This window comes from Streptomyces sp. NPDC005761, assembly GCF_040630635.1.
Lineage (GTDB): Bacteria > Actinomycetota > Actinomycetes > Streptomycetales > Streptomycetaceae > Streptomyces.
In genome coordinates this window covers 1-52,975 of the sequence record NZ_JBEXXX010000053.1, presented here as the reverse complement: position 1 = coordinate 52,975, position 52,975 = coordinate 1, and the positions used below count along the sequence as shown (strand labels likewise).

Annotated in this window: 52 protein-coding genes and 3 pseudogenes; 27 read left to right on the top strand and 28 right to left on the bottom strand. The window is 68.8% G+C overall.

The genetic code is table 11. From position 1 onward, the window contains the following. Window positions 1-136: 136 nt before the first annotated feature. The 3 genes and pseudogenes from ABZ434_RS32340 to ABZ434_RS32330 form a co-directional block, all read left to right on the top strand. Window positions 137-676 (top strand): annotated as a pseudogene (locus tag ABZ434_RS32340) (transposase); the annotation flags it as partial. Between the two features lie 682 nt (window positions 677-1,358). Then, the gene (locus ABZ434_RS32335; RefSeq protein WP_359144321.1) at window positions 1,359-2,156 is read left to right on the top strand and encodes an SMI1/KNR4 family protein; all 798 of its coding nucleotides are present in this window, start codon (window positions 1,359-1,361) and stop codon (window positions 2,154-2,156) included. 207 nt (window positions 2,157-2,363) lie between these two features. Then, on the top strand, window positions 2,364-3,131 hold the full coding sequence (locus tag ABZ434_RS32330; RefSeq protein WP_359144318.1) for a hypothetical protein: 768 nt from the start codon (window positions 2,364-2,366) through the stop codon (window positions 3,129-3,131). An 82-nt stretch (window positions 3,132-3,213) separates the two neighbouring features. Here ABZ434_RS32330 and ABZ434_RS32325 read toward each other — a convergent pair whose 3' ends face one another. The 3 genes from ABZ434_RS32325 to ABZ434_RS32315 form a co-directional block, all read right to left on the bottom strand. Next, window positions 3,214-3,777, bottom strand: a complete 564-nt coding sequence (locus ABZ434_RS32325) for a YcxB family protein (RefSeq protein ID WP_359144316.1) — start codon at window positions 3,775-3,777, stop codon at window positions 3,214-3,216. 40 nt (window positions 3,778-3,817) lie between these two features. Next, window positions 3,818-4,222, bottom strand: a complete 405-nt coding sequence (locus tag ABZ434_RS32320; RefSeq protein ID WP_359144313.1) for a YcxB family protein — start codon at window positions 4,220-4,222, stop codon at window positions 3,818-3,820. A gap of 426 nt (window positions 4,223-4,648) precedes the next feature. Then, window positions 4,649-5,482: a hypothetical protein gene (locus ABZ434_RS32315; protein WP_359144310.1), complete on the bottom strand. Its 834-nt coding sequence runs from the start codon at window positions 5,480-5,482 to the stop codon at window positions 4,649-4,651. A gap of 333 nt (window positions 5,483-5,815) precedes the next feature. On the opposite strand from ABZ434_RS32315, the pseudogene ABZ434_RS32310 reads away from it, so the two are divergent. Next, a pseudogene (locus tag ABZ434_RS32310) lies at window positions 5,816-5,917 on the top strand (SDR family NAD(P)-dependent oxidoreductase); the annotation flags it as partial. Window positions 5,918-6,068: 151 nt separating this feature from the next. Here ABZ434_RS32310 and ABZ434_RS32305 read toward each other — a convergent pair. Beyond that, a complete protein-coding gene (locus ABZ434_RS32305; RefSeq protein WP_359144307.1) occupies window positions 6,069-6,440 on the bottom strand; it encodes a helix-turn-helix domain-containing protein in 372 nt (123 codons plus the stop codon). 96 nt (window positions 6,441-6,536) lie between these two features. Here ABZ434_RS32305 and ABZ434_RS32300 point away from each other — a divergent pair, with 96 nt between their 5' ends. After that, the gene (locus ABZ434_RS32300; RefSeq protein WP_359144304.1) at window positions 6,537-7,418 is read left to right on the top strand and encodes an NAD(P)-binding domain-containing protein; all 882 of its coding nucleotides are present in this window, start codon (window positions 6,537-6,539) and stop codon (window positions 7,416-7,418) included. A 51-nt stretch (window positions 7,419-7,469) separates the two neighbouring features. On the opposite strand, the gene ABZ434_RS32295 is transcribed toward ABZ434_RS32300, so the two are convergent. Beyond that, window positions 7,470-7,679, bottom strand: coding sequence for a hypothetical protein (locus tag ABZ434_RS32295; protein WP_359144301.1), 210 nt, complete (start codon window positions 7,677-7,679; stop codon window positions 7,470-7,472). A 324-nt stretch (window positions 7,680-8,003) separates the two neighbouring features. On the opposite strand from ABZ434_RS32295, the gene ABZ434_RS32290 reads away from it, so the two are divergent. Together ABZ434_RS32290 and ABZ434_RS32285 are read left to right on the top strand one after the other, a co-directional pair. Next, window positions 8,004-8,660: a YceI family protein gene (locus ABZ434_RS32290; protein ID WP_359144298.1), complete on the top strand. Its 657-nt coding sequence runs from the start codon at window positions 8,004-8,006 to the stop codon at window positions 8,658-8,660. A gap of 407 nt (window positions 8,661-9,067) precedes the next feature. Next, window positions 9,068-9,976, top strand: coding sequence for an NAD-dependent protein deacetylase (locus tag ABZ434_RS32285; RefSeq protein WP_359144295.1), 909 nt, complete (start codon window positions 9,068-9,070; stop codon window positions 9,974-9,976). Window positions 9,977-10,142: 166 nt separating this feature from the next. On the opposite strand, the gene ABZ434_RS32280 is transcribed toward ABZ434_RS32285, so the two are convergent. The 5 genes from ABZ434_RS32280 to ABZ434_RS32260 all read right to left on the bottom strand — a co-directional run bounded on the left by ABZ434_RS32280 (window position 10,143) and on the right by ABZ434_RS32260 (window position 16,425). Continuing rightward, window positions 10,143-10,727, bottom strand: a complete 585-nt coding sequence (locus ABZ434_RS32280) for a fasciclin domain-containing protein (RefSeq protein WP_359144292.1) — start codon at window positions 10,725-10,727, stop codon at window positions 10,143-10,145. A gap of 435 nt (window positions 10,728-11,162) precedes the next feature. Continuing rightward, complete coding sequence (locus ABZ434_RS32275; protein WP_359144290.1) at window positions 11,163-13,118, bottom strand: glycogen debranching N-terminal domain-containing protein; 1,956 nt, start codon at window positions 13,116-13,118, stop codon at window positions 11,163-11,165. Next, window positions 13,115-14,503 carry a trehalase family glycosidase gene (locus ABZ434_RS32270; protein WP_359144287.1) on the bottom strand — a complete coding sequence of 463 codons (1,389 nt, stop codon included), beginning with the start codon at window positions 14,501-14,503 and terminating at the stop codon, window positions 13,115-13,117. Before ABZ434_RS32270 ends, ABZ434_RS32275 begins: the two co-directional genes overlap by 4 nt. After that, the gene (locus tag ABZ434_RS32265) at window positions 14,500-15,300 is read right to left on the bottom strand and encodes a sugar phosphate isomerase/epimerase family protein (protein ID WP_359144284.1); all 801 of its coding nucleotides are present in this window, start codon (window positions 15,298-15,300) and stop codon (window positions 14,500-14,502) included. The genes ABZ434_RS32270 and ABZ434_RS32265 overlap by 4 nt, the downstream gene beginning before the upstream one ends. A gap of 78 nt (window positions 15,301-15,378) precedes the next feature. Next, window positions 15,379-16,425, bottom strand: coding sequence for a zinc-binding alcohol dehydrogenase (locus ABZ434_RS32260; RefSeq protein ID WP_359144281.1), 1,047 nt, complete (start codon window positions 16,423-16,425; stop codon window positions 15,379-15,381). Window positions 16,426-16,560: 135 nt separating this feature from the next. On the opposite strand from ABZ434_RS32260, the gene ABZ434_RS32255 reads away from it, so the two are divergent. From ABZ434_RS32255 to ABZ434_RS32235, 5 genes are all read left to right on the top strand, one after another. After that, window positions 16,561-17,964 (top strand): extracellular solute-binding protein, encoded by a 1,404-nt coding sequence (locus ABZ434_RS32255; protein WP_359144278.1) that lies wholly within the window; start codon window positions 16,561-16,563, stop codon window positions 17,962-17,964. Window positions 17,965-17,997: 33 nt separating this feature from the next. Beyond that, on the top strand, window positions 17,998-18,978 hold the full coding sequence (locus ABZ434_RS32250; protein WP_359144275.1) for a sugar ABC transporter permease: 981 nt from the start codon (window positions 17,998-18,000) through the stop codon (window positions 18,976-18,978). A gap of 113 nt (window positions 18,979-19,091) precedes the next feature. Then, window positions 19,092-19,919 carry a carbohydrate ABC transporter permease gene (locus ABZ434_RS32245; protein ID WP_359144324.1) on the top strand — a complete coding sequence of 276 codons (828 nt, stop codon included), beginning with the start codon at window positions 19,092-19,094 and terminating at the stop codon, window positions 19,917-19,919. Window positions 19,920-20,004: 85 nt separating this feature from the next. After that, window positions 20,005-21,219: an ROK family transcriptional regulator gene (locus ABZ434_RS32240; protein WP_359144271.1), complete on the top strand. Its 1,215-nt coding sequence runs from the start codon at window positions 20,005-20,007 to the stop codon at window positions 21,217-21,219. Window positions 21,220-21,298: 79 nt separating this feature from the next. Continuing rightward, window positions 21,299-22,207 (top strand): Gfo/Idh/MocA family oxidoreductase, encoded by a 909-nt coding sequence (locus ABZ434_RS32235; protein ID WP_359144267.1) that lies wholly within the window; start codon window positions 21,299-21,301, stop codon window positions 22,205-22,207. 426 nt (window positions 22,208-22,633) lie between these two features. Here ABZ434_RS32235 and ABZ434_RS32230 read toward each other — a convergent pair whose 3' ends face one another. After that, window positions 22,634-22,762 carry a hypothetical protein gene (locus ABZ434_RS32230; protein WP_359144264.1) on the bottom strand — a complete coding sequence of 43 codons (129 nt, stop codon included), beginning with the start codon at window positions 22,760-22,762 and terminating at the stop codon, window positions 22,634-22,636. A 170-nt stretch (window positions 22,763-22,932) separates the two neighbouring features. On the opposite strand from ABZ434_RS32230, the gene ABZ434_RS32225 reads away from it, so the two are divergent. Continuing rightward, window positions 22,933-23,568 (top strand): L,D-transpeptidase family protein, encoded by a 636-nt coding sequence (locus ABZ434_RS32225; RefSeq protein ID WP_359144261.1) that lies wholly within the window; start codon window positions 22,933-22,935, stop codon window positions 23,566-23,568. A 77-nt stretch (window positions 23,569-23,645) separates the two neighbouring features. Here the strand turns inward: ABZ434_RS32225 and ABZ434_RS32220 are convergent. Beyond that, window positions 23,646-24,172: pseudogene (locus ABZ434_RS32220) on the bottom strand (adenosine deaminase); the annotation flags it as partial. 592 nt (window positions 24,173-24,764) lie between these two features. Here ABZ434_RS32220 and ABZ434_RS32215 point away from each other — a divergent pair. Further along, window positions 24,765-25,322: a DinB family protein gene (locus ABZ434_RS32215; protein WP_359144258.1), complete on the top strand. Its 558-nt coding sequence runs from the start codon at window positions 24,765-24,767 to the stop codon at window positions 25,320-25,322. An 18-nt stretch (window positions 25,323-25,340) separates the two neighbouring features. On the opposite strand, the gene ABZ434_RS32210 is transcribed toward ABZ434_RS32215, so the two are convergent. Both ABZ434_RS32210 and ABZ434_RS32205 read right to left on the bottom strand, forming a co-directional pair. Next, window positions 25,341-25,685: an IS630 family transposase gene (locus ABZ434_RS32210; RefSeq protein ID WP_359144255.1), complete on the bottom strand. Its 345-nt coding sequence runs from the start codon at window positions 25,683-25,685 to the stop codon at window positions 25,341-25,343. Between the two features lie 119 nt (window positions 25,686-25,804). Next, window positions 25,805-26,167, bottom strand: a complete 363-nt coding sequence (locus ABZ434_RS32205; protein ID WP_359144252.1) for a hypothetical protein — start codon at window positions 26,165-26,167, stop codon at window positions 25,805-25,807. Between the two features lie 296 nt (window positions 26,168-26,463). Here ABZ434_RS32205 and ABZ434_RS32200 point away from each other — a divergent pair, with 296 nt between their 5' ends. Continuing rightward, window positions 26,464-29,487 carry a BTAD domain-containing putative transcriptional regulator gene (locus tag ABZ434_RS32200; RefSeq protein ID WP_359144249.1) on the top strand — a complete coding sequence of 1,008 codons (3,024 nt, stop codon included), beginning with the start codon at window positions 26,464-26,466 and terminating at the stop codon, window positions 29,485-29,487. Window positions 29,488-29,572: 85 nt separating this feature from the next. Here ABZ434_RS32200 and ABZ434_RS32195 read toward each other — a convergent pair whose 3' ends face one another. Further along, entirely contained in the window at window positions 29,573-29,944 is a 372-nt protein-coding gene (locus ABZ434_RS32195; RefSeq protein ID WP_359144246.1) for a hypothetical protein, read from the bottom strand. Between the two features lie 806 nt (window positions 29,945-30,750). Here ABZ434_RS32195 and ABZ434_RS32190 point away from each other — a divergent pair. From ABZ434_RS32190 to ABZ434_RS32180, 3 genes are all read left to right on the top strand, one after another. Next, window positions 30,751-30,975, top strand: coding sequence for a hypothetical protein (locus tag ABZ434_RS32190; RefSeq protein WP_359144243.1), 225 nt, complete (start codon window positions 30,751-30,753; stop codon window positions 30,973-30,975). Next, window positions 30,969-31,103: a hypothetical protein gene (locus ABZ434_RS32185; protein ID WP_359144240.1), complete on the top strand. Its 135-nt coding sequence runs from the start codon at window positions 30,969-30,971 to the stop codon at window positions 31,101-31,103. The genes ABZ434_RS32190 and ABZ434_RS32185 overlap by 7 nt, the downstream gene beginning before the upstream one ends. 519 nt (window positions 31,104-31,622) lie before the next feature. Then, window positions 31,623-32,132: a hypothetical protein gene (locus ABZ434_RS32180; RefSeq protein ID WP_359144237.1), complete on the top strand. Its 510-nt coding sequence runs from the start codon at window positions 31,623-31,625 to the stop codon at window positions 32,130-32,132. 320 nt (window positions 32,133-32,452) lie between these two features. On the opposite strand, the gene ABZ434_RS32175 is transcribed toward ABZ434_RS32180, so the two are convergent. Then, window positions 32,453-32,620 (bottom strand): hypothetical protein, encoded by a 168-nt coding sequence (locus ABZ434_RS32175; protein WP_359144234.1) that lies wholly within the window; start codon window positions 32,618-32,620, stop codon window positions 32,453-32,455. A gap of 163 nt (window positions 32,621-32,783) precedes the next feature. Here ABZ434_RS32175 and ABZ434_RS32170 point away from each other — a divergent pair, with 163 nt between their 5' ends. Next, window positions 32,784-33,137, top strand: coding sequence for a hypothetical protein (locus ABZ434_RS32170; protein WP_359144231.1), 354 nt, complete (start codon window positions 32,784-32,786; stop codon window positions 33,135-33,137). 616 nt (window positions 33,138-33,753) lie between these two features. Here ABZ434_RS32170 and pepN read toward each other — a convergent pair. Beyond that, the gene (gene pepN / locus ABZ434_RS32165; protein ID WP_359144228.1) at window positions 33,754-36,186 is read right to left on the bottom strand and encodes an aminopeptidase N; all 2,433 of its coding nucleotides are present in this window, start codon (window positions 36,184-36,186) and stop codon (window positions 33,754-33,756) included. A 232-nt stretch (window positions 36,187-36,418) separates the two neighbouring features. On the opposite strand from pepN, the gene ABZ434_RS32160 reads away from it, so the two are divergent. Beyond that, complete coding sequence (locus ABZ434_RS32160; RefSeq protein ID WP_359144224.1) at window positions 36,419-36,556, top strand: zinc-binding dehydrogenase; 138 nt, start codon at window positions 36,419-36,421, stop codon at window positions 36,554-36,556. 641 nt (window positions 36,557-37,197) lie between these two features. On the opposite strand, the gene ABZ434_RS32155 is transcribed toward ABZ434_RS32160, so the two are convergent. Then, window positions 37,198-37,611, bottom strand: a complete 414-nt coding sequence (locus ABZ434_RS32155) for a helix-turn-helix domain-containing protein (RefSeq protein WP_359144221.1) — start codon at window positions 37,609-37,611, stop codon at window positions 37,198-37,200. Window positions 37,612-37,711: 100 nt separating this feature from the next. On the opposite strand from ABZ434_RS32155, the gene ABZ434_RS32150 reads away from it, so the two are divergent. Further along, window positions 37,712-38,563: an alpha/beta hydrolase gene (locus ABZ434_RS32150; RefSeq protein ID WP_359144218.1), complete on the top strand. Its 852-nt coding sequence runs from the start codon at window positions 37,712-37,714 to the stop codon at window positions 38,561-38,563. 428 nt (window positions 38,564-38,991) lie between these two features. Here the strand turns inward: ABZ434_RS32150 and ABZ434_RS32145 are convergent, their stop codons facing one another. The 8 genes from ABZ434_RS32145 to ABZ434_RS32110 all read right to left on the bottom strand — a co-directional run bounded on the left by ABZ434_RS32145 (window position 38,992) and on the right by ABZ434_RS32110 (window position 44,878). Next, window positions 38,992-39,258, bottom strand: a complete 267-nt coding sequence (locus ABZ434_RS32145; protein WP_359144215.1) for a DUF4235 domain-containing protein — start codon at window positions 39,256-39,258, stop codon at window positions 38,992-38,994. Then, entirely contained in the window at window positions 39,255-39,743 is a 489-nt protein-coding gene (locus ABZ434_RS32140) for a DUF3618 domain-containing protein (protein WP_359144213.1), read from the bottom strand. Before ABZ434_RS32140 ends, ABZ434_RS32145 begins: the two co-directional genes overlap by 4 nt. Then, window positions 39,740-40,156 (bottom strand): phage holin family protein, encoded by a 417-nt coding sequence (locus ABZ434_RS32135; RefSeq protein WP_359144210.1) that lies wholly within the window; start codon window positions 40,154-40,156, stop codon window positions 39,740-39,742. Before ABZ434_RS32135 ends, ABZ434_RS32140 begins: the two co-directional genes overlap by 4 nt. A gap of 435 nt (window positions 40,157-40,591) precedes the next feature. After that, on the bottom strand, window positions 40,592-41,311 hold the full coding sequence (locus ABZ434_RS32130) for a GDSL-type esterase/lipase family protein (RefSeq protein ID WP_359144207.1): 720 nt from the start codon (window positions 41,309-41,311) through the stop codon (window positions 40,592-40,594). Further along, a complete protein-coding gene (locus tag ABZ434_RS32125; RefSeq protein WP_359144204.1) occupies window positions 41,308-41,778 on the bottom strand; it encodes a cupin domain-containing protein in 471 nt (156 codons plus the stop codon). Before ABZ434_RS32125 ends, ABZ434_RS32130 begins: the two co-directional genes overlap by 4 nt. 82 nt (window positions 41,779-41,860) lie before the next feature. Next, entirely contained in the window at window positions 41,861-42,697 is an 837-nt protein-coding gene (locus tag ABZ434_RS32120; RefSeq protein WP_359144201.1) for a helix-turn-helix domain-containing protein, read from the bottom strand. 457 nt (window positions 42,698-43,154) lie between these two features. Next, window positions 43,155-43,727, bottom strand: a complete 573-nt coding sequence (locus ABZ434_RS32115) for a GNAT family protein (protein WP_359144198.1) — start codon at window positions 43,725-43,727, stop codon at window positions 43,155-43,157. A gap of 269 nt (window positions 43,728-43,996) precedes the next feature. Beyond that, complete coding sequence (locus ABZ434_RS32110) at window positions 43,997-44,878, bottom strand: LysR family transcriptional regulator (RefSeq protein ID WP_359144195.1); 882 nt, start codon at window positions 44,876-44,878, stop codon at window positions 43,997-43,999. Between the two features lie 60 nt (window positions 44,879-44,938). On the opposite strand from ABZ434_RS32110, the gene ABZ434_RS32105 reads away from it, so the two are divergent. Continuing rightward, complete coding sequence (locus tag ABZ434_RS32105) at window positions 44,939-45,304, top strand: DoxX family protein (RefSeq protein WP_359144192.1); 366 nt, start codon at window positions 44,939-44,941, stop codon at window positions 45,302-45,304. Between the two features lie 463 nt (window positions 45,305-45,767). Continuing rightward, the gene (locus ABZ434_RS32100; protein WP_359144189.1) at window positions 45,768-48,674 is read left to right on the top strand and encodes a BTAD domain-containing putative transcriptional regulator; all 2,907 of its coding nucleotides are present in this window, start codon (window positions 45,768-45,770) and stop codon (window positions 48,672-48,674) included. A 266-nt stretch (window positions 48,675-48,940) separates the two neighbouring features. Here the strand turns inward: ABZ434_RS32100 and ABZ434_RS32095 are convergent, their stop codons facing one another. Together ABZ434_RS32095 and ABZ434_RS32090 are read right to left on the bottom strand one after the other, a co-directional pair. Then, the gene (locus ABZ434_RS32095) at window positions 48,941-49,279 is read right to left on the bottom strand and encodes a thioredoxin family protein (protein WP_359144186.1); all 339 of its coding nucleotides are present in this window, start codon (window positions 49,277-49,279) and stop codon (window positions 48,941-48,943) included. Window positions 49,280-49,600: 321 nt separating this feature from the next. Beyond that, window positions 49,601-50,008, bottom strand: a complete 408-nt coding sequence (locus tag ABZ434_RS32090; protein WP_359144182.1) for a helix-turn-helix domain-containing protein — start codon at window positions 50,006-50,008, stop codon at window positions 49,601-49,603. An 83-nt stretch (window positions 50,009-50,091) separates the two neighbouring features. Between ABZ434_RS32090 and ABZ434_RS32085 the strand changes: the two genes are divergently transcribed. The 4 genes from ABZ434_RS32085 (at window position 50,092) to ABZ434_RS32070 (ending at window position 52,888) form a co-directional block, all read left to right on the top strand. Further along, the gene (locus ABZ434_RS32085) at window positions 50,092-51,000 is read left to right on the top strand and encodes an NAD(P)-binding domain-containing protein (RefSeq protein ID WP_359144179.1); all 909 of its coding nucleotides are present in this window, start codon (window positions 50,092-50,094) and stop codon (window positions 50,998-51,000) included. A 230-nt stretch (window positions 51,001-51,230) separates the two neighbouring features. Beyond that, entirely contained in the window at window positions 51,231-51,665 is a 435-nt protein-coding gene (locus tag ABZ434_RS32080; RefSeq protein WP_359144176.1) for a VOC family protein, read from the top strand. 295 nt (window positions 51,666-51,960) lie between these two features. Next, entirely contained in the window at window positions 51,961-52,479 is a 519-nt protein-coding gene (locus tag ABZ434_RS32075; protein ID WP_359144173.1) for a hypothetical protein, read from the top strand. Between the two features lie 196 nt (window positions 52,480-52,675). Continuing rightward, window positions 52,676-52,888: a hypothetical protein gene (locus tag ABZ434_RS32070; RefSeq protein WP_359144170.1), complete on the top strand. Its 213-nt coding sequence runs from the start codon at window positions 52,676-52,678 to the stop codon at window positions 52,886-52,888. The last annotated feature ends 87 nt before the right edge of the window (window positions 52,889-52,975 follow it).

Genomic DNA, 52,975 nt, shown 5'->3' with positions numbered 1-52,975 from the left:
GTCTGACTGTTTTTGTTTTTTTCTATTTTTTCTTCGATTTTGTCGGTCCCGGGGTTGGGGCGCGGCCCGATGCGAGGGACTTTGTATGTGTCGTAGCACCGACCAAGGTGCACAGCATCAGACGAAGGCCGTGAGGGTGAGTCTGCTGCCTGATGCCGGTCCTGGGGAGGCGTTCGCGCAAGCATCACGCTTTCGGGAGGACCTATTCGACTGCCTGACCGCGCGCGGGGACGAGCTGTTCGAGCTTGTCGATGCGTTGCTGTGTGCGGACGGTCCGGTGACCTCGCCGGTGGACCTGACTTTGGTGGCCGAGCACCGGCGTGGGCACGGCGCGATACACGACGCGCTGAACTGCGGGAACGTGGATGTGCCCCGGCTGCGGCAGGTGCTGGCCGGGTTGCCGGCGCCGCAGGCCGCCGACGGGCGCTTGGTCCTCGCGGTCGACGTCAGCAACTGGCTCCGCCCCGACGCACCGACCAGCGCGGACCGCCTGTTCTGCCACGTCTACGGCCGCAGCGGACGGTCCTCGGACCACTTCATCCCCGGCTGGCCGTACTCCTTCGTCGCCGCCCTCGAATCGGGCCGGACACCCTGGTGCCAGCTGCTGGACGCCGTCCGTCTCGGCCCGAAGGATGACGTCGCCAAGGTCACTGCCGCTCAGCTCCGCCGTGTGGTCCTGACCGCGTCGTTGGTCCACCTGGAGAGGAGCGTCCGTGAAGACACGTCAGAGGGACCGAGGCGCCCCCGAGCCGCAGGCACTGTGGAACGAAGTCAGGCCACGGCTATGGCAGGGCGGGCACTTCTGGGCCCGCCATGACGGCGAGGTGCAGGCCGCTGTTGTCGCCACTGAATTCGACCTGGTCATCAGCTTGTTCACCCGACCAGGTCACGGACCGCACTCCGGAGTAGACCATCTGATCAGTGAGATCCCAGACGGCCCACTCACGGCTGAGCAACTCCACTCGGTCCAACAGCTGGCCGTCACGGCAGCTGAGGCCGTACGGAATGACCGCACCGTTCTCGTGCGCTGCCACTCCGGCTACAACCGCTCCGGCCTCGTCGTCGCACAGACCCTGATCGAGCTGGGCCAGGACCCGGCGACCGCCATCCCGCTCATTCGACAGAGTCGATCTCCTCCTCGCTCACCGCATCCCCCGGAGCACAGTGGCTGACCGGGGCATACTCACACCATCGCCGAACCTGCCGTACCGGTCACCGCGCCGGCGTGCTGTGCTCGCCAAGAACTTATTTGCCGCGGCCATCGCGCTGGAGGATCTCCGGCCCGGCAACCGTCCAATGGCGTCGGAGGATGCGCAAGAGCAAGTCCATTGTCAGTGCCGTGCGCTTCACTGTCCGCCATGAAGCTCACGCAGATAACCGTCAACGATCTGTTGGCTCAGCTCGGCCCGGCGGGCGGCCACCTGTACCTGCCCGGTGACCTGGATCCGCAAGTTCTGACCGACCTGCTCGCCGACAGATACGGGGCCCCACGCACCCTCGTCCTCGACGGCTTCGCCGATCCGACGGTCGACGAGCTCAACGGAGCGGGTCTTCTCGCCCCCTTCGGCAACCGTGCCGTGACGATGCGGAGCTGGGCCTATGGGGATCAGTGGGTCGGCGTGGGCGCGGCGCGAGACGACGAAGACATCGAACGGCCGGTGCTGGTGGTCGCTCACAGGCAGGTCGTGGAACCTTTGGCGGTAGCTCCTGGCGAGAACGCTGACTGGGTGGCGCGACTCATACAGATCACCGGCTGGACACAGCCTGCCCAGCAGCCGGACGCACGTTGGGCGGAGGTGGAGTCGCGCCTGGGCACCACGCTTCCTACCGACTACAAGCGCATGGTAAACACCTTCGGCGAGGGCGCCTTCGACGCATGGCTGAGCCTGAACCAGGAGCCGTGGACGAGTCTCCGAGAGGACGGGCTACTCATCTGGGCGGGCACGGAGCACGAGGAACTGTACTGCTGGCGGGTCAGCGGTGACGACCCTGATCAGTGGCCCGTCATCGTCCGGACCTTCGACGACGGCGACGTCCTCTTCGACTGCCAAGCAGCGCAGTTCGTCTGTCGCATCCTCATCGACCCGCACCACCGGTTCACGATGGCCCGCTATTTCGACACCCACTGGTTCATGAACTACCAGGAGAGCCACTGATCGAACCCGACTGCCAACGGGGCTCGCAGCCACGTCGCCCGTTCAACGTGCTACTACTGGCGCCGGGCAGCTGCGGACCGCGCAGCCCGTCATGCTGCTGGCGCCCGCCTGGCAGCCTGGCCAGCCGCAGGCGCGCAGTACTCGGTAAGGTAGGGATCTTCGGTCGGCGGGAGCCGTACGGAGTCTTCGAAGGCCGGGCACAACATCATGCATCTCGCCGACCACCCCTCACGCCACCGCCTCAACGCCGCCTTGGACGACCTTGCCGTCACCTTCCGCGGCATGACCGCGCATGAGGACGAGAGCAACTGCGAATGCCATTGGGGCAGTGCGCAAGAACTCGCGCTTTTGAAGACTCCGGACGTGGAGCTGGAACCAGACCTCCTGCGCCGGACCTGGACGGCCATCGACTGGACCGATCACGCCGCCGTGCTGAAGCGCGTCCTGCCGCAGTTCGCTCCGGTACTGGTCGCCGGTCGCGCGGATCCCCTGTTCGGACTGGAGGAGGCCGGGCGTTCCTTCGCCCGAGGCCGCTGGCAGCAGTGGCCCGACGATCTCGCCGCTTGCGTACGCGAGTTTCTGCACGCCTGGTGGGAGCACAGCCTCACCGATCCGAATGCGGTCGTCCCGGCGCACCAGGTCTTCGTCCTGTGTGCCGAGGCATCCGGAACGGTCGGCCCCTGGCTTGCCGATTGGGAGAAGCAGACTGGCAACCTCAGCGACCTCCGCCTGGCCGAGGCCGCCGCGAATTGGGAGTACGAACTCCTGGGAGACAGCCTGCCGTGGCACATCGGCTGGTACGAGCACGACGCAGAAGAGATGCGCGCCGAACTGGTCGCCTGGCTCCTCGACCACGCTGCGGTGCGGCTGCACGCGTCGGGCGCCCCGCCAGAGCTCCAGCACCGGATACGACTGCTCGGACTCACCGGCGAGGACCGCTATACGGATCCGCACTGGCCGGGTCACCGCTACTGACGATCACCGGCGGCGCCGTGCAAAGCCTTGCGGCAGCGGACTTGGCCGGCTCGACCGTCGGCGCGGGAGCCCTCCGCGTTCCTCACACGCGCGTGGTGTGCTGGTCCAGGATGGCCCGCAGCCGGTCGAGGCCCTCGGCCTCCTGCACCCCCCGCTTGGGCAGGACACCGAGGTACATGATGTTGGGGTCCCGGCTCAGAAGGACGAAGTGGCCGGCAGTCTCCCGGTAGCCCTGGAAGACAGTCCACTTCAGGACCAGCGTGGAATGGTCGGTCTGGCAGGTGATCCCCGCCGGGGACACGGAGGCGCGGTACTCGCCCTGCCAGCCGACGAGCCTCTGCACACTGGCGGCCTGCAGGCGGGGGTACCCCCACACGATCAGAACGACGAACAAGAACAGAACGGTCGAGACCACGTCGAAACTCCCGTGCCCCACGGTGGAGAGCAACCACTGCCCTACCCACAGAGTGAGAAACACCCCCCGCAGCAGCAACCCGGTCCGCTTGATCCGCGTGCGGACCCGCAGGCCGACCAGTGTGTCGTCCGACCGGGGCCGGTACACCACCTGGACCGCGGTCTGCTCGTCCACGGCATCGTCAGACGATTGCGCGTTGTGCACGCCTTCGGCGCTGCGGCCCTCGGCCATAGTTCCTCCCCCGGTACAAACGCTGCGGAACCTACGAGCGTCAGTGCCGGGGCGGACGGCCGCCGTGGCGGGGTAGGTGGCGGTCGAGTATGCCACGCAGCCGGTTGGTGTCGTCCCTGCCCAATGCTCGCTTGGGCAGATAGTGCGCGACGAGCAGGTAGGGCGCGGGCGTCAGCAGCACGAATCCGCCGGCGGTCTCCACGTATCCGCCAAGGCTCCGCCAGCCCCGGCGCGTCTCCATGTGTGTACCCGTGAAGCACACACCGTCAATTGAGTCGTCGACGTTCACGGTCCAAGGCCCCAGCGGGGCACCCATCTTGGCATGCCGCGCGGTCAGCACGCCTCTCCTGATCACGAAGCCGAACAGACAGCCGAGGAAGGCGCCTCCAGCTGCCAGGGCGCTGTCGGCAATCAACCACACCGCCCCTGCGAAGAGCACCGGCAAGAGCAGACTTTGCAGCCGCCCCCTGAGCCCCCGCACCCGCCCCCGTGCCTGGAACGCGTCGGCCCAATCCGGCCGCCCCAATTCGAATCTCAGCTCGACTACAGCTCCTGCTGCTGAGCTCAGCCCCTCTGCCACGACCGCCCCCTATGCCCCTCAGTGACGAGCCGTGATCCTAGCGGGCAAGCCATAGTCAGCCAAGATCGAGAACCCGCAGAAGCCGTTGTTCAATCGATCTTGAGTGCGGCGTGATCGAAGGTGGCCGTCGGGCCGCGAGGCCATCGCGCCATCCAGCGAAGAGCTGCTCCACGCCGTCGCTGTCGGGCGGGATCTGATGCCGAGCCGCAGGTAGGCACCCTGAGCCTCGCGGCCTCCCGGTGTCACGGCCTGCCCGCACCATGACGCTCGCGGCTGCACACTGCGGACGGGCTACGTCATCAACTCGATGTGCGGATGCTCGGGCTCCGCCGGGCAGACGAACAGGTGCTGCCGGTAGCCGCTGCCTATCTGGACACCGGTCGCGTTGTAGCCACGGTGGCTGGGGTACGGTCCAGCACCTGGGTGGGGGTGCGGAGACCAGCTGTTCCCGGCGTCGTCCCCTTCCTCGAACGTGGCGACGGTCATCAGGACCTCCATGACAGTGCCGCACTCGGAGCAGGGTTGCGAGCTGGGGTCGGTGGAGTTCCAAGCGGGCCAGCCGCCGACCTTCCAGCTGGGTGCGTTGGACAGCACACAGTCGTAGTACGTGTCCGGGTCCATGTCTTCCTCTGCTGCCTGCGGCACACTCCACTGCGCGAGCTGCTCCCGCAGTTCTTCGCTCAGCTCCAGATGGTCGGGGTACTCGGTGATCTGCTCCGGTTCGAGCACGCACGGTTCCGGTAGATAGCCGTCGAACTGCACTGCGGGCGGCTCGGGGGGCGTGTCGAGGATGTCGGTGACGGCCGCTACCGAACGCCAGAAGAGCAGGGTCCTGGGCATAATCGGATGATCGAAGGGGCACCACAGGACCTGCAACAGGTCCTTGCCCTCCGGCGGGCTCAGATCGGGCACATCACGTACGTACAGCTGCGCGACGGGCAGCATCGCTATGGGGCCGTCGTACGACTGGCCCGCCCTCCTCACCGGATACGTCCGAGGGGGGCGGATCCGCTCGAGAGTCTCCCGTTCCTCCGGAGTCAGGTCCCGGCCGTGCGAGGCGGCGAAGATCCGTCGTTCCAGCCGCAGATCCGCCGGGGACTTGGCTGGGTTGATGCCATCCACCACATGCGGTTCCTCGCAGCGCGGCCACGGCTCATCAGCGGGCCACAGCAGCGGCCCCCCGATCGAGCTGTCGTGCCACGTCGGCGCCCCAGGGCGGGGGTGAAGGCGGGTCGCCGTGCGGGCCAGCGGAACCAGTTGGGGAAAGACCGCGGCAACGTCGATCGGCCGTGGCGGAGTGACAGGAGTGACATTCATGGCCGCAATCTTGCCAATCGCCTCTGACAACAGCCCTCATGGCCGCCCCACGAAGAGTTCCGGCACGGGCGCCACTCGGGAAGAACGCACCGCCGGTCCGTTGCCGGCAGATGGCCCGCGAGCAGGTCCACGCGTGAGTTCAAGGACGCCCTCACCCCGCACTCGCTCGTCGAGTGCGTCCTCTTCGCAGTCACCCAGCCCCGCGACTGCTTCATCAGGGCGTTCCACTGCGAACAGGTCTGAGCAATGTCTCCACCCGCACGGCCGCTGCTGCCGCGATAAGAGCCTGGGTGGCCGTCGATATGGACCGGGCGGCAGCTGAACACTCGTCGTCCGCTACGAGGCCACCGTGCTGGTCGCGGCCATCAACGAGTAGCTGTGGCCGGCACGTTCACTACAGGCATCGGCCCGCCTTCTCCTCCAGCCCTCGGCCGGCCGGCCGCTCGCGACCCCAGGCGGCCAGCGGCTGGAGTGCCTCGTTGAGGCGCTTGCCGTCGTCGGTCAGTGAGTACTCGACGCGGGGCGGCACCTCGTCGTAGGAGACACGGTGCACGACACCGTCCGCTTCCATCTCACGCAGGTGAGAGGCCAGCACCTTCTCGGTGATCCCCGGAAGCAGTCGACGCAGCTCGCCGAAGCGACGGCAGGGGTGCTCGTGGAGCGCCCAGAGGATCAGCACCTTCCACTTGCCGCCGATCACCTCCATCGCGGAATCGATCCCGCAGACGTGTCCGTCCGGTGTGCCCGGCCGGTTCAGCGATGTCATGCCCCACCCTTTCGACGTGCTCGCTCACCCCGGGGTAACCACCCACTGTCAAGTGCGTACTTGATCACCCCCGGACTTGTGGCCAGCCTAATCGGCATGACACAGAACACTGTTGAAAAGACTCCTCTCACGCTGCTGGGTCTCGGCGTGATGGGCACCGCGCTGGCTCGTACCTGGCTGGCCGCCGGCCACCCACTGACCGTCTGGAACCGCACCCCGGCCCGCGCCACGGCGCTGGCCGCTGAGGGGGCAAGGGTCGCGGACACCGCCGCAGAGGCGGTCGCAGCGAACACCCTGGTCGTCGTCTGCCTGTTGGACGACACCTCGGTCGACGGAGTGCTGGCCGGCACCGATCTGGCCGACAGGGACCTCGTCAACCTGACCACCAGCACCCCTGCCCAGGCCCGCGCCCGCGCCGAGTGGGCCCGCGAGCGCGGCGCCCGCTACCTGGACGGCGGGATCATGGCCGTCCCTCCGATGATCGGAGTCCCGGAAGCCGGCGGCTACGTCTTCTACAGCGGCTCGCCTGAGCTGTTCGAGCGGCACCAGCAGACCCTGGGCATCCCGGTCGGCACCACCTACGTCGGCGAGAACGCGGGCTTCGCGGCCCTGCACGACGTGGCCCTGCTCAGCGCCATGTACGGGATGTTCGCCGGTTCCGCGCACGCCTTCGCTCTGATCCGCAACGAGGACATCGACCCCGAGGCGCTCGCCCCGTTGCTCGCCGACTGGCTCGTCGCGATGGCCCCGACAGTTCACCAGACGGCCAACCAGCTGCGGAGCGGTGACTACACCAAGGGTGTCGTCTCCAACCTCGCTATGCAGGTGGCCGGCACGCCGACCTTCCTGAGCACCGCCGAGCAGCAGGGGGTGAGCCCGGAACTGCTCAGCCCCTACTTCGAGCTGATGCGCCGCCGCCTGGCCGAGGGCAGCGGCGAGGAGGACCTGACGGGCGTGATCGACCTGCTGGTGCACTGACCGGCCTTTTGCGGCCCGAGGAGCGACCGTGCTGGCCACAGGTCGCAACGGCTAGCTGTGACCAGCACTTTCGCGAGCACGCCCGGTGTCGACGACGGAGATGATGACGCCGTCCTGTGCGGACTGGGTGAAGTCGGCGAGCAGTTCGGAATCGGGGTTGCCACTGAAGACTCGGATGCGCCCCGAGCCGGGGACGCTCGACGCGAGAATGCGAACAACGCCGGCGAACGGCCTACTGATGTCGATGGTGATTGGGACCATGCAATGCACCCGCCGGGTTCCAGCAGGCGGCGGTACTGGTGCTGCCTCGTAACGTACTCCGCCATGCTGCCGGATCTGCGGCCAGCGCACCCCACACGCGCTCCCCCACCCGGATGCCAGTCGCCAGGACCTCATCTCGGCGATCTCCGGCACAACCGCGAGCGCACTCTCGACGCCGCTCGCGAGGCGTTCCCGCACCCCGGCTCGGCGGTTCCACCACCCTCCTCTCCCCCGGTGCGTCACTTTGTGAAAGTTCACTCGGCAATGTTCGGGTCCTGGACCGGTCCCTTGTGGGCGCCTCCTACTTACGAGTAACTAGCAGTCATGAACCTCTTCAGCCGCAGCCCCCTGCTCCGTCGCCCGGAGCCCTCCGTGGAGCAGTCACACGTCGGGTCCGCGGCCGCGGGTGCCGTTGTTCTGCCGGACCCCGCCCTGGCTGCTCTGACCGGAGAGTGGACGATCGACCCCGCCCACAGCAGGATCGGTTTCTCCGTGCGCCACGCGATGGTGACCACGGTCCGCGGCGCCTTCCTGGAGTACGAGAGCCGCCTTCACTTCGACGGTCGCGACCCGGCCCGCTCCCGCGCCGAGATCTCGCTGTCCACGGCGAGTGTCGACACGGGGGTGGAGCAGCGGGATGCACACCTGGTGGGCCGCGACTTCCTGGACGCCCGCACGCACCCGAGGATGACCTTCACGAGCACGGCCGTGCAACTCATCGGCAAGGACGTCTACCGCATGACGGGCGACCTCACGATCAAGGGGAGGACGCGTCCCGTGGTCCTGGACCTCACCTACATCGGCTATGTCATGGACCCGTTCGGCTACGAGCGGGTCGGATTCGACGGGACCACCACCATCAACCGGTCCGACTGGGGTCTGACGTACAACGCCAGGCTGGCCGAGGGCGGCGCCATGGTCAGCGAGCGGCTTCGGCTGCAGTTCGACATCGCCGCCATCCGCACCCCCTCCCCCGCCTGACACGACCGGCAGGATTCTGGCCGCCGGAGGAAGTCGCACGGTCGAGGTTTCGGATGTGCGAAGGGCCCCGCGGAAGGCGCAGCGGACCCACTGGTGCCCGCTGTCGGCTGCGTGCCGGGGAGGCCTGGCCATGTCGATGGTCAGCGGCGGCAGAGGCAGCGGGATGTGTGCCCCGTACGCACGGCCGCGACAGGCACCGGCCGCCGGCTGCCGACCCGGACCTCCGGATTGCATCCCCCGCGGATGCGCGGTCGGCCGACCCCCGTCCCGGGCCCTGGAGAACCGGCGGGCGACAGGGCCCGATGTCGTAGGCGGCGTGCCGGGGGCTCTGCTCGAACGGTGACAGAAGGTGATCGTCAGCGGCGGCGGAAGCAGGTGATGGCAGCCTCTTCCGTACCCTGGAGGGCATGCGTATGCGCCCCACTCTGAGCTGGACACCTACAGAGGACCTGCCATCGGCCACGACGGATCTGAAGCCGGTCTCCGATGCCCTGAGTACGGGCGGCGTGCTGGTGCTCAGCGGTGCGGGCATGTCGACGGAGTCGGGTATCCCCGACTACCGGGGTGAGGGCGGAAGCCTGAGCCGGCACACTCCGATGACGTACCAGGACTTCACCGGCGGTGCCGATGCCCGACGTCGTTACTGGGCACGCAGCCACCTCGGCTGGCGCACCTTCGGGCAGGCCCGCCCGAACGCGGGGCACCGGGCCGTCGCATCGTTCGAGCGGCACGGCCTGCTCTCGGGCATGATCACCCAGAACGTCGACGGCCTGCACCAGGCCGCCGGCAGCCGGGGCGTCGTGGAACTCCACGGAAGCCTGGACCGGCTCGTATGCCTCTCCTGCCGCACCCTCAGCCCACGCCGTGAACTCGCCGCTCGGCTGGAGGAGGCCAATGCCGGCTTCGAGCCGGTGGCCACCGCGCTCAACCCGGACGGCGATGCCGACCTCACGGACGACCAGGTGGGTGACTTCCGAGTGGTGCCCTGCACGGTATGCGGCGGCATCCTCAAACCGGACGTGGTGTTCTTCGGCGAGGCCGTGCCCCCACAGAGGGTCGAGCACTGCCGCAGTCTGGTCCGCGAGGCGGCGTCGCTGCTGGTCCTGGGGTCCTCGCTGACCGTGATGTCCGGACTCCGGTTCGTCCGGCAGGCGGAGAAGGACGGAAAGCCGGTACTGATCGTCAACCGGGACCCGACCCGGGGCGACCGGCACGCCCTCACCCGCATCGCGCTCCCGCTGGGCGCGGCGCTCACCGCCGTAGCGGGCCGTCTGGGCTGCCCCGTCGAGGACGAGGCGGCCGCAAAGCCCGGGTGAGCGGAGCGGGTGTCCGTCACGCGCCCGTCGGGCGGCCGCAGACCGCGGCATCGAACCCGCCGAGGGGGGCCGGTCTGCCACGCGTCGGGGCAGATGGCGTGGAGCCACTGCCGCGACGGCTTCCCGGTCAGCGGTCCACCGCGGGCAGGTGGGACCGGCTGCTCACTCAACTCTTGGGCATGAGCACACTGTCGATGATGTAGACAGTGGCGTTCGCGGTCCTGACGTTGCCGCAGACCACGTTCGCAGTGTCGTTGACCTTGAACTCTTCTCCGGACCCGCTCGTCGTGAGGCGGCTCCCTTCAAGGGTCTTGAAGTCACCCATGGGCAGCTGGTCCGGGGCCACCTTCTGACCGACCACGTGATAGGTCAGGATCTTGGTCAGCTCGGTCTTGTTGGCGAGGACCTTGTCGAGATCGGCCTTCGGGATCTTCTTGAAGGCGTCGTTCGTGGGAGCGAAGACAGTGATGTTCTTCGCGGTGTTCAACGTGTCCACGAGGCCGGCCTTCTTGACGGCTGTGACAAGGGTGGACAGTTCCGGATTGTGCGAGGCCGCGGTGGCGACCGGGTCCTTGGCCATGCCGTCGAACGAGCCGGAGCCGCTCTTGGGGACCGACGAACAGGCGGGGCCGAATGGGCCGCTCGTGCTGTCGGATGCCGTTGCCGTGGCGCCGAACGCGGCGAGCGAGAACGGCAGCGCCAGTGTGGCGGTCCCGATCACCAGCCGGTTACGAATTCGCGATGCGGTCATGATCAACCCTCCTTGAGGCGTGCCCGACTGCTGAACTCCCCAGCGGCCGTGCGGCGGGCCGGGACGCGGATCACCGGAGCAGGTGGTCTCCGTCACGACCTCACATGAGGAATTCGCCTCTGGGGAGCTTTTGGATGCGGCTGTTCCTGAAAGGTTCGTTCTTGGATCGGTGAGCGGCAGGAGGGCGCCGCCGTCATTGAGCCTCTCTTTCGCGGTCCCTGAGATGACTTCGAACCCGACTCGGGCGTGCTACTGCGATGCGGCCGCGGCAGCGACTCCAGGTGCTTGAGCAGGCTCTTGCGGGCACGCATCTTTTCGAAATCCAGGGCAACACCCGAACTCGTAGAGCCCCCGTGCCCCGCTGTCGGGACGAAGCGGCCTCGCCACCTGCGTTCCGGAGCGTCCTGGGTCAGCGAATTTATGGCCTCGTCCGTTTCAGTGCTCCTGCAGTGCCGAGAGCACCGCCAGGGGCGTCGCCGCCGCCCATGCCTGCGGTGAGCAGGAGTGGGGGTACGGCACCGGTCGGGGGTGCTGGGATCGTGCGTAGCCCGCCATGACCTCGGGCAGCCGGTGGCCGTGGTGGGCGGACGCTTCCAGCAGGCCGAGGGCGACCTTTCGCGTCTCCTCCTTCAGCCCGCAGCGGGCCAGGCCGAGCAGGATGACCGCGTTGTCGTGCGGCCAGGAAGTTCCCCGGTGGTACGAGAGCGGGTGGTATGCCGCCTGGCCGGACGCCAGCGTACGGATGGCCCAGCCCGAGAAGAAGTCCGGTTCCAGCAGGCGCCGGCCCACGCGCTGTGCGTGCGCCGTGTCCAGGATGCCGGACCACAGCAGGTGCCCCGCGTCCGAGGCCAACGAGTCGACCTGCTGGCCCCGGCCGTCCAGGGCCAGTGCCGGAAAGTCGGGACCGGACATCCAGAAGTCCCGCAGGAACCTGTCACGCAGACCGGCGGCCGCGCTGTCGAGCCGGTCGGCGTAGGCGTCGTCGTCCCACACCGAGCGGGCCAGCCGCGCGGTGCGCACCAGCGCGTCGTAGGCATACCCCTGAGCCTCCACGACGGCGATCGGGCCCTCGGCCTGGGAACCGTCCAGGAAGCAGATCGCTCCTTCGGAGTCCTTCCAGTTCTGGTTCACCAGGCCCTTCGGGTCGGGCGAGTAGACGAGGTATCCGCTCGCGTCCAGGCCGCCGTCGCGGAACATCCAGGACACGGCAGCCCGCGCGTGCTCTTCAAGGCGGGTCGCGAGGGCGGGGTCGCCGGTGGCCTCCGTATAGCTGTCCAGGAGCACCAGGAAGAGCGGGGTGGCGTCGACCGAGCCGTAGTAGCGGCCGTAGGGGACCTGCCGAAAGTGGGCGAGTTCGCCGTGCCGGATCTCGTGGACGATGCGCCCCGGCTGTTCCCCGCGGTCTGCGTCGTACTCCGTGCCCTGGGTCGCCGCGAGGGCGTGCAGGGTGCCCTCAGCCAGTTCGGGCCGGTAGGGCAGCGCGAAGAGGGAGGTGAAGAGCGAGTCCCGCCCGAAGAGCGTGAGGAACCAGGGGATTCCCGCCGCGGGCACCTGGACGCGCTCGCCGCCCGGGCCGGTGGCGGGGACCCGAAGCGCTGCCAGGTCGCTCAGGCCGCGGGCGCAGGCGTCGGCCAGCCCTTCGGGTGCGCCGGGAGGAATGGGCAACGGGGTGGCGGTGAAGGCCGCCGTGTCCGCCACGTGCTCCGCGACGGCCTCGGCCGGGGAGCTGACGGGGGCCGGATCGGGCGCACCGTGGGCGAACGCCGTTACGGTGAGCATCAATTGGGCCGTTCCGTGGGCGGGCAGGGTCAGGTGCCAGTCCAACTGGTGGGCGGTGTCCGGCGCCCCGACCGGTCGGACCGCGGCCGGGGCCGGAGACGAGCGGACGGCCGTACGCGACAGCCAAGCGCCGCGCGCATAGGTGAAGGTGACCCCCTCCGCCTGAACACTCGCCGTGCGCAGCGCGCCTTCCTTCTCGTACCGGCGTTTGTCGGACCGCAGCTCGAACTGGTCGGCGAAGTCGGCGTCCGTGATGAGGGAGAGGGCCGCGTCGACGGGTACCGGACGGTTGTTGACCAGCCGCAGACACTCCGTCAGCACGCCTGCGGAAACGGCCTGTTCCCGGAATACGGTGTACGCTGCCGGCTCGTCCCGGGTGCCCGGCGGTGTGAGCACGCACAGGGCGGACGCATCGCCGGCCGACGGCACCAGCACCTCCGGCACGGCACCGTCGACGATCAGCGTCCACCGACTCAGATGCCGTGCGTCGCGGTGGAACAGCCCGTCGGGGGAAGTGCCGCGACGGCCGCCCACACCACCGTCGGCCCCGAGGACGGCGAAGGTGCCCGCGCGGACCAGGGTGGTGTCCGCGACGGGATCCACGTCGTTCATGTGCGCACTCCGATCGAGGGGGTGTCCGGGGAGACGGTGTCGTCGGCCGGTCGTTCCGCCAGCAGGTCGAGGGTGAGGGCCGCGGTCCAGCCGAAGGCACGGGTGCCGCGGGCCTCGGCCGTGAACGGGTCCACGTACTCGGCAAAGGAACTGGCGCCCGCCGCTTCGAGCATGGCCGCCCGTAGAGCGGCCGCCGTCCGGTGCTGCCCGTACTGGCGCAGCCCCCGCTCCAGCAGCCAGTTGGTGTTGAACCAGGCGGGACCGCGCCAGTAGCGCGACGGGTCGAAGGCGTGTCCGGTGATGTCGTACGACGGCACCATCGGCGCCTCGCCGAGCAGGAATGCGCTGCCCCGGGCCGTTCGCAGCAGCGCGTCGACCAAGTCCTGAGGGAGGCCGGGCACGATGAGCGGGACGAGCCCGGCGACGCTGCGTTCGGGGATCAACTCGCCCCCGACCAGGTCCCGGGAGAGGAACATGCCGTCGGCGGGCGACCAGAGTCGCTCCACCAGGGCATCGGTCAGACGGGCCGCCCGCGCCGCGTGGGGGGCGGGATCCGCACCGGTCTCGGCGGCGATCCGGGCCAGGGCGTACTCCGAGACGATCAGCAGTGCGTTGACGCACGGGTCCTCGACGGCGAAGGCGTGTGTGCCTCGCGCATCCGAGTAGCCGCTGTCCCGGTAGTCGGCGGCGAGCCGGACGTACCGCCCGTAGTCCAGGTCGGTGGGGCGTTCCGCAGCCTGCCCGTGGTCGAGGTCGGCGCGCCGGTACGAACCGGGCGCGGCCGGCTCGACGCGCTGCAACGGGCCGTCCCAGCAGGGGCTGTTGTCCATGCCGGGCTCCCACGGGTGCACCATGGCAGCGAGTCCGCCGCCACCGAGGTCGCGGCGGCCCGTGAGGTAGTCGTGCCAGGCCACGAGCCGGCCGTACACCCGGGGCAGGAAGCCGCGACTGCGTGAGCTCTCCGGGTCGGCCCGGTGGACGAGCCAGGCGGCGAGAGCGTGTACCGGGGGCTGCACGAGGCCGGACGTCTCGGTGCCTGCCGGCGCTCCGCAGGGGGCACCGGCCGTGGAGGAGCGCCAGAAGTCGGGGCTGGGGAAGTACGCGTCGAGGGGTACCTCGGGGCTGAACACGATGTGGGGGACGCGCCCGTCGGCCCACTGGGCGCCCAGCAGGCTCTCCAGCTCGCGCTGGGCCCGGCGCACCGACAGATGACGCAGGCCGATCGCGATGAAGGCCGAGTCCCAGCTCCACTGGTGCGGATACAGGCCGTGCGAGGGGACGGTGGAGGAGCCCGTCCAGTTGGTGAGGAGTACCCGTGCCGCGCCGCGCCGAAGGGTCAGGTCATCGGCGGCGGCGGGCACGGGGGTCTCGAGAAGCGAGGTCACGCGCCGGACCTCCGGAGGAACGCCGGGATGGCCCGCACGGCCGCCAGGGGGTCGCCGGTCAGCCGGCACTCGACGGCGAGGTAGCCGTCGTAGCCGATGCTGTTCAGGGCGCCGGTCCAGGCCGGCCAGTCGAGGTGGCCGGCGCCGGGCTGGAACCGGTTGGAGTCGCTCACCTGGGCGTGCCCGATGTAGGGGGCGGCCGCCAGGATCGAGGCCGAGGGGTCGGCCTCCTCGATGTTCATGTGGTAGCTGTCGATACCGATACGGACGGAGTCCAGGCCCACCGTGCGGATCAGGTCGACGGCCTGGTCCAGCCGGTTGACCATGTGGTCCTCGTACCGGTTGAGCGGTTCCAGGTAGAGGGTGACGCCCTCCCGCCGGGCGTGCTCACCCAGCTCGGAGAGACCGGCCAGCAGCACCTCGCGGTCCTGCTCCTCGGTGCGCGGCGGCTCGAAGGGAGGGAGCCTGCGCGAGAACATTCCGTACGACGCGGGGGTCTGCACGCCGAGCGCGCCGATCTCGGCGGCGACGGAGAGCTGCGACTTCATCTGCTCCAGCGCGTCGCGGCGCAGGCCGTCGTCGAACGCGGCGAAGAAGTGCAGCATGTCGACGCAGACGGTCGGCATGACCACGCCGTCGGCGAGGGCCTGCTTGAGCTCCGGCAGGCGGTCACGGAAGTGGAAGTCACCCTTGGACCGCAGCTCCACGGCGTCGTAGCCGGCGTCCTGGGCGAAGGCCCACTTGTCCTGGAGCGTGTCGCCGGGGAGGAGCTGTTCCTGGCAGGCGGTTTTCAGCATGGGAGGGCCTTTCGGCGCCGGCGGAGGGCGCTCGGGATTCTGATGGATGAGTCGGAGTCGGAGCCGGGTGCGCCGGACTCAGAACTCCAGGACGACCTGGAGGGCGTCTGCGGGCGTCTCGTCGAGCAGCACATACGCGTCGGCGGCCTCCGCCACCGGGACGACATGGCTGACCAGGCGCTTCACATCGACCTGGCCCTCGGCCACCAGCGACAGGAAGGTCTGCTGGAGCCGCTCGACGGTCCAGCGGCCTGCCAGCTGCGGGGGGACCCCGCCGATCTGGGAGCAGATCAGCTGCACCCGGTTGTGGTGGAACTCGTCGCCGAGGCGCAGCCCGGCGCCGTCGCCCTGGTAGAAGCCTGATGCCACGACCCGGCCGCCGACGGTGACGGAGCGGACGGCTTCGTGCAGGGCGGGGTACACCCCGCTGATCTCGATGGCGACATCGGCGCCCGACCCTGCGGTGGCCTCCCGGATGCGTTCGGCGACGCTGTCGGTACGGGCGTTGAGGGTGTGGCGCGCACCGTACTCACGGGCCGTCGCGAGCCGGCCGTCGAGGGCGTCGACGGCGGTGACACGGGCACCGTTGAGCTGGGCGAGGCGGGTGGTGAGCAGCCCGATGACGCCCTGACCGAAGACGGCGACGTCCTCGCCCAGGTGGATGTCGGCGGCCAGGATCGCGTTGTACGCGATGGCGCCGACCCGGGCGAAGGCTCCGGCCAGCGGTTCGAGACCGGCGGGCAGGGTGTGGCCGACCATGCGCTCGGCCGGGACGATGCCCTCGCTGCGGTGGCCCCAGATGCCCCAGACCAGATCGCCGACGACCGGCATCCCGGGGGTGCCGACGAGCTCGGGAGAGACCTCGGCGACCTCGCCGACCTCGGAGTAGCCCCAGCCGGCCACCGGGTACTCGATGCCGGCCGCTCCGTCGCGGAAGATTCGGGCCTCGGCGTCCCAGGTGCGCGTGAGGTACGGGTTCGTCCCGCGGTAGGCGGTCAGTTCCGTCCCTGCCGAGATGCCGGAGTAGCGGGTGCGGACTCGCAGATGTCCGGCGGGCAGCGGAGCGCTTCCGTGCTCGGCGACTTCGACCTGACGGGGGCCGGTGAACTGAACGACGCGTTCCACGAGGAGCTCCGATAGCGCTTGAAGGGTGTTGCTCGCTGACTTCAGTCGAAGATATCTCAGAGTTATGTCTTGTCAACAAGCAAAAGTGATGCTGAGATGCATCAGGTAAGTGCATAAGCGGCGTGAGGACAGAGCATGGTGATAACGACCCGACGGTCGAGGGCGACCCTGTTCGGGCTCGCCGCGACCCTGGCCGGGGGCCTGCTGGCCGGCTGCTCCGGCAGCACGGGCGCGCAGCAGCCCGACAACAGGATCACGGTGTGGTCGCAGGAGAACCTGCCGCCGCGGATGGCGGCGACCAGGAAGGTCATCAGCCGCTTCGAGAAGGAGAGCGGCGTCAAGGTCGACCTCGTGGGTGTGGACGAAGCACAGCTGCCGCAGCTGATCATGTCCGCGGCGGCGGCCGGCAAGCTCCCGGACGTCATCGGAGCGGTTCCGATGGGCCAGGTCTGGCAGATGTACGGCAACGGTTTGCTGAACACCAAGGTCGCGAACCGCATCGTGCAGAACCTGGCACCGGACACGTTCAACAGCAACGCGCTCGCGCTCACCTCCGACGGTGGCACCAGGCTCGGCGTCCCCTCCGACGCCTGGCTCCAGATCCTCGTCTACCGCAAGGACCTGTTCGCCAAGGCCGGACTCGAGGCACCGAACGACTACGGAAGCGCCCTGAAGGCCGCCGCCGCACTCGACAAGGGAGGCCGCGACGGCATCTCGCTGGCCACCGACCCCTCGGACGTCTTCACCCAGCAGAGCTTCGAGGACCTCGCCCTGGCAAACGGCTGCCAGCTGGTCGACGAGGCGGGCAAGCCCGCCCTCGACTCCCCCGCGTGCCGCACCGCCTTCAAGGCGTACGACCAGCTTGCCCGGGGCCACGGAGCCCCCGGCACCCAGAGCGTGGACACCACCCGCGCCACCTACTTCGCCGGCAAGTCGTCGATGATGGTCTGGTCGTCCTTCCTGCTCGACGAACTGGCTGGCCTGCGCTCGGACGCGCTGCCCAGCTGCCCGGAGTGCAAGAAGGACCCCAAGTTCCTCGCCCGCAACACGGGTGTCGTCACCTCTCTGAAGGGCCCCGACGGCAAGGAACCCGCCCAGTTCGGCGAGATCACCTCGTGGGCCGTCACCAGGACCGCCGAGACGGGCGCCTCCGAGAAGTTCATCGAGTACATGATGGGCAAGGGCTACGCCGACTGGTTCGGCATGGCCCCGGAAGGCAAGATCCCCGTCCGCACCGGCACGGTGCAGAAGCCCGGCTCCTTCGAGCAGGCCTGGCGCTCCAGCGTCATGGGCGTCGACCACCGCGAGTCCATGCAGAAGGCCTACCCCCCGGCGCTCCTGGACCAGTTGGTCAGCGGCGTCGGCGGCATGAAGCGATGGGGCCTCACCCAAGGGCAGGGCACGCTTGTCGGTGCCACGAACGGTGAGCTCCCCGTCGCCAAGGCCATCGGCGCGATGACAAGCGGCCAGGTGTCACCCGACGAAGCCGCCGAGGAGGCCGACGAAGAAGTGACCGCCCTCCAGAAGTCCCTCCAGTAGCCCCACGCCGCTCCCCCATGAGGTAACCGTCCCATGAGCACCATCACGAGCGGCGCGAAGAAGCGCCGCATCCCACCGCAGAGCACGAGCAGGCGGGAGAACCGCGCAGGGCTCGCCTTCGTGACCCCCACCTTCCTCGTGGTCCTGGTCGTGGTCATCCTGCCGATCCTGTGGACCGTCCTGCTCGCCTTCCAGAACGCCAAGCTGGTCGACATCCAGGAGAACGGCCTCTTCGGCCGCTGGACCCTGGACAACTTCTCCCAGGTCTTCGGCTCACCCGGCTTCTGGAGCAGCCTCGGCACCACGCTCCTCTACACCGTCGGCGCCACCGCCGGTTCCGTCGTCCTCGGACTGATCGCCGCCCTCGCCCTGCGCAGGCCCTTCCGCGGACGGGGCGTTCTGCGGGCTGCGATGCTCCTGCCGTACGTCGCCCCCGTCGTCGCGGTCTCCTTCGTCTGGGAAGTCGCGCTCAGCCCCCAGTACGGCATAGTGAACGAATGGGGCCGCAAGCTCTTCGGGTGGGACGACCCCATCGCCTTCCTCTCCACCCGGTCCTACGAAGTCGGCTTCCTCGGAATCCACTTCGACATCCCGCTGGCACTGCTCACCGTCATCGCCTTCGAGACGTGGCGCTACTTCCCGTTCGCCTTCCTCTTCATGCTCGCCCGCCTCCAGGCGGTTCCGGCCGGCCTGGAGGAGGCCGCCGAGGTCGACGGCGCCACACTCTCCCAGCGCTTCCGCCACATCCTGCTGCCGCAGCTGATGCCCGTCATCGCCCTGCTGTCCGTCCTGCGCTTCATCATGACGTTCAACAAGTTCGACGACATCTACCTGCTCACCGGCGGCGGTTCCGGCACGGACGTGGTGGCGGTCCGGGTCTACGACTTCCTCACCTCGCGGTTCGACGTAGGGGCCGCCTCCGCCCAGGCTCTCGTCCTCGCCGTCGTGCTCATGGTCCTCCTGGGCGTCTACTTCAAGTTCTTCGGCAAGAAGATGCAGGAGGAGTCGGCATGACCGCCACCCCCACGCTCACCCGCGACCAGGCAAAGCGCACCACACGCCCATTGCCCGCGCCGCGGCGGAACCGGCCCACCCGCGCCCAGTTCGAGGATCGGTTCTTCGGCGTCATGCGCTGGGTGGTGATCGCCTTCCTCGCCGCGATCACGATCGTGCCCTTCTACTACATGCTGATGCTGTCGGTGAAGCCCATCGACGCACTGCTCCTCGACCCGGGCAACCTCTGGGTCTCGGCCAAGGACTTCACGCTCGACACGTACGAGAGCGTCCTCAAGTCCTCGCAGGACGGCGGCCAGGGCTTCCTCGGCATGCTGCTCAACTCCGCGCTCGTCGCCGTCGCCACGGTCCTGCTCACGCTGGCCGCCGCCGTACCGGGCGCCTACGCCGTCAGCCGACTGAAGTTCTTCGGCAACCGCCAGATCAGCGCACTCTTCCTGGCCGTCTACCTCTTCCCGGCCACCCTGCTGGCCGTGCCGCTCTTCGTCATGTTCGCGAAGATGGGGCTGTCGGGAAGTCTCATCGGGCTCGCCATCGTCTACATCGCGCAGACCGTGCCCGTCTCGATCTACATGCTGAAGAACTACTTCGTCACCATCCCCTTCAGCATCGAGGAGGCGGCGGCGATCGACGGGGCGTCCCGGCTCCAGACCGTACGCAGGATCATCCTGCCGCTCGCCCTGCCGACCCTGATGGCCACCGGGTTGTACGTCTTCATGATCGCCTGGAACGAATTCCTGTTCGCGCTCCTCTTCCTGGCGGCCGACCCCGACCGGTGGACGGTCTCGCTCGGCCTCCAGCAACTGGCCAACGGCATCGAGGTGTCCAAGACGGTACTGATGGCCGGATCGGTCGTGCTCACCATCCCTGTGGTACTCCTGTTCTTCTCCGCCGAACGGCTCCTCACCGAGGGCCTGACCAGCGGTGCGGACAAGGGCTGACCGCAGAGGCCGGAAAAACCGGCGGGAGAGACCACAGCCCCTCGGGGCAGGCACGGGCGCGACCAACAGAGCGAGGACCACGGGGATGTCAGGAAACCAGGCCAGCGCGGGACATCTGCTGGAGCTCATCCGCAGCGGCGAGGCCACCACGCGCGGCGAGCTCCAGCAGGCGACCGGCCTGTCCCGCTCCACGGTGGGGCACCGGCTCGACCAGCTCTTCGGGGCGGGCTGGCTGCGCGGCGCGACCGGCACCTCCACGGGCGGACGGCCCTCCGCCCGGCTGGAGTTCGATCCGGAGCACGCAGTGGTACTGGTGGCGGACCTGGAGACCCGGCACGCCCGCGTCGCCGTACTCGACCTCGCCGGCACCGTCCTGGCCGAGCACACCGGCGCCCTCGTCATCGCCGACGGCCCCGACATCGCCCTGGACCGTCTGGCTCGCTGGTTCGTCCCACTGCTCGCCGAGGCGGGCGTGGGAGCCGAGCGGGTCTGCGGCGTGGGGCTCTCCGTGCCGGGGCCGGTCGACTGGGAGACCGCCCGGATCATCCAGCCCCCGATCATGCCCGGCTGGGACCGCTTTCCCGTGCGGGAACGGCTGCGCGAGGCCTGGACCGAGCACGTCGGTCCCATGCCGGCCGCGGGGCCGCTGCCCGTGTTCGTCGACAACGACGCCAACCTGATGGCCCTGGCCGAGCAGCGGGCCGGCCACCCGGACTGCAGCGCCTTCGTCCTGGTCAAGGCGTCCACCGGAATCGGCGCCGGCGTCGTGGTCAAAGGCGAGGTCTACCGGGGCGTCGACGGCGGAGCGGGCGACATCGGCCACATCCGCCTGCACGACCGGCTCGACGCCCTGTGCATGTGCGGATCCTACGGGTGCCTCGCCGCCGTCGCCAGCGGCCGGTCCCTCGCGGGCCAGCTCACCGCGGCCGGTGTGCCCACCGCGTCGGGGTCCGACGTGCGCGAACACCTCGCCGCAGGCCAGCCCGACGCTGTCAGGCTCGCCCGGGAGGCGGGACAGCGCGTCGGCGAGGTCCTGGTCACTGTGGTCACGCTGCTCAACCCCGGCGTGCTGATGCTGAGCGGCGATCTGGCCGGAACCGCCTTCCTCACCGGCGTACGCGAGCTCATCTACCAGCGCGCCATGCCCCGCACTACCGCCCACCTCCAGGTCGTCACCTCCGAACTGGGCGACCGGGCGGCCCTGGTCGGAGCCGCCCGCATGGTGATCGACCACCTGTACTCCCCCGATCGCGCCGACGCCCGCCTCGCAGCTCTCGCCAGGGCCACGACCGGCGCCTGAGCCGGCCGGGGCCGGATCCCGGCACGCCCCACCGGACCGGCGGCCGATCGCACCACACCGCACACCGACGGAGAACACCATGCCCAGCACCACCCCCCTCGCGCCCGCCTGGACCAGTCAACCGGTCCGCGTCGGCCTCGTGGGCGCCGGCCCGTGGGCCCGCGCCATGCACGCCCGCATGCTCGCGGCCGGACCCGAGACGATGCTCGCCGGGGTCTGGGCCCGCCGCCCGGAAGCGGCGGCCGAGGTCGCCGCACCCTACGGGGCTCCGGTGGCAGGCTCCTTCGAGGAACTCATCGACACATGCGAGGCAGTCGCCTTCGCCGTGCCGCCCGCAGTCCAGGCCACCCTCGCGCCTCGCGCCGCCGCCGCAGGCCGCGCCCTCCTCCTGGAGAAGCCGCTGGGCGCCGGCCTCGACACCGCACGCGGCGTCGCGGACGCCGTCGCCGAACACGGAGTGATCTCCCAGCTCGTCCTCACGAAGCGGTTCCACCCGGTCACCCGCGCCTTCCTCACCGAGGCGGCCGGGCACGACGTGACGGGAGCCCGCTCCTGCTACCTGCACGGGGCCTTCCTCGGCGGGGAGTTCGCCACCTCCTGGCGGCTGGAGCACGGCGCCCTGCTCGACCTCGGCCCGCACTTGCTCGACATCCTGGACACCGCGGTCGCCCCCATCGTCTCCGTACGGGCCACCGGGGACCCGCGCCGCTGGGTCGAGCTGACCTGCGAGCACGAGAACGGCGCCGTCAGCCAAGCGTCCCTCTCCGGCTGCGTTCAGCTCCCCAAGGCCAGAACCCGGGTCGAACTCTTCGGCCGGGAAAAGGAGTTGGTCTACGACACCGACGGCATCGATCACGCGGAATGCTGGCCCGTCCTCCGACGCGAGTTCGCCACCGCGGTCCGCACCGGAATAGGCACCGGCATCGACGCGGCCCACGGCCTGCACCTGCAGAAGCTCCTCGATCTGGCCGCCCGCTCGGCCGGCTGAGCCGCCGGCCGGTGCATGCATCAGACCACCTGCGGTCCCGTCCGGGCGGCGGTGCAGCCGGTGCCGGCCGGCGAGAAGGACCTCGCGGGCGCGCACACCGCGCCCTGGACGCGGCCCAGGCTCACGTCCTCGGCTGCCTCGGCAGCCCGGATCGAGCTGATCTGGGATTGTCCGTGCCAGGCGGCGATCCAGCCGAGTCGGATGCGGCCGATCGGTGGATGTCTCTGGCGTCGGTAGCGGCGCGCACCCGCGCGAGCAGGTCAGGGAAACGGTGCAGATCCACGGCCGCCGGATCCACGGTCAGGAGATGGCCGCCCGTCTGCCGATCGCGGCGCGTGTCCCCGTCGCCGAGGCGCGGCGTAATCGGCAGAGGTAGCTGTACCGGCTGCCACGGGGTTCGCGCGGAGGGCTGTGTTCCCAGATCCGTCAGGTGAGTTCGTCGACCGGGGCGTGGTGGTTGGCCTCGGCGCCCAGAACCGCGAGGACGCACGGCCGGCGGGCGGGATTGAGGCCGACCGGTCTGCCGGCATTGCGTGCCTCGACGGAGCCGAGCACGCCCTACTCAGTGTCCATCCGTTTCTTCTCCCCCGGCCGCACATGCTGTCCAGCGCACGGCATGACCAGCGGGCCAAGGATTCCCCAAGGTTCGCACAGGATCGGCCATTCAGTATCGAGTTGCTCCCCGACGAACGCGGGGGATTTCCGAGAACTGAAGGAGCGGAACAGTGAACCGACTCACGAGTGCGGCCCTGACAGGTGTGCTGCTGGCGGGCGGCGTCATGACCGTCGCACAGCCCACCCAGGCGGCGCCGGCTGGCGTGGCGGCCGTCGACGCACCGGCCGTCGCGGAGGCCGCCGGCAAGACCAGCAAGTACTACTTCCTCTTCGACAAGAACTGGTCCGACCCCACCAAGTCGCGGCTGTACTACGTGAAGAGCCAGCCGGGCAAGGACCGGAAGATCGACGGCTGGCGGGCCGGATCCGGCAACGGCAGCACGAACGAGTGCGCCAAGAACGCGGGATGGCTGCCCACCGGGACGTACAACGTCGGCAAGCAGACGACGAGGAAGAACGGCGGGAAGAAGGGCATCAACGGCTACGCCATCCCCGTTTCCAACAAGTGGTGCAAGCCGAAGCCCGGCCAGCGCAAGGTCGTGCGCGACGCGCTGTTCATCCACAGCGAGATGCTCCCCAGCGGCAAGCAGGGCAGGAAGACGAACGGCGACAGCCCGTACCGCTGGGACGGAGCCAGGGACTACTACTCCCTGGGCTGCATCAAGCTCTCGCCCAAGGACATCACGGAGCTGTTCCGCACCGCGAACAAGCACGGCTGGCCGAAGCAGCTCAAGGTCGTCAACTGAGCACCGCCCAAGTCCGGACAGGGGCGCGCGCCCCTGTCCGGCTCCTTACGCCCCACTCGGCTACCCGGGCATCCGGAAACCAGACGTTGCCGCTCCGGCAGCGGCCGGAACGCCGCCTCGGCCGCCGCGACCGTGAACTCTCCAAGACCTCGGGGCCATAGCCGAACGCCTCCGCCATGTGCACGAACTCCGGACTCATGTCCGTCCCGGACACCAGGCGGTTGTCGGTCTTCAGGGTGACGTGGAAGCCGAGGCGGCGCAGCAGGTCGATCGGGTGGGGGTCGTACGACTTCGCCGCGCCCGTCCGGAGGTTGGGCAGACCTCCAGCGCGATGCGGCTGTCGCGCACGTACGAGGCGAAGTGGCCGAGCGTGGCCGTCCCGTCGTCGTGGACCGTGATCTCGTCGGTGATGCGCACCCCGCGGCCGACGGGCTCGGCGCCACAGACCTGCACCGCATCGTGGATCGACTCGGCGCCGACCCGCCTCACCGGCGTGGATGGTGGAGTTGTGGCGGCCGAGGCGCTGGAACGCGGGGAGGTGCCGGGCCGGCGGGTTGCCGATCTCGCAGCCCGCGATGCCGCGCTCGCGGTGCTCGACGGTCAGCAGGGGTTGGCAGAGGCTCCATGACACGAACGCCTTCGTGCTGACCTTCGGCCAGGGCGCGTGCAACTGGCGTAGCCGCGCCCGTCAGGGTGGCAGGCCAGACGGGCCATCCACCCCCACGGCCCGTGGCGCGACGCTGACGAGGTCGAACCAGCGGTCTTTCAGTGGGTCGGCGGACCCAACACCGAACACCTGCACTCCGCCCTGGGCTATCTCCCACCCAATGAAATTCGAGGCCAAGCACCACCGTTCCCACCCGACAACACCTACCGCCTGAAACCACAAAGACCGGCCTCCACGAAACTCAGGGCAGCTCAGTGGTCGTGCAGAGCCCTGCCGTTGGTGGACCGCAGTTCGCCGAAACAGACCTGCCCTTCCCAGGGGGCGGTCGTACCCGCTCCAAGCACGAGCAGCGTGCTCTTGCCGGCCTCAGGACACTGGAGATCCCTAATCGTGGGCGTTGCTGAGATTTGAGATCCAGCTCCGGGGGGGCATGCCGGGCGTGGTCGTTCCATGAGGTCCGGATGCCACTTGCGTATCGTCGCTGGATGTAAACGGAAGCCGAGGGTCGCGTCCGACTATGCTCCTGGTCATGAGCGAGTCAACTCCCTTTCCTGACCCGTCTGCGGTCCTCGCTGAGGCGGATTCCCTGCGCTCAGTTCTCGAGCGCAACCGGCGGACCTTCGCCTGGAAAACGTCAGGGCTGGACGAGGAGGCTTTGCGCGCGACCACGGCCGCCAGTTCGATGACGCTCGGTGGCCTGGTCAAACATGTGGCCCTGGTCGAGGCGGACTGGCTGGCGGTGAAGCTGGCCGGTCACGAGTACGGCGCCCCTTGGGACGCCGTGGACTTCGACGCCGACCCCGACTGGGAATGGCGCACCGGGGCCCTGGACTCCCCGGATGATGTCTACACGGTGTGGCGAGACGCTGTCGAGCGATCGCGCGAGCTCGTATCTGACATCATCAAGGAGCGCGGGCTCGACGGACCGGCGTCCTTCACCTGGCCGGACGGTCGCACGCCCAGCGTCCGGGACATGCTCTTGGACATGATTGAGGAGTACGCGCGGCACACGGGCCACGCGGACATCCTTCGCGAGACAGTCGATGGCCGCGTTGGCGAAGGTGCGCCCGAGGACTTCACCTTCTAGGAGATCCAATGGCTGAGGTTACGGCGGTTGGAAGTCGAGGCCGGTCTTGGCGGCCAGACCGTCGATGACGCCGGGGCGATACTGCATTCGTTTGAGCCTGGTCTTCACCAGCGCGGTGAACTGGTCGAGGCTGTGCTGGGTGCGATTTGCCAGGGACCGCTTCAGGTGCGACCAGACCCCCTCGACCTGGTGCGCGGCGTCGAGCAGGCGTGCGTAATCAGCCTCGGTGAAGCCTTTGCGGCGGCCTTCGGCGGGGCCGCGGTCGAGCTGGGTACGGTAGATCAGCCGGGGCTGATGGCCGGACTTCGTGCAGATCAGTGCCGCCATGGAGACGCGTTTGGTGTCCCCGGCGGTGACCCGCACGACGGGAGTGTGGCCTCGGGCCCCAGGCGCGGCCTCAGCCCCTGACCGGCTTCGTCCTCGAAGCAGAGCCAGGCGCCGAGGTCCACCGCCGTCTTTCCGGAAGCCTTCCCCGACCGGGGTCAGCCCGCCTCGTTCCCGATGGTGGAGACCTGCTCCAGGTCGCACCAACCCTGCGGGTAGGACGGAGGGTAGGAGCAGAGCTGGATGGTGACGGTGCCGGTCTCTCGCATGTCGTAGTAACACCACTTCTCGCCGCCGGAACTGGAGCACGACCCCGTCCGGCCGTAATCCGTCGACCACCAGACGATGCTGTTGCCGCCCGACGCGCGGTGGTCCACCCAGATGTCGTCTCCGTAGCTCATGAACCCTGCGTCCGCGTACGGGGTGCTGGTCCATGCCGACGCGGACGCCGACCCTGTCATTCCCAAGACGAGGACGACGGATGTACCCGCCGCCATGGTGAGTTGTGCGAGCTTCCTCATCCCTACCTCCTGTCAACTGGGCGCGGCTGCGACACAACGCCTGACCGCGCCGACGTACACCTCATGAAAGCTCTCGGGCTGTCCCGCAATCTCCGGTGGATCGGCGCGCAGCGTCGGCGGTGAGGTGACCGGGCGATGCCGGTGCACCGCCAGGCCGTCCGGGACGGCGGGCCGCCCGGTTCTGGACACGTCGACAACCATGTACGGCCGACCTTGCGAGAACCTTGCGAGAAACCTTGCGCGGCAGGTCACAGTGGTGCCTTCTGGGTCGGTACCGGCGTGAAGGGGAGCAGGGCATGCTGGAGTTCCGGTTACTGGGCACGCTCGAGGCATGGGCCGGGGGGCAGCCGGTGGCCCTGGGGCATGCGCGGCAGCAGTGCGTTCTCGCGGCCCTGCTGATCGACGTCGGCCGCCCGGTGCCCGCCGACCAGCTGCTCCACCGGGTGTGGGACGACCGTGCGCCCCACCGGGCCCGGGACACGCTCTACGCCTACTTGTCCCGTCTGCGCCGCGGGCTGGAGCCGCACGGCGTCCGGTTGGTCCGCCGGTCCGGCGGCTACGTGCTCGACCTCGGCGAGGCCGCGGTCCTGGACCTGCACCGCTTCCGGAACCTGTCGTGCCGGGCCATGCGGGCGACTGAGGACGAACAGGCGGAGGCGCTGGGACGGGAGGCACTGGGGCTGTGGCGGGGCAGCGCGTTCGCCGGAATGGACGCCCCTTGGTTCAACGCGCAGCGCCAGCTCCTCGACGGTGAGCGGTTCGCCGCCCAACTGGAGCTGGTCGAGGTCCGGTTACGGATGGGGCAGCATGATCAGATGGTCAGCGAGCTGGTGGCCCGGGCCGAGGCTCATCCGCTCGACGAGCGGGTGATCGGGCAGCTGGTCCTCGCCCTGTGCCGATGCGGACGGCAGGCGGAGGCGTTGAAGGAGTACGAGCGCGCCCGGCGGCGACTCGCCGACGAGCTGGGGGTCGACCCTGGCGCGGCGTTGCGGCAACTGTACGGTCGGATCCTGGCCGGGGATCCGGATCTGTCCGGGGATCCGGATCCGGCCGCCGCCCTCGTCGACGTGCCGTCTGCCGACGAGGAAGCGGAAGATGGCAGCGGCGCTGTGGTGAACCCCGTCACGGGCCGGCAGCTCGTTCCCCGGCTGCTGCCGGCGGACCTCTCCCTGTTCGTCGGCCGCGACGGCGAGGTGGACGAGGCCTGCCGGCTCCTGGGCGCGGACGGGCCGGGGCCGCTCACCCTGTTGGTCAGCGGTCCTGCCGGGGTGGGCAAGACGGCCTTCGCCCTGCGGACGGGCCACCGGCTCGCCTCCCGCTTCCCGGACGGTCAGCTGCATGCGGACCTGCGCGGCTTCGGCGACGAGCCGGCCGATCCGTTCACGGTCCTGGGCGCCTTCCTCCGCGCGCTCGGCGTCCGCGGCGGGACGGTGCCCGCGGAATTGACCGGACGCATCCATCTCTACCGCTCCTTGTTGGCCCAACGGCAGGTACTCGTCGTCCTGGACAACGCAGCCGGGGCCCCACAGGTGCGCGACCTGCTGCCTAGCGGCGCGCGGTGCGCCGCCGTCGTCACCAGCCGCACAACGCTGGCGGAGCTGAGCTGCCGCCGGCTCCCCCTGGACGTGCTGGACTTCGAGGCCGGGCTCGCCCTGCTGCGCGAGATGCTGGGTCCGGAGCGGACCGACGCGGAGCCCGGCTCAGCCCGCTCCATCGTGGAGACCTGCGGTGGTCTTCCGCTCGCGGTATGGGTAGCCGGCGCGCGACTGGCCGCACGACCACACTGGCCCCTGGCCCACGTGGCCCGCGCCCTCGCCGACGAGGAGCGCAAGCTCGACGAGCTGGCCGTCGGCCACATCGCCGTGCGGGCCAGCCTCGCACTCACCTACCGACAGATGGCCGCGCCGACACAGCACGCGCTGCGGATGCTCGCCCTGCTGCCCGGCCCCGACTTCACACCCTGGGCATTGGCCGCACTGCTGGACGTAGACCTGGGCAACGCGGAAGCCGTCCTCGATGATCTGGTCGAGGTGCACCTGGTGCAGATCCGCTCGATCGGCACCACCGGAATCCGCTATCAATTGCACGACCTGGTAAGGCTGTTCGGCCGGGAACGCGCGGATCACGACGTCCATCACCAGGACCGCACGGCCGCACTCACCCGGTTGCTCGGGGCCAGTCTCCACCTCGCCGACCTCGCCGCGGACACCCTCAGCGTCGACTTCCAGGGCATCTCGCAGACAGAACTGGCCTCCTGGCGGCTCTCCCCGGCGGACACCGGTCATCTGCTCGCCGACCCGCTGGCGTGGTTCACCGACGAGCGTCAGTTCCTCATCGACGTGGCGGAGCAGGCACTGGACAGAACGGAAGCCGAACCCGCCGCCGGACTGGCCGCCGCCCTGACGACCCTGTTCCAGGTCGGCGGCCACTTCGATGACTGGGAGCGGCTGCAGAACCGGGCGCTCAAGGCGGCTCTGAACAGCGGCGACCGGCACAGCGCCGCGAAGCTCCACCGCTGTCTCGGTGAACTCACCACCATTCTCGACCGGTACCCGGAGGCGCTGAACCACTTCGAGCAGGCGCTGGTGCTCGCCGAAGGGCAGGGACCGACCTACCGAGCGGGGGCGACCGCCGGGCTTGCGTACGTGCACAGGCTCGTCGGTCAGTACTCCTCGGCCGTGTTCCACTTCGAGAAGGCCGCCGAGTTGGCCCGGCAGGCGGGCAACGTCAACTGTCTCGTCTACGCCACCAACGGCCTCGGCGTCATCGACCTCGAGCAAGGCCGTGTCGAAGCCGCCGTGAAGCGGTTCACGGAGTGCCTTCAGGCCAGCCGGGCCGCGGGCTACAGGCCAGGGGAAGCCCAGGCCCTGCGCTGTCTGGGCCAGAGCCATCGGGCGCTCGGCGCCTACCCGGCCGCCGCCGACGCCTACCGGCAGGCGGTCGCGATCAGTGCGGACCTCGGCGACCGCCTCACCGCCACTCACGCCGCCTGCTGGCTCGGGGACGTCCTGGTCCGCCAGGGCCAGCATCACACAGGGCGCCGTCTGCTCGCGCAGACCCTGTGGACGTACCGGGAGTTCGGCAACCTCTGGGGCGAGGCCGCCACGCTGTACGCCCTCGCGGAGGCACAACTCGCGGCCGGTCGCCCGGCGCTCGCCCGCAGACGCGCCGAGGCCGCGGTCAGGCTCTGGCGACAGATCGGCTCCCACACCTGGCTCGCCGTCGCCCTCGAGACCCTGGCCACCGCGCACACCCGGGCCGGCGACCACCCGGCCGCGACCCGGGCCCGCGATGAAGCCGCGGGACTGCGGAGGGCCTGAGCACGCCTCGGGAGTCCAAAAGGCGGGCCGATCCGGCTGCACTCTCCCGGCTTCATGTGTGAGCAGCCGCCTCCGTGGCAGCCGGTCAGCCGAGGTCATCCTCGATGAGAGACGTGGCCGTGCCCGCCTCCAGGTCCAACAGGAGCAGTTCCCCTTCGAGGAAGGAGCCGCCGTCGTAGTCCCCCGTGCCGACTGCGAGGAGGGGCAGCCCGGGATGGAAAGCCATGGCCCGCACCGGGTGGCGCGCATGGATAAGGGCACGGCAAAGCAGATCACCGGTGCCATGGACGCCAACTGGCGAAGTGCTGCCGAACGTGTCCACGCCCGCCACTGGTACGTGCGTGCCTGCGACTGCCAGCAAACCGCGGCCCTCGTCATCGACGGCCAGGACGGGATCACCGACCTCGGCGAAAGGGCGGTCACCGAGGATGCGGTCGATGCGGAGCGAAACGGTCATGGTGGTGATCATCGCAACGGCCAGAAGCTGCGGGAACCCTGGACTCAAAGATTCGAACAGAGGAACTCGACGAAGACGGACGCTGAGAACCGGCCCTCCGAACACCCCACTGAGGCCGCCTCGGCCGGTTCGCCTCCGACATCCCCCAGCGCCGACGCGGCCGGCCAGTGGTCACCGCCTCTGCGAATGTCGTCCTGCGTCACGTCGTCAAGGACGCCCTCGGCAACAAGTCCGCCTTCAAGGCGTCCCCCACCTGCAGCCCGGCGACCATGTCACTCTGCGCGCCGCACACGGCACGGATCCCGACGCCAAGAACGTCGTCCACCAGCGGACCGCGGCACTCATCCCCACGTAGGCGCATGGCACGTGGGACGTCGGCCTTTTCGGCAACGGCGGAACTTGACAGGTCCCACCACAGTACGCTGAGACGGTGCTGCTCCCCACCGTCCCGCGCACCCGCCTGCGTGCCGCCGATCAGCCAGCTATCGAAACGCCATTCGGCCCGCTGACCTTCACCACGACCATCGGTAACACCAGGCTTCCGCTGAAGCCCGATGGGCAGTTCCAGCTGCCGGGCGACCGCCTGCTCGCCCGCTGGGTAACCCCCATGGCCCACGTCGAGCTGCTGCTGACCCCGTACGATCCCCGACTCGACCCCGAGAGCTGGGGGCCGCTGACCGGCTGCCGCGCGGCAGTGTGGCGGGTCGACGCCCTTTCGCCGCTCAGCCGGGTGCAGTTCTCGGCGGGGCTTCCAGGGAGTGTCCGCGGAGGGTACGACGGGGGGGCAGGCACTGGCTGCGATCACGGTGGAGGACGAAAGGACCCGGCTCACCATCGGGGGCAACGATGAGGAGGCGATCTGCCGGGCCGCCGACGTGGGAGAGGTACCCAGACGGTGGGCTGCGCTGATCGACGAGGTGCACAGTCCTTCGTTCAGCTCGTGGGGCGTGGACTACGGCCACTACCACGGCATGTCCTGGGCGCTGCCCCCGATGACGAGGCCGGCGACCACTGTGCGCTTCCCGTGGTAGCAGCCTGGACCTCGGCCTCCGACGAGAGTACGAACACCTGGTACGCCGTCATGCGATCGCCAACGGTGCTGCTGAATCAGGTCATGGTCGAGCTGGAGAAGCGGGCCGACACTTCGGACGCGGGCTGACCAGGGTCTGAGTCAGAGGTGTTTCAACGAGGCGGGGACGGTGCCGTGGAAGACGTAGGCATGCTGGTCATGGCGTGTCGCGACGGCCCTGGAGTGCTTGGGCCGGCTAATCGTGCGTTCGACCTCGTTCCGGCGTTCGTACATCCCCTCGTCGAAGTCCGCAAGCCGGCCTCCGCAGGTTCCGCGAGCCGGTGGTCGGGCCGCTGGTGCCTCGGCTCCGGGATGGTGGGCCTGATCTGGCGTCTACGCAGGTATCGACGATGCGGCGCGAGCCGACAGCCTTCTCGCGGCCGGGGCGGGGACGCGGATGCCAGCCACCTGGGTGCTTGACCCTGATAGCCCTCCACGACCCGGATCGGCCGGGGGCTGCCCCCGACCGGCCGGGCGCGATCAGCATCGCCGATTGACGGCGACCGCCTTCCCCGGCAAGTTCGATCACCGAATACTGAGCATGACCCGCCTGTCCCGTGCGGAGATCAGTGCTGTCCCGATGATTGAGGGAGGTGGCGGGTGTCCCCTATGGACTTCTACGCCCACGTCGCCGTTTGCGGTGAGGTTCTGGGAGTTGGTCTCGATGCCGAACCGGAAGCCTGGGTGGCCGCCCTGGGGGCGACATGCCTCGATGTTCCCAGTGGGGCCCTACTACGGCGGGACTACGGGCTCGTGGAAATCAACTTCTCGCCGGACCAGCCAGGGCGGCTAGGCAGAATGTCGTGCTTCGGTTTCGGCGTGAAGATCCAACGCCTGCTGTACGACCAGTCGCCGGACACAGTGCCGCCCCCACTCTCGCGGGAGTACGGGAAGTTCGCGCCCAGAGTCCCCTTCAAGGAACTGCGAGCCGCTGTCCTGGCCCTGGGCCACACGATCGAACCCGACAAGCAGAACACATCGAGTGACATGGACTGCTATCGCGTATCCGCATCCGCCGCCCGCATCCACGTCGTCGCTGACCCTGACCCGTACGGGTCGGGCGACCCGGATCCTGAGGGACATCGGAGGGGCGACGTCTGGTCTGTCGACGTGTGGTGACCGGTCGGCGACCTCTCGGCAGCGTGCGCGACGCATCGTCGCCACGAGGGGCGCCGGACAACCATCACGTGCGCGGCGGGCAGCGATCCGAAGGGCCCCATGGTGTGGGTGCGGCATGGGCGCGAGTGAGGCTCTACAGGTCGAACTCCATGTGCTGGACGTCGGTGGGCTCCCCGAGGTGTCAGCCCGCCCGGCGGCCGCCATGGCTGCTTAGGTGAAATCGATCTCGCCGGACTGAGATGCGCCTCTTCTGCGAGCGGGGCCGCCGCGCTCTTGCGTCCGCATCCAGCCCGGCCGGCACCGCGCAGGCCCGGGACGGCTCAACCGCCCCAGAAGATGCGCTCGATGACCATGGCCACGCGGTCCTCGTCGTTGCCGGGTACCACCTCGTCGGCGACCGCCTCCAGGATGGGACGACGGGCATGGACGGCATCGGCATCACGGCTGCCACCAGGACCGAGCACGGGGTTCGGGCGGAACCGATCCACGACCCTCTCAGCGGTGCCTCTCAAGTCCCGGTGCCGTTGCGCCATTCGCATCAAGCAGAATCGATTCGACAATGCCCGATCGAGGGAGACCGTGTTCAGCCCTTGAAGGCTGGGGCATCCGTGGCACCGACCAGACGATCAACCAGGAACAGGACGGTCCACCGTGTCTCTTCGCTCCCTCACTGCTGCCGCCGGTGCCGCAGCCGGCGCAGTCGTTCTGCTCGTGGCCGTGCCCGGCTCGGCGTTTGCCGCGAGCGGCCAGTTCCGCTACTCCTACACCACCGCGGACGGGTACGAAGCCGTCGGCTTTCTGAACAACCCCGCCAGTGGCCAGTGCATCAACCTCGCTACCCCGGCCTCCGAGCCCGGCACCGTCTCACGAGCCCCCAAGAACCACACCGACGCTACCGCCACCGTCTTCCTCGGCTCCGACTGCGAGGGTGGCACCTATTACATCCTGCCGCCCGGCAAGGGCGCCTCCGAGCGCCTGCTCGTACGCTCCGTCGTCTTCTCCTGAGAGGCGAGCCGCGCCACCGGTGACGATCTGCCGGCGTAGCGGCTCGTTCGCTACCCTGCCGCGTGTTCACGGGGACGGCCGCATGAAGAGGCCCGCCTCCCCGTGGGCCGCGGGCCGGGTACGAACCTGCCCGCGCCGGCCCGCCGGGCACGGCGATCTCCAATGAGCAGCACCTCGTGAAGCACCGCTGGCAGCCCACCGCGGCCCGAGAGCCCCGCACGGCCGCGGCTGTTACTCAGCGTGCCACACACCACACACGCGAGCCAGAGGACAGGAAATGGCGGAACCGCAGTGAAGGAGCGTGTGACGGGAAGACCGTGAGTCCGTTGTCAGCAAGGATCAGCACACGGAGTTCGGTCTGCTGTCAGACAGAGCGGCGGCGCTTCTCCGAGTTTCTGCCGCCATGGATTCACGGCGTTCCGCGCAGCCTTTCACCTACGTCGGTGGACTGGGGCCCCGATTGTCGCCCGGGGCTGCGAGACAGGCAGGCAGTTCGCAAGGGGATCTGCCGGCCTCGGCCTGTTCATTGCGTGCGCGCGTGCTGGCGTGCTGGCGTGCTGGCGTGCGAGTCGCCCACGGGGTGGGCGCACGGAGAAGGCACCCGCGCCGCAAGCCCTCAGCCGCGGGAGCGCAGCATGCGGCGCATCCGGTCGGCCCGGTCCAGGAGGTTCGTGCGGACGACCGGGACAACCCGTGCCGCCAGGTCTTCCGCTCGTTCTACGAAAGTCAGGTCGATACCGAACACCGGGAAGAGGCTTTTGGTGTACGTCAACGCCGGCATGGTGCCGCTGCGGTGGATGGTTTGCACGAGATCGAGGTAGGCCTCCGCGTGGGGCCTCAGCAAGTCGTCCTGGCCGGCGCTCCAGAACGGCGTCGCAACTGAGTGGACCGAAGCGATAGGCACCGCGCGGTCCATCACCAGCATCTGCCACACCGCATTCTTCTCGGCCGCGTCCGGGGTCGCGGCGCTGACCTGGAGCCTGCTGACCCACGCATCGGGATCCGGGTCGCGGTCGAGCAGAGCCTGTGCTTCGGTTGCGACCGGGCTTCCGAGCTGAGCCTTGCGAACCAGTGCGCGCCACTGGAGATCGACGTCGTCCCCGGCCTGGGTCTGGAGCCAGGCAATCTCCTCCGGTTCGGTCGCCGTGCGAGCGAAGCCACGCAACGCCGCTTTGTGGCAATCACCGCGGCTGGAGAGCGTGCGGCAGGCCGCAGCCACTGCTCGCAGCAACTCGTCCCGCTGCGACTCCGGGCTCCACAGATCTGCCGCCTCGACAGCGAGGTTGAGATACGGCTCGATCACTGACGCCGAGGTCTCGACAGCCAGCACTCCGGTCAGGCACTGCACAGCTTCGGCGGCTGTTGCCTCGCCGTTGATCAGCATGTCCCAAGCCGTGGTGACGGCGACTCCCCGAGCGGTCGCAGTGGGGAGGCGGGCGACGTTGCGGAAGAACGCGTCTCGGGTCGTGGCGTCTGGTCTCGTCGAGGCGAAAGTCAGGTCTTCATCGTTGACCAGATACAGGTCGGCCCCTGGTGGCAGGTCGAGTCGGATTCGTTCGCCCACTACCTCTACTTCGACGAGTGCCATGCGCTCGAGGTGGTCCCCTGAACGCTCGTAGGCGCCGACGGCAAGTACATGCGGGCGCGGCCTGCCACCCGGGCCCTGAGCGACCAGGACGAACCCGTCCTCGTCGTGGTCGAGAGTCAGCCGGTCAGTACCCGCTGTTTCCAGCCATCCCGTGCGCCACTGGTCCAGGTCACGTCCGCTGGCGTCGGCGACCGCGTCGATCAGGTCCTGCAGCGTGGTGTTGCCCCAGGCATGCGTGGCGAAATAGCTGGTGAGACCTGCGGAGAAGTTCGCCTCACCGACGTACGTCATCAGCTGGTGCAGTACGGACGCGCCTTTGGGGTAGGTGATGGCGTCGAACGTGGCTTCCGCCTCGGAGACGTCGCGGACAAGCTGACGGATCGGATGCGTCGTCGGTCCCTGGTCCATGAAATAGGCTTTGAGCTTTTCGCCCGCCAGATGTGCCGTCCAGGCGTCGGTGTACGACGTCACGCTCACCGCGGCCCAGTTGCTCGCGAACTCGGCGAACGCCTCGTTCAGCCAGAGATCGTCCCACCAGCGCATGGTGACGATGTTGCCGAACCACATGTGAGCGAGTTCGTGCAGCAGGTACCGCGAGAAGATGTCCCACTCCGCTCTGGTCGGAGTGGTCCTGCGCAGGAACCAGTCCATCCAGGTGACGCAGCCGAAGTTTTCCATCGCGCCGGGGTATTCGGGCGTGAAGACCTGGTCGTACTTGTTCTGCGGAAACGGCATACCGAACTTGCCGGCGAAGAACTCGAGTCCCTGGGTGGTGAGGGTGAACAGTTCGTCGGCGTCACGGTCCAGGATCGACGCCAGCGACTGCCGGGCGAATAGCCCGAGATCATGACCAGCTCCGTGACGACGCAATTCGTAGTACGGGCCCGCGTTGATCACGGTGTTGTACGTCGCCAGCGGCGGCGTCGGTGGGAAGGTCCAGCGTCGCACGGAGCCGAGCTCTTCGATCTGCGGGTCACCGCTGTTGCTCAGCACCCGCCAGCCGGCAGGAGCGGTCACGGTGAATGCCCACGGCGCCTTGAGGTCCGGTTGATCGAAGCAGGCCAACACGTGGTGGGCGTAATCGGGAGTGAAGTCGGTGAAGAAGTACGTCTCGCCGTCGGCCGGGTCGACTGCCTTGTGCACGCCCCAGCCGTCCGGCGAGCACTCCGTCAGTGAGACCACCGTCAGGACGTTGCGCTCGGCAAGATCGGTCAGCGTGATCCGGCCCTCGGCCGCCGACCGCAGCACGGCGCCGTTGAGCGTCGCGCTTTCAACGGCCGCCGGACAATCGACAAAGGTCTCGGCCACGGGCCGGTGACACGTAAAGGTGATCGTCGATTCGAACCGGGCCCGCGAACCGGTCATCACCTCCGAAAGATCGACGGCCACGTCATACCGCTCGACCGTCAGCAGCCTTGCGCGCCCCTCTGCCTCGGTCTGGGTCAGACTCTTGCCGCTCATCACTTTTCCTCTCGGAGATCTATTCATTCGCTGCGAACCACCCGCTCAGCAGCAAGAGGCTCGTGTGTCCATCGCGTCGACTATCGTCCGGTTGGCGGCCTACTCCCCGATATGGAGGACAGAGCACCCGAAGACGATAAATGATCACCTTCCAGCTGCACCGGGTAGCCCCTCCTCCTCCCTCCCATGGAACCTGGCGAGCAACCGATAGAGGTCCTGGCTCTCATCGGACTTGCGCATCCAGCAGCTCGCGGACGAGGGACGACTCGTCCCGCGCGTGGCCAAGGTCCTGCCTGCGGAGGAAGCCGTTGAAGCACACCGGCTGCTGGAGGCCGGTGGCCTACGCGGGCCCATCGACCTCACCTTCTGACGCTCCCAGCGGGTCGTCGCCGCACCTGCTCCGACCTGCACGCGGACCCATCCGTGTGCAGCGACAGCCTTCACCAGCCCCAAGGGCGTTCGATCGTGGGGGCGGCGCTTGCATCGCGCCGTTCGTCGGTCTGTGCGGGCGCCGGAGGTGGCGCGGTGGGGGGCACTGCCCAGCCTCGACACCAGCGGCACGCAGCCGGTGGGCGAGGAGAGCCAGCTCGGGCGTCGCCCCTGAGTACGTTCCAGCCCGGATCCGCTGGAGCATCCTCTTCGTCCGGGCCAGATCTCCGGCAAGTTCGGCGCGAAGAACCTTCATCACGAGGACCGGGGCGGCCAGAGGATCAATGAGTACGAGCCGCGCCTCGCCGTGCTCGGCCAGAATGCGTCGGCGCAGGTCGTCGAATAAGGAGCTTCCCCCCTGGCCCGCACTCGTACAGTGCGTCACCGCAGCCGGAGCAGTGGTGGCCGATGTCCCACTCAAGGCTCTGCCCAACCAACGCCTGTACGCCGACGCACTCCAGCTCCGAGCCGCAGCCCGAACACCGTGCCGGGCACCTGACCGACGCGATCAGCACGACTTGTCCCATCCACTGGCACGACCCTGACGACCCCGACTCCCGCGCCCTGAGGTTGAAGGGCAAGCTAGTCGGGGGACGACTCATCGGCGAGCTGGTTGCTGCGGTCGATCTCCGGCATGTGTGTCTCGGCCCAGACCCGAAGGGCGGAGAGTGGCCCTTCGAGGGACAGGCCGAGCTCGGTGAGCCGGTAGTGGACGGCGGGCGGCACGGTAGGTTCCACTCGGCGCGCGACCAGGCCGTCGCGGACGAGGCTCTGCAGGGTGACGGACAGCATCTTCTGGGAGATACCGGAGATACGACGCCGCAGTTCCGCGAAACGGAGCTCGTCCGGCGCCTCCTCGGCCAGGACCTTGACCGCCATCGACGTCCACTTGGTGCCGAGCCGGTCGAGCAACTGGCGGGTCGGACAGAGCGGATTCAGCAAATCGCCCCGCTCACCGGGCCGTCGGCCCGGTTCGGCGGGCCTTGATGTGGTCACTCGGGGCTCACCACCTGAAGGGAAAGTGCCGTCTTGGAGGAACCAGGATAGTTCCCTAGCGTGACGTGGTCACCATTCCTCACCACATCTGGAGCACTCCATGCCCGAGCTGCGGCGCGTCCCCGTCAACGGTGTCGAACTGAACGTCGCCCTCGCCGGATCGGGCCCGGCCGTCCTGCTGCTGCACGGTTTCCCGCACACCTGGGAGCTGTGGACGGACGTCATGGCCGGCCTGTCCGGCCGTTACCGCGTCATCGCGCCCGACCTGCGTGGGTTCGGCGCGAGCAGTGGGACCGCCTCTGGGTACGACGCGGGCACCCTGGCCGAGGACGCCGCGGCGCTTCTCACCACGCTCGGCCTGTCCTCGGCTGCGGTGGTGGGCATCGACGCGGGTACCGCACCAGCCTTCCTCCTCGCCCTGCGCCGCCCCGGTCTCGTCCGGCGCCTGGTTGTCATGGAGTCCGTTCTGGGCGGCCTGCCCGGCGCCGAGGACTTCCTTGCCGACGGTCCGCCGTGGTGGTTCGGCTTCCACTCCGCCGCGCCCGGCCTCGCCGAAACCGTATTGGAGGGCCACGAGGCCACCTACGTCGACTGGTTTCTGAGCACTGGGACGCTCGGCGACGGGGTGCGCCCCGCCCTTCGGGACGCCTTCGTCCGCGCATACACCGGCCGCCAGGCGTTGAGCCGCGCGTTCTCGTACTACCGGGCGCTACCCGAGAGCGCGGTACAGATCGAGCAGGCGGTCGCCACTGCCCGCCTGACGGTGCCGACGATGACGTTGGGCGCCCGGCCCGTCGGTGCGGCACTGGAACGCCAGCTCCGCCCGATCACCGACGATCTCTCCGGACACGTCATCGAAGACTGCGGCCACATCATCCCGCTGCACCGGCCGCGCGCCCTGCTCACACTGCTGCGCCCGTTCCTTGCCGGTGACGACGCAAAAGCAACGTAGCGGGGTCCGGGAGGCCGACTCTCGAAACACGCCCTGCAGCTTCTACCGCACCAAGGCCTTCGACCACGGCGCCCGCCTGGGCATCGATGTCCAAGTCACCCACCGCTGCCGATCCAGGCTGGGACGGCACCCGGACCGTCTCCACGTTCCGCACGCAAGAGCCGGCGATTACCCCGAGCCCTCAAGACCCTGACAAGCTGGTACGGGAGGCCGCGCGGATCCCGATCGACGAGGCCCTGATCCGCTTGGCCGCCCACCCACCCCGCCGACGAGCGAACCGCTCATGGCCTGCCTGACCGCCACGGCACCGCCCGGCACGCTGTGGCTCTGGCCCGGCGGCCCCGCAGGACCCACCGGTCGGGATCCGACCCGCGGCGGTCTCCCACGCCTGATGTCGAGCACGGGGGGAGGGCTCGAACCGGGGCAGGTCACGCCGGCCAAGTGCCCGTGACACGCCGGGTCGCCTGGGCGCCCGAGCGTTCGACCGCCGCCTTGACTACGGCGAAGATCGCCCCCTGTACGGCAGCGGCGAGGAGGATCTGCCGCCATTCGCGGTCCTCGTCCAAAGCGTCGGGGGCGTCGCCCTCGCCTTCGACGAGCTTCCACGTCTGATTGAACACGGCGCGCGCGATCATGCCGCTGACCGCGCCGAGGGCGAACCCCACCGGCTTGTAGGCAATCTTGGACGCCTTCATCGGTTGCGCCCACGGCTGCGGCGTACCAGCAGGAAGGCGATCACCAGCGCACCGCCCGCGAGGAGCGGGGCGCGGTTGGCTCGGGCGGTTCGCGCGGCCCGGTCCGCCTTCTCCAGCAGCGGATCGGGAGTCCTGTCCGCCGCGAACTGCCCCGCCCGGGCCGCACCCGCCCGCACCTGCGCGGCGGCCTGCGCCGTCCTCTCCTGCAGGGCGTCCGGAGCCCTGCCCTTCACCAGCTGCGCGGTCTGTGCCGTCTTCTCACGGATCTGTGCGGAGGCCGATGCGGCCTGCTCCTTCACCGCGGCGGTCTTCTCCGCAGCCTGCTCCTTCACCGCCGCCGCCTTCTCCTTCGCCTGCGCCTTGACGTCGGCCTTGCCGGCCAGCGCCTCGACGGTCTGCCCGAGTTCGTCACGCGTCCGCTCGACCTGCTCGCGCAGTTCCTCGGGAGTGGGCGCGCCCATCTTGTTCTGTGATTCGTCGTTCATCGGTGAGCCTTCTCCTTGACCTCGGCCAAATCGGCCTTGACGCTGTCGATGGTCTGTTCGGGGGCGGGGGTGCCTGCGCGGTTGATCTGCTTCTTCCCCGCCAGGGCGGCCACACCGGCCACCACCGCCAGAACCGCGGTGACGATCAGGGCCGCTGCCCATAGGGGCATTGCCAGCGCGAGTGCCGCGATGGAGGTCCCCACCAGCGCCTGGGCTGCCAGGATGCCGAAAAGTCCCGCGGCACCGAACAGGCCGCCGCCCTTCCCGAAGCGCTTGCCCTTCTGAGTCATCTCCGAACGTGCCAGCTGCATTTCCTCACGGACCAGTTCCGAGATCTGCTGCGAGGCACGCGAGATCAGAACCCCCACCGGCTCGTCGCCGGTTGTGGGGGCCCGCCGTTCTGCTGTGCTCATGATGAGGTCACCTAGCTCTTCTCGATCGGTCGGAATTACGTGGAAGCGGGCCGCCTCGACGGAACCTCCGCATCCGGATGGGTGCGCCGTTGTCGTCCGGCTACCCACCAACCGCGTCCGCATCCGTCCCACGGGGTGTGACCGCGATACGCGCCAAAGAGGCAACGGGATGATCTTGAAGCCCCGCCCTTGGCGGTGATCCTGCCGCGCTTGTCAGGTGGGCAGAGGTCCTCCACCTTGAGGCACAACACCTCGTCGGCCCGTGCGGCGGGCAACGGCGGGACGGGGCCGCAACCTGCGCCCGTAGCCGGCGCTTTTGTCCCGCGCCCATGACGAGCAGCGCACGGTGTCTTACCGATCGCACCGAGCTGCTGCCCGAAGCCATGCCACCTCCGCGCGGTAGATGGCATCCGACTGGCCGGGCGCCGGAATCAGCTACGCGCTCCGGGTCAGCAGACCGGCGTCGATGACCTCAGCGATAAGGGTGGCTCCGCGGCTGTTCTGGTGGATGTGGTCGGTCGTGAGCACGAGACCTCGCCGCCGCGAGATCGTGTCGAGGCTGCGGCGCAGCACTGCGTGCTGGACGAGGACGCCGACGCCCGCTGCGGGCGTCACCTCCCGGTATGCAATCGGCGGCGGGTCCGCTCGGCGCAGTTCCTCGATCTGGCGTTCGTGGAGCGGTAGGTAGGCCACCTCGTTGGTGGCGGCGACCTCGGCGATCATCCGGCTGTACGCCTGCGATGCCTGTGCCGCTGCTCCGTCGAGTTGTTGGCCGAGTACCGGTAGCGACAGCAGGCCGATCGTCGCGTGGGTCTCCGCTCGCAGCCGTGCGACGACGTCTCCCAGGCACTGTTGGAACCAGCCGGCCGAGGGGCGATCGGGGAGCTGTTTGCGCTTCATGGCCTGCTCGACGGGGTAGCCGGCAAGGCTCGCTCGGGCGTCGTTCGTCCCGATCAACACGGTGATCACATCGGGTGGGTTCGTGACGACAGCATCGAGCCGCTGCAAGAGGTTGTAGGCGAAGTCGCCGTTGGCGCCGAAACGGGCAAGCTGCACGCCACCGGGAGCGTGGCGTCGTCCGAGAAGATCCAGGTAGTCGACGCTGAACTGCGCGCGGGTGAGGCTGTCGCCGAGGCACGCGATGCGTGTCGTCACGGCGCTTCCTCCGGGCTGGGCGTGCCGACGCGTTCGGTCGGGCGGGTGTCGGTCCGAGGACGGTGGTCGGTGCCGAGGGTCGCAGTGATGGCCAGGATGGACGTCGGCCCCTCCGTGTCGACCACGTGCCATACCCCGGCCGGGTTGATGGTGGCCTCGCCCGGCCCGAGCAGAACGTGGTCGGGCACCCCGTCCACGTCGCGAGTGACCGTCACGGACCCGCTGAGGCAAACGACCAGTTCGTCGCCGGCAGGGTGGCTCTCCCAATGGTCACCCAGCCCGTCGCCGTCGAAGATCATCACCATCCGGCCCTCGGCGCCGTCTGCCGCGACCGCGGCGCTGTAGGCCCGGAGCACCTCCGGTTCCCAGGTGAAACCCTCGACGGGTTTCGCTCTCGATCCCAGACCGAGGTGCACGGGGGTGGTCCGCAGGTCCATGGCATTGCGTTCGTGGTTGTCGAGTCTCATGCCGACGATCGTCCACGACAGCGATCGGGCGGTCTTGAAGAAAAGGGAAGAGAAGCCGACGCGAAGGCCAGACGGTTGACGGCTACCCGGCTCCGAGGAGGACTTCGCTGCGACGCCAGGCCGTAGGCGATCGGCCCGTGAACTCGCGCCAGTCCCGAACGAGATGGGCCTGGTCGGCATAACCGGAGACGGTTGCCACATCGCCCCACGGGAGCGGGTCCTGCGCCGCCGCCAGTTCGTGCGCGTGCTCGAAGCGCAGGACTCGGGCGAAGGTCTTCGGCGACAGGCCCACCTCACCGCGAAACCGCTCGGTGAGATACCGACGGCTCCAGCCGAGCTCCGCGGCGACCGCACCGACCTGGACGCAACCCCGCGCGGCGACGAGGCGGCGCCATGCCTCGGCTACCTCGGGGCGCGCCCAACGCACATGGTCGCCGCAGGCGCCACGGCCGACAGCTCGGAGGAGCAATTCGTCCAGCGTGGTGAACCGCGCCGCCCATGTTGTCGCCGATCGGAGCCGGTCGACCAGCTCGACGGCAAGCGCTCCGAGAAGCTCGTCAAGTGGAACCAGTCGGTGGGCGAGCTCGGCGGACGGCATGCCGTAGATGGCGCGGGCCCCGAGCGGTGTCAGCGCTACCTGAACACCTTGCTGGCGTCCGTCGTGGTGAATCGCGACGGACCGGCACATCAGACCGCCGGCCACGCTGCCGAATCGGGTGACCGGTGACCCCTCGTCAACGCCCGCCGCCACCTCCAAAGGATCTGACAAGCTGATCACCGCAGTGAGCGCGCGGCTCGGCGGGCCGCAGTGCACCCCCGTCGGGAGCCCGCGGAGGTCGAAGCCGACATACGAGTCGACGTACTCCCGCAAGACGGGCGCCGGACGTGCACCGATCCCGGTGGCCGTGTGGTCCTCCATTTTCGTCAGTGTACGAGCCGCCCAGCCCAGGAAGATCACCTACGAGGGAGCAGGGCCGAGGAGCGCGCCACCGCCGCGGCCAGGTCCCGGGAGCCGCCGAGTTGATCGCGGACGGCAACGGCGAGTACCGCGGTACCTGCCGGCGCATCCTCGACGCCGGCCACCCCGTCCTGACCGTCCCCGACCCGGGGCTTGGGTATCCGCGTGCACGGTGGTCGGCTGCACCTCGGAGGTGTTCTTCAGCAGGCCCGTCCGAGACGTGGTGGTAAGCGATTCCCCCGGCTTGCCCTACCTGACGCTCGCCTGAACTCCGAGCTCGTGATCCGCATGAGCTCCTCGGCAAGCCCACCCACGAGGCATCGGTCAACGTCACCCGCGCTCGTCTCGGACGCCTCCCCGCCAAGGTTTCCTCACCCGACCCCGGACGCGACCTCTGCCAGAGGCGGATGTCACGCCCCTAAAGGGCTGGGGTCGGCATGGTCGACGGCCGCCACTCTCGCCTGAGCAGCCCGAACACCCACGAGTCGGACACCTCGCCGTTCACGACGCAGTCTTCCCGCAACGTCCCTTCCCGCACGAATCCGATCTTCTCCAGAACCCGGGCAGATGCCACGTTGCGCGTATCGGCCTCGGCTTGAACCCGGTTCAGGTCCAGTGTCTCGAATGCCCACTGCAGCAATGCATGCGCAGCTTCCGTCGCGTAGCCGTGGCCCCACATCGCCTCGTCGAGGACGTAGCCCAACGACGCGCTGCGGTAGCCCGGATCCCATTGAGTCAGACCGCACCAGCCGACGAAGGCCCCGTCGGAAGCGCGGTCGATGGCCACCCTCGCCCCAGTACCTTCGTCCGCCATCTTCCCGCACATCGCGATGAAGCGCTCAGCGCGAGTCCGTTCGTTCCACGGCGCGGAGTCCCAGTACCGCATCACACGAGTGCTGCTGTGCAGCGCGAAGAGGAGGTCAGCGTCGGCGTCGGTGAAGGGCCGCAGTCGTAGGCGCGCGGTGGGCAATGTGGGAGTGGCCAAAGTCATGCGCACCATCTTGCGTCCTCACAGTGCGAGCAGGACACCGAATATCCGGCCCCGGTCCGGTCCTGACTCACCCCGGACGAGTCCACTTCCCGAAGCGGGCTCAACGCCCTCCGAGTGCCATCGGGATAGGCGCGGTCGGCGGCCCCGGCCCATCCGCACCCCGTCCCGGTCGCCGCAGGTTTCCTGCGGGCGAGCCGTTCAACGCGGCAGGCGGCTGGTGTGATGCCGATCCGGCCGACCAGCACGCCGAAGGCGCGCCGGATCCGACATCAACTCCTGCTCAGCCGAAGGGCGATGGCCTTCAGTAGCTCGTCCAGCACCACTTCGCGCGTCCGCCCCCGAGGCCGGGCCAGCCCCACCCGGCTCGGTGAAACCCCGCGGACTGGACGGAACACCACACCCGGGTGCGCGTAGAAACGGGCCGCCGACGCCGGGGCCAACGCCACGCAGCCACCGGCCACCGCTCCTAGCCACTCGTCGGGACGGCTGGTGACAGCGCCGACCCGGACGGGGTGCCCGTCCCGCTCTTCCGCCGCCAGCCAGTGCTCCCTCCAGACTCCGGTCCCGTCTCCGGCCGCGACAAACGGCTCGTCCCACAAGTCCCGGAACTCCACCGTCTCGCTGTTCGCCAGCGGATGCCGAGCCGGCAGCAACACCCCACGCTCCTCAACGAACAACTCCCGTACCGCCAAGCTCTCCTGCCCCGGGAACGGCAAACGCACCACCGCCGCATCCACCTCACCCCGGGCCAGCCCGACGCTCGGATCGGACCAGTCGAACTGCCGCAGTTCCACCCGCCACTCCGGCTGCGCCCGGCGGAACTCGGCGATGACCTCAGAGACGGCACCCACTGCGCCCGCGTCCAGGAAGCCCAAGCGCAGCACCCGCGCCGCCCGGCCGGCTGCCTGTACCGCCTCGTCCCAGCCGTCCAACAGCGCGGGCACCCGCGAGGCGAGCTCACGACCAGCCTCGGTCAACGCCATCCCCGACCGCGAACGCGTGAAGAGCCGCACCCCGAGATCGTTCTCCAGGCGTCGGATCTGTTTGGTCAGCGCGGGCTGCGAGACGAACAACCTCTGTGCTGCCCCGGTCAGGCTGCCCTCATCCGCCACTGCGGCAAAGTACCGGAGCAGGCGCGTGTCCACGTCCATGCCATCAGGTTATAGAAGCAGGTATTGGACGGCGCGGTAGAGCCCGCGAACCCTGAAGGCATGAACGGTACCCAGCTCGCGTTCCTCGTCGTCACCCTCCTCACCGCCGCCGTCAACATCGGCATCGCCGCCGCCGACCTCGCCGGAGCGCGCTTCGTGCTGGCCAACTCGACGGAGGTGGGTGTCCCCCGATCCTGGCTGCCCCGGCTGGCCGCCCTCAAGCTGGCAGGTGCTGCGGGCCTCCTCCTCGGCCTCTGCGACGCCGCACTGCGCCCCATCGGCGCTGCGGCGGCCTGCGGTCTCAGCCTGCTCTATCTGGGCGCGCTCGTCTTCCATCTGCGAGCCCGTGTGCTCTACAACCTCGCGTTTCCCGGTTTCTACTTCGCCACCGCTGCCGCCTCGCTGGCCTTGAACGTGTCCTCCTGATGGCGGCACCCGGGGGCTGCGCGCACCTACCGGGCGGCCGTTCAGAGCAGCCCCTGCGCTACCTCCCATGCCACCGGAATCGCAGCTCCGGACAGCAGCACGAGAAGGCACCCGCCGCCTGTCCTGCCCGGGTTGTTCATCCTCCTCACCGCTTCGACGCCACCTTGGTGAAAGGCCTCCCCTGCTGCCAGTCCCCAGCAGTAGCCACACTCGTCGCCGTCCATGAGATGCCGGCAGTCCGGGCACGTTCGCATGTCACTCCTCTGATGCTGGTTTCTTCCCGGCTCGCTCGTGCGGCGGATCGAGGGTGCGACCTGGAGCGGCCCGCTCCCCCGCCGGCTGCCCACGGCAGTGCGGCGATTCGCCAACTCCCTTTGGCTGAAGGTCCTCCACGAGCCGATCGGTTGACTCGGTTTCTGAGCATCACCATGGAGGGGGGTGATGCAATGCTGATGAAACTTCGATGAAGCAGGGAAACGGAGGCCGCGCGATGGACGGGGAAGGTGCTCGGGGGCTCCGGATCGCCCTGCTCGGGCCACTACGGGCCTGGCACGGCGATACACCCTTGGACCTGGGGCCGGTCCGGCGGCAGGCGGTGTTCGTCGCCCTGCTGTTGCGCGCGGACACGCGGGTGAGCCATGAGACGTTGCTCGACGACCTGTGGGACGGAAAGGTGCCGGGGTCGGGACACAAGGTCCTGCCGAGCCACGTCCACCCCCTGCGCAAGGCCCTCGACGTGTCGGGCACCGGACCGGGCGAGTCGGTGATCCGCAGCGGGAAGGGCTGGTACAGCTTCGACAGCCGGGCGGTCCGACTCGACGTGACCGAACTGGAGAAGCGGGCCGACGAGGCACGGCAGGCGAAGCAGAGCGGCGACGCGACCGCCGCGATGGACCGGTACGCCGCAGCTCTCGCCCTCTTCCGTGGTGAGCCGCTGACGGGCCTACCGGGACGGCGCGCCCAGGAGGAACGGCTCCGGTTGCTGGAGCGCCGGCTCTCTCTCAGGCTGGAAAGACTCACGTACCTGGTACTGCTCGGCCGCGCTGCCGAGACGATCGACGAACTGGCCGCGCTGGCCACCTCGGAGCCCCTCAACGAGTCGGTACTGGCGCTGCACATGCGCGCCCTGTACGCCGGCGGCCGCCAGGCAGAGGCCATGAACGCTTACCAGACCATGCAATCGCGTCTGCGGGAGGAGCTCGGCATCGATCCCGGCCGGGAGCTCCGCCGAATCCATGACGCGGTGCTGCACCAGGACGAGACGCGCCTCTTCGGTCCGGCCGGGGCGACCGCGCCCACGGCTCCCGCGCCGCCTCCACTGCGCCGCCCGCTCAACGAGCTGCCGGGGGACGGCGGGCGCCTGATCGGGCGGGAGGCCGAACTGGCACAGCTGACCGCGCCCTCCCCGCCCGGATCCGTGTCGATCGTGACGGTGGACGGCACGGCGGGGGTCGGCAAGACCGCCCTTGTCGTCCGGGCGGCCCGCGAGTTGAGCGCCCAGTACCCGGACGGCTGCCTGTTCGTGGACCTCCGCGCGTACAGCACTCAGCGCCGGCAACCGCCCGAGCAGGCGCTTCAGCGGTTGCTGCGGTCGCTGGGCCAGGCCAACAGTCAGCTGCCGAGCGATCTTGACGAACTCACCGCTGTCTGGCGAGCGGCGACCAGTTCCCTGCGGCTGCTGCTCGTGGTGGACGACGCCCTGGACATCGATCAGGTGCGGCCCCTGCTGCCCGCGGGAGACGACAGCAGGGTGCTGGTGGCAGGCCGGCGGCGGCTGACGGAACTGGACGCTGACCGGCGGGTCACCCTGGAGCCCCTGGACAGCACAGACGCGGTGGCCCTGCTTACGCACCTCATCGGGGAGAACCGCACAAGCAGTGTGCCGGCGGCCACCCGAAGGCTGATCAGGCTGTGTGACGGGCTCCCCCTGGCGCTGCGTATCGCCGCCTCCCGGCTCCAGAGCCGCGGCTCCTGGTCGGTGGAGTACCTGGTGGGCCGGATGGCGGGCGACGAACGGCGGCTCGGCGAACTGAGCGTCGGTGACCGCAGTCTGGAGGCCGCCTTCCGGCTGTCGTACGACCAGCTCGACACGGAGCAGCAGCGCGGCTTTCGAGCCGTGGGGCTGGCACCGACGGTCGAGTTCGACCTTCGGACGCCGTCGACGATGCTCGACCGGCCGTCCCACGAGACCGAAGAAGTCCTCGAGAGCCTGGTCGACGCGAGCCTTGTCCAGCAGCCGCGGCCGGGCCGCTACCGACTGCACGACCTGGTGCGTCTGCACGCGCGTCGCGTCGCGGAGTCCGCACCGCACGAAGCGGCCACCAGCCGCACGGCCGTACTCGGTCTGTACCTGGACGCGGCCCGCACCACCAGTGACTGGGGGCCCCGCGGCTTCCCCACCGGACCCGCGCCCGTCGGCGTCCACTTCGCGAGCTGGCAGGAGGCTGAGGCGTGGCTCGACGCAGCCGGTGGTGAACTGGTCGACGTCGTCGGACATGCGGCGGCACTGGGCGAGGTGAACCACGCCTGCTGGCTCGCCGAAGCACTATGCGACTACTTCGTACGGCAAGGCCGCTACCACGAGTCCCGAACGACGCTGGAGATGGCCCTCGCCTGTGCCGACAGGGCCACTGACGAACGGATGCCCGCAGCGCTGCGGAACTGCTTGGGTTACACCGCCGTGTACCAGCGGCAGTACACACAGGCCCGTGCGCTGTTGACCGAGGCGCTGGACATCAGCCGGAGCCTGCCCTCCCCGCACGAGGAGGCCCGAGCGCTCGCAGGGCTCGGAGCCACGGAGTTGAGCCTGGGGCAAGGCGACCGGGCGGTCTTCCACGCCACCAGGGCTGTCGATTTGGCCACGAGCCTGCGCAGTGACTGGGTCGCCTCGATGGCGAACGTCATCCTCGGCCTGGTCCATTACTTCCAGAAGCGGAACGATGAGGCCCTGGCCTGCTTCAACGAGGCCCGCACCCACGCCGAGCGCGACGGCCGGCCCCGCATGCTGGGCCGGCCGCTGAGCTGCGCCGCCGACGTCCACCTTCGCCTCGGCAGGTACCGCGAGGCCCGGCACCTGCTCCGTCAGGCGGTCGACCTGGTGCAGCAAGGCGGGGACATCTTCCTGTGCGCGCGCAGCCTGACCCGACTGGGCACGGCCGAGCAGGGCACAGGGAACCTGACGGAGGCCATCGGCCTCCACCTCCAAGCGCTGCAGGTGCAACGCACGCTGCTGTCCCCGCTCACGGAACCCAGCTACGACTGGCTGGAGACGGACATCCGCAGCCGTCTGGGTCGCACCTTCACGGCAGCGGGCCGTGTCCGCGAAGCCCACGAACAGTTCCAGGCGGTGCTGGACGCGCACAGCGTCTGAGTCGCCAGGCCGGGGTGGGGTGGCAGCTGGTGCTGCCCCCTCTTGCCGGTACGCGGACGAGCGGGTGATGATCCGTTCCCGGCGGGGTACGGACGTGGCCATGGCGTTCCGGAGGTCACCGCAGCGGCCGCCGCACTCCCCCGTGCACCTGGGACTCGAAGGGGTTATGTGACCCGTGGAGGTGTAGCCCCAAGGCGTCTCAGGCGGCGCAGCTCTCATGGACGAGAGACGTGACGGGCGTCGCGGCCACGTGCCGCAGTGGCCGCTCAGAGGTGGCCATCCAAGAACTTCCGCATCTCGGTGATGGTCATGGGCCCCGTGCCGTGCGCCACCGCCTCTCCCTCCTTCAGCAGGACGTAGGACGGAGCTCCGGTGATCCCGTATCGCTCGGTTGCGGCCGGACAACGCGTGATGTCGGCACGGACGGCCGTCACGCGGCCCGTGTAGTCGTCGGCGATGCCTTCCACGACGAGGTCCATCACCCGACAGGGCTCGATTGCCTTGGGCCATGTGCCGGTGAAGTATGCGAGGACCGGCACTCCGCTCATCCCGAGGATGAAATTGAACTCCGCATCCTCACGGGGTCGGTGTACCCGCTGCGCCATGGAATCTCCTGACCTCATGTTCCGTCGTTCCATTCCCCATCATCCCCTGCGCGGTGTGCCAGGCCGACCCGCCGGTCACCCAGCTGCAGCCGCCGCTCGCCCGTGGGTGAGCTCGTGCCTGGACAGCGCTCACCACGAGCCGAGCGCCGGAAGACCGGATACGGCACCGCCTGGACCGTCGACGCCCTCGACCACGCTCTGCGCAAGGAGACGCGGCGCATGGGCTCTGGCCAAGGGCTGACCCAGGGGTTATTTCACTGAGAAAACCTCAGTAGTTGCTCCCAGAGGAATTGAACCCGCCCCGTAGCACACCGACAACGATCACCCGCGCGACGGGGAACCGGTGGAGACGACGTCGTAGCCGTGTTCGGTCTCGGCTACGCCCACCGCTTCGGAGCCTTCGCGACGCATGCGCTGAGTCCCCCAGGCGCCGAGCGGCCCGAGCGCCTGATTGAGCGTGCGCCCGTGCTCAGTCAGGGAGTACTCCACCCGCGGGGGCACCTCGGCATAGACCTTCCGGTGCACAAGCCCGTCCACCTCCATCTCACGCAGGTGCTGCGTCAGCATCTTCTCGCTCACTCCCGGCAGACCGCGACGGAGCTCAGCAAAGCGGCGTACGCCATGGGCGTCGAGTTCCCAGAGGATCAATCCCTTCCACTTGCCGCTCACCACGTCGAGCGCAGCGTCGATGCCACAGATGTAAGGCCCGCGTCTCGGCGCCTTGGCCATCACTGATCCCCTTACTAAAAGGTAAGTACCGCAGAAAATAGTGGGTACTTCCGAGAATAGGGCCGCTCTCCGAGCATGGAGGGGTGAACGAACAACAGAACCGCACCACCAGGCAAAAGAGCGCTGTCACCGTGATCGGGCTTGGCCCGATGGGCCAGGCGATGACACGCACCCTCCTCGCTGCCGGCCACCCGGTCACCGTCTGGAACCGCACGGCCGGCCGGGCCGAAGGCGTCGTCACCGACGGAGCCTCGCTGGCGGCGACACCCAAGGAGGCGGTCGAAGCAGCCGACCTCGTGATCCTCAGCCTCACCGACTACCAGGCGATGTACGACGTCCTCGACAACGCCACCGGATTGCTCGCGGGCCGGACTCTGGTCAACCTGAGCTCTGACACTCCCGACCGCACACGCGAGGCGGCAACCTGGACAGCGGGCCACGAGGCCACGTTCCTCACGGGAGGTGTCATGGTTCCCGCGCCGATGGTCGGCACAGAGGCAGCCTATGTCTACTACAGCGGCAGCGACGAGGCGATGAAGAGCCACCTGGCGACGTTGACGCTGCTCGGTGCACCAAAGTACCTGGGCGACGACCCGGGCCTCGCCCAGATGATGTACCAGGCCCAACTCACGTTGTTCCTCACCACCCTGTCCGGACTGATGCACGCCACCGCGATGCTGGGCACCGCAGGAATGAAGGCCCAGGAAGCACTGCCGGAGTTGCTCTCCGCCGCCGACTCGATCGGCGCCATCCTGAGGGCTGGTGAAGAGAACCCCGGCGCCGCGCTTGATGTCGGAGAGCATCCAGGCGACCTCAGCACGGTCACCATGATGGGTGCGACATCCGACCACATCGTCGAGACGAGCATGTCACTCGGCCTCGACCTCGCGCTCCCGCGGGCCGTGCAGGCCCACTATCGACACGCGGTCGAGGACGGACATGGCAGCGATAACTGGACTCGCATCATTGACAGCATCCGAGGACCGCGCTGACCAGACACGGGCGCCGGTTCACCGTCCGCCGAGGACGCAGGTAGGTGGTGCTGTCCCGTAGGTGGTCTTGGGTACGCGAGGGACGGCTGATCGGATCCTGGGCCCCAGGGCCACCGACCTCGGTTCGCCCCTGTGACCGCACGACACGGCAGCGGATGGCAGGGCCCTCCTCCCGACAACGTATGGGACCACCCGCCCAGGGAGAGCAGGGCCCCTGTTATCGTGCGCCGATGTCAACGATCAAGCAGTTCCAAGTGACCTTCGACTGCGCGGAACCCGCGCGTCTCGCCGCCTTCTGGTGCGAGGTGCTGGGGTACGTCGTACCGCCCGTCCCGGACGGCTTTGCCACGTGGGAGGAGTACCACCACTCGCTGCCGCCTGAGGAGCAGGAGATCTACTTCGCTTGCACTGATCCCTCGGGTGTGGGGTCGCGCGTGCTCTTCCAGCGAGTTCCCGAAGGCAAGGTCGTGAAGAACCGGGTGCATCTTGACGTGCGGGCCGGCGCCGGGCTCGTGGGTGACGAGCGCCTGGCCACACTTGAGGCCGAGTGCGCACGGCTGATGGCGCTCGGCGCGAAACACGTGCTGACGCAGCGCGCCGATGGCGTCAACGAGTCGTGCATCACGATGCAGGACATCGAGGGCAACGAGTTCTGCCTCGCCTGAGCCTCCCTACGAGGGGAGGCAGAAGGTCCGTCGGCCCCTCGTACGTGGCCCTGAGCCGTGGGAAACTGCTCATCGAGGACTATCTGCAGTGACGGGCAGCGGGTGCGGACGCGATGCGGATGGCTGTGGTCGACGTCGAGGACCATGAGTGCCGTTGCTGTCCGTTCGACAGCGGCAAGCCGGCTCCCGGACCAGTGGCTGAAGCCGTTGACGGAGGTGACGTCGCAACGGCACGGGAGTCGGCGTCAGGTGTACGGATTTCTCTTGGCGGCCCTCGTCTCCATACGGTTGCTTCATGACTGATGACGGTGTGGTCGCAGACGAGGCGATCCGTGCAGCGTGGGATTTCTACCGAGTCCTGGAGAAGCGCACTTCCGTAGAGGAAAGACGGCAGGCGCAGCAGCGAATTCAGGCTGTGACGGAGGTCTTGGGGCGTGAGGAGATTTCCCGGGGCACGGTCTTCCTGGTGGGCGTGCTGACCGGATACCTCATCGTCGAGCAGCGAGGCGGGGAGGACCGCCTGGATCCGCTCAGTGATCTCATCCCCGCTGTGATTCGCAAGCTCCCCTCCTTCGAGTCGGCGGACCCGACACAGGTGCCGATGGCCACCGGTGTCCTCATGGCCGCTGCGATGGGTATGGACACAGTGACATGGCGCGATCAGTTCGGGACGATCCCGCCGAACGAGGCAATGGTGCACAGCTTCGTGCTGTGGCTGCTCGCCGACCTCTTCGACTCCATGACCGATCAGCCCCGCGCCATCGACGAGCTGATGCGGGAGACCTTCGACTCCATGGCCGCCGAAGGCAGCTGACGTACGCAGAGTCCCCTGTCGCCTCCGGCACGATGGGTTTCCGATGAGGCCGACCGGTCGGCAGGGGGCGCACCCTCAGGTGGGCATGTTTCCGGTACCTCGCCGCGCGCGACACCACCGGTTGGCCTCTGTGAGGAATCCGACGTGCCCTCATATGCTCCAGGCTCGGCTCATCCGCTCTGTTCCAGGAGGTGTCGTGCCACCCGACGTCAAATTCTGCTACACCTGCGACTCCGACGAACCACACCGTCCGCTCACCGGGGACGAAAAAGTCTGGCTGAAGAACCGAACGGGCCGGAAGAACGTCGACGGGTTCGTCATGTGCAAGGCGCCGAGCTGCCGCAACGTTCGTAGCGGGTTCAACAAGCGGCCCTTTGATCCTGTCATCCGCGTGCCCCTGCCCGACTGACAGTGATGATGTGAGTGGTGGTTCTGCTGATGCGTCTGACTCGCCGACTGACTGACGTCTTCGACTGTCTTGTTTGGGATTTGTCGG

Excerpts from the sequence above, each read along its gene's own strand:
- ABZ434_RS32335 (WP_359144321.1), top strand. The coding sequence starts at position 1,359 with ATGAAGCTCACGCAGATAACCGTCAACGATCTGTTGGCTCAGCTCGGC.
- ABZ434_RS32330 (WP_359144318.1), top strand. The coding sequence starts at position 2,364 with ATGCATCTCGCCGACCACCCCTCACGCCACCGCCTCAACGCCGCCTTG.
- ABZ434_RS32325 (WP_359144316.1), bottom strand. The coding sequence starts at position 3,777 with ATGGCCGAGGGCCGCAGCGCCGAAGGCGTGCACAACGCGCAATCGTCT.
- ABZ434_RS32305 (WP_359144307.1), bottom strand. The coding sequence starts at position 6,440 with ATGACATCGCTGAACCGGCCGGGCACACCGGACGGACACGTCTGCGGG.
- ABZ434_RS32300 (WP_359144304.1), top strand. The coding sequence starts at position 6,537 with ATGACACAGAACACTGTTGAAAAGACTCCTCTCACGCTGCTGGGTCTC.
- ABZ434_RS32295 (WP_359144301.1), bottom strand. The coding sequence starts at position 7,679 with ATGGTCCCAATCACCATCGACATCAGTAGGCCGTTCGCCGGCGTTGTT.
- ABZ434_RS32290 (WP_359144298.1), top strand. The coding sequence starts at position 8,004 with ATGAACCTCTTCAGCCGCAGCCCCCTGCTCCGTCGCCCGGAGCCCTCC.
- ABZ434_RS32285 (WP_359144295.1), top strand. The coding sequence starts at position 9,068 with ATGCGTATGCGCCCCACTCTGAGCTGGACACCTACAGAGGACCTGCCA.
- ABZ434_RS32280 (WP_359144292.1), bottom strand. The coding sequence starts at position 10,727 with ATGACCGCATCGCGAATTCGTAACCGGCTGGTGATCGGGACCGCCACA.
- ABZ434_RS32275 (WP_359144290.1), bottom strand. The coding sequence starts at position 13,118 with ATGAACGACGTGGATCCCGTCGCGGACACCACCCTGGTCCGCGCGGGC.
- ABZ434_RS32265 (WP_359144284.1), bottom strand. The coding sequence starts at position 15,300 with ATGCTGAAAACCGCCTGCCAGGAACAGCTCCTCCCCGGCGACACGCTC.
- ABZ434_RS32255 (WP_359144278.1), top strand. The coding sequence starts at position 16,561 with ATGGTGATAACGACCCGACGGTCGAGGGCGACCCTGTTCGGGCTCGCC.
- ABZ434_RS32250 (WP_359144275.1), top strand. The coding sequence starts at position 17,998 with ATGAGCACCATCACGAGCGGCGCGAAGAAGCGCCGCATCCCACCGCAG.
- ABZ434_RS32245 (WP_359144324.1), top strand. The coding sequence starts at position 19,092 with ATGCGCTGGGTGGTGATCGCCTTCCTCGCCGCGATCACGATCGTGCCC.
- ABZ434_RS32240 (WP_359144271.1), top strand. The coding sequence starts at position 20,005 with ATGTCAGGAAACCAGGCCAGCGCGGGACATCTGCTGGAGCTCATCCGC.
- ABZ434_RS32235 (WP_359144267.1), top strand. The coding sequence starts at position 21,299 with ATGCCCAGCACCACCCCCCTCGCGCCCGCCTGGACCAGTCAACCGGTC.
- ABZ434_RS32215 (WP_359144258.1), top strand. The coding sequence starts at position 24,765 with ATGAGCGAGTCAACTCCCTTTCCTGACCCGTCTGCGGTCCTCGCTGAG.
- ABZ434_RS32205 (WP_359144252.1), bottom strand. The coding sequence starts at position 26,167 with ATGAGGAAGCTCGCACAACTCACCATGGCGGCGGGTACATCCGTCGTC.
- ABZ434_RS32200 (WP_359144249.1), top strand. The coding sequence starts at position 26,464 with ATGCTGGAGTTCCGGTTACTGGGCACGCTCGAGGCATGGGCCGGGGGG.
- ABZ434_RS32195 (WP_359144246.1), bottom strand. The coding sequence starts at position 29,944 with ATGACCGTTTCGCTCCGCATCGACCGCATCCTCGGTGACCGCCCTTTC.
- ABZ434_RS32180 (WP_359144237.1), top strand. The coding sequence starts at position 31,623 with ATGGACTTCTACGCCCACGTCGCCGTTTGCGGTGAGGTTCTGGGAGTT.
- pepN (WP_359144228.1), bottom strand. The coding sequence starts at position 36,186 with ATGAGCGGCAAGAGTCTGACCCAGACCGAGGCAGAGGGGCGCGCAAGG.
- ABZ434_RS32150 (WP_359144218.1), top strand. The coding sequence starts at position 37,712 with ATGCCCGAGCTGCGGCGCGTCCCCGTCAACGGTGTCGAACTGAACGTC.
- ABZ434_RS32145 (WP_359144215.1), bottom strand. The coding sequence starts at position 39,258 with ATGAAGGCGTCCAAGATTGCCTACAAGCCGGTGGGGTTCGCCCTCGGC.
- ABZ434_RS32140 (WP_359144213.1), bottom strand. The coding sequence starts at position 39,743 with ATGAACGACGAATCACAGAACAAGATGGGCGCGCCCACTCCCGAGGAA.
- ABZ434_RS32135 (WP_359144210.1), bottom strand. The coding sequence starts at position 40,156 with ATGAGCACAGCAGAACGGCGGGCCCCCACAACCGGCGACGAGCCGGTG.
- ABZ434_RS32125 (WP_359144204.1), bottom strand. The coding sequence starts at position 41,778 with ATGAGACTCGACAACCACGAACGCAATGCCATGGACCTGCGGACCACC.
- ABZ434_RS32120 (WP_359144201.1), bottom strand. The coding sequence starts at position 42,697 with ATGGAGGACCACACGGCCACCGGGATCGGTGCACGTCCGGCGCCCGTC.
- ABZ434_RS32115 (WP_359144198.1), bottom strand. The coding sequence starts at position 43,727 with ATGACTTTGGCCACTCCCACATTGCCCACCGCGCGCCTACGACTGCGG.
- ABZ434_RS32110 (WP_359144195.1), bottom strand. The coding sequence starts at position 44,878 with ATGGACGTGGACACGCGCCTGCTCCGGTACTTTGCCGCAGTGGCGGAT.
- ABZ434_RS32105 (WP_359144192.1), top strand. The coding sequence starts at position 44,939 with ATGAACGGTACCCAGCTCGCGTTCCTCGTCGTCACCCTCCTCACCGCC.
- ABZ434_RS32100 (WP_359144189.1), top strand. The coding sequence starts at position 45,768 with ATGAAGCAGGGAAACGGAGGCCGCGCGATGGACGGGGAAGGTGCTCGG.
- ABZ434_RS32095 (WP_359144186.1), bottom strand. The coding sequence starts at position 49,279 with ATGGCGCAGCGGGTACACCGACCCCGTGAGGATGCGGAGTTCAATTTC.
- ABZ434_RS32090 (WP_359144182.1), bottom strand. The coding sequence starts at position 50,008 with ATGGCCAAGGCGCCGAGACGCGGGCCTTACATCTGTGGCATCGACGCT.
- ABZ434_RS32080 (WP_359144176.1), top strand. The coding sequence starts at position 51,231 with ATGTCAACGATCAAGCAGTTCCAAGTGACCTTCGACTGCGCGGAACCC.
- ABZ434_RS32075 (WP_359144173.1), top strand. The coding sequence starts at position 51,961 with ATGACTGATGACGGTGTGGTCGCAGACGAGGCGATCCGTGCAGCGTGG.